Source organism: Sphingopyxis sp. (genome assembly GCF_034380315.1).
Lineage (GTDB): Bacteria > Pseudomonadota > Alphaproteobacteria > Sphingomonadales > Sphingomonadaceae > Sphingopyxis.
This window is the reverse complement of sequence record NZ_JAXMPB010000004.1, coordinates 280,748-334,687: the sequence shown is the minus strand read 5'-3', so window position 1 is coordinate 334,687 and position 53,940 is coordinate 280,748. Positions and strand designations below refer to the sequence as shown.

Annotated in this window: 63 protein-coding genes (2 of these 63 only partly in view); 17 read left to right on the top strand and 46 right to left on the bottom strand. The window is 64.6% G+C overall.

Going from position 1 to position 53,940, the window contains the following annotated elements; genetic code table 11:
• The 3 genes in view from U0S50_RS09835 to U0S50_RS09825 are tightly spaced (at most 11 nt apart) and all read right to left on the bottom strand, a layout consistent with a single transcriptional unit that may run on beyond the window.
• A protein-coding gene (locus tag U0S50_RS09835; RefSeq protein ID WP_322308592.1) for a RidA family protein crosses the window boundary here: on the bottom strand, window positions 1–251 show its 5' portion. Its footprint begins 214 nt before the window's first position; 251 of the gene's 465 nt are visible here — the first part of the coding sequence; its start codon is at window positions 249–251; the stop codon falls past the left edge of the window.
• An 11-nt stretch (window positions 252–262) separates the two neighbouring features.
• Window positions 263–904: an HAD family hydrolase gene (locus tag U0S50_RS09830; RefSeq protein WP_322308591.1), complete on the bottom strand. Its 642-nt coding sequence runs from the start codon at window positions 902–904 to the stop codon at window positions 263–265.
• Complete coding sequence (locus U0S50_RS09825) at window positions 901–1,209, bottom strand: DUF3572 family protein (RefSeq protein WP_322308590.1); 309 nt, start codon at window positions 1,207–1,209, stop codon at window positions 901–903. The genes U0S50_RS09830 and U0S50_RS09825 overlap by 4 nt, the downstream gene beginning before the upstream one ends.
• Before the next feature lie 53 nt (window positions 1,210–1,262).
• On the opposite strand from U0S50_RS09825, the gene U0S50_RS09820 reads away from it, so the two are divergent.
• A complete protein-coding gene (locus U0S50_RS09820) occupies window positions 1,263–1,625 on the top strand; it encodes a response regulator (protein WP_322308589.1) in 363 nt (120 codons plus the stop codon).
• A 165-nt stretch (window positions 1,626–1,790) separates the two neighbouring features.
• On the opposite strand, the gene U0S50_RS09815 is transcribed toward U0S50_RS09820, so the two are convergent.
• Window positions 1,791–1,949, bottom strand: a complete 159-nt coding sequence (locus tag U0S50_RS09815) for a hypothetical protein (RefSeq protein WP_322308588.1) — start codon at window positions 1,947–1,949, stop codon at window positions 1,791–1,793.
• 149 nt (window positions 1,950–2,098) lie between these two features.
• Here U0S50_RS09815 and U0S50_RS09810 point away from each other — a divergent pair, with 149 nt between their 5' ends.
• Window positions 2,099–2,584: an Lrp/AsnC family transcriptional regulator gene (locus tag U0S50_RS09810; protein WP_322308587.1), complete on the top strand. Its 486-nt coding sequence runs from the start codon at window positions 2,099–2,101 to the stop codon at window positions 2,582–2,584.
• 125 nt (window positions 2,585–2,709) lie between these two features.
• Here U0S50_RS09810 and rpmG read toward each other — a convergent pair whose 3' ends face one another.
• The 4 genes from rpmG to U0S50_RS09790 all read right to left on the bottom strand — a co-directional run bounded on the left by rpmG (window position 2,710) and on the right by U0S50_RS09790 (window position 7,013).
• On the bottom strand, window positions 2,710–2,877 hold the full coding sequence (gene rpmG, locus U0S50_RS09805; RefSeq protein ID WP_003042331.1) for a 50S ribosomal protein L33: 168 nt from the start codon (window positions 2,875–2,877) through the stop codon (window positions 2,710–2,712).
• Window positions 2,878–3,085: 208 nt separating this feature from the next.
• Entirely contained in the window at window positions 3,086–3,829 is a 744-nt protein-coding gene (locus U0S50_RS09800) for a TonB family protein (protein ID WP_322308586.1), read from the bottom strand.
• A 162-nt stretch (window positions 3,830–3,991) separates the two neighbouring features.
• Window positions 3,992–5,302, bottom strand: coding sequence for a glutamate--tRNA ligase (gltX, locus tag U0S50_RS09795; RefSeq protein ID WP_322308585.1), 1,311 nt, complete (start codon window positions 5,300–5,302; stop codon window positions 3,992–3,994).
• A gap of 37 nt (window positions 5,303–5,339) precedes the next feature.
• Window positions 5,340–7,013, bottom strand: coding sequence for an NAD+ synthase (locus tag U0S50_RS09790; RefSeq protein ID WP_322308584.1), 1,674 nt, complete (start codon window positions 7,011–7,013; stop codon window positions 5,340–5,342).
• A gap of 228 nt (window positions 7,014–7,241) precedes the next feature.
• Here U0S50_RS09790 and U0S50_RS09785 point away from each other — a divergent pair, with 228 nt between their 5' ends.
• From U0S50_RS09785 to pheT, 8 genes are all read left to right on the top strand, one after another.
• The gene (locus U0S50_RS09785; protein ID WP_322308583.1) at window positions 7,242–8,177 is read left to right on the top strand and encodes a ribose-phosphate pyrophosphokinase; all 936 of its coding nucleotides are present in this window, start codon (window positions 7,242–7,244) and stop codon (window positions 8,175–8,177) included.
• Window positions 8,178–8,286: 109 nt separating this feature from the next.
• Complete coding sequence (locus tag U0S50_RS09780) at window positions 8,287–9,900, top strand: phospholipase D family protein (protein ID WP_322308582.1); 1,614 nt, start codon at window positions 8,287–8,289, stop codon at window positions 9,898–9,900.
• A 99-nt stretch (window positions 9,901–9,999) separates the two neighbouring features.
• Entirely contained in the window at window positions 10,000–10,779 is a 780-nt protein-coding gene (gene hisN, locus U0S50_RS09775) for a histidinol-phosphatase (RefSeq protein ID WP_322308581.1), read from the top strand.
• 242 nt (window positions 10,780–11,021) lie between these two features.
• Window positions 11,022–11,225, top strand: a complete 204-nt coding sequence (gene rpmI, locus U0S50_RS09770; RefSeq protein WP_322308580.1) for a 50S ribosomal protein L35 — start codon at window positions 11,022–11,024, stop codon at window positions 11,223–11,225.
• A gap of 12 nt (window positions 11,226–11,237) precedes the next feature.
• Window positions 11,238–11,603, top strand: a complete 366-nt coding sequence (rplT, locus tag U0S50_RS09765; RefSeq protein WP_322308579.1) for a 50S ribosomal protein L20 — start codon at window positions 11,238–11,240, stop codon at window positions 11,601–11,603.
• A 344-nt stretch (window positions 11,604–11,947) separates the two neighbouring features.
• Entirely contained in the window at window positions 11,948–12,856 is a 909-nt protein-coding gene (locus U0S50_RS09760) for an AraC family transcriptional regulator (RefSeq protein WP_322308578.1), read from the top strand.
• Window positions 12,857–13,002: 146 nt separating this feature from the next.
• Entirely contained in the window at window positions 13,003–14,097 is a 1,095-nt protein-coding gene (gene pheS / locus U0S50_RS09755; RefSeq protein ID WP_322308577.1) for a phenylalanine--tRNA ligase subunit alpha, read from the top strand.
• Window positions 14,094–16,481, top strand: coding sequence for a phenylalanine--tRNA ligase subunit beta (gene pheT, locus U0S50_RS09750; protein ID WP_322308576.1), 2,388 nt, complete (start codon window positions 14,094–14,096; stop codon window positions 16,479–16,481). Before pheS ends, pheT begins: the two co-directional genes overlap by 4 nt.
• Window positions 16,482–16,490: 9 nt before the next feature.
• On the opposite strand, the gene U0S50_RS09745 is transcribed toward pheT, so the two are convergent.
• The 3 genes from U0S50_RS09745 to mutS are packed head-to-tail and all read right to left on the bottom strand — an operon-like array spanning window position 16,491 to window position 23,145.
• On the bottom strand, window positions 16,491–17,738 hold the full coding sequence (locus U0S50_RS09745; RefSeq protein ID WP_322308575.1) for an NAD(P)/FAD-dependent oxidoreductase: 1,248 nt from the start codon (window positions 17,736–17,738) through the stop codon (window positions 16,491–16,493).
• Complete coding sequence (locus tag U0S50_RS09740) at window positions 17,735–20,491, bottom strand: [protein-PII] uridylyltransferase (protein WP_322308574.1); 2,757 nt, start codon at window positions 20,489–20,491, stop codon at window positions 17,735–17,737. Before U0S50_RS09740 ends, U0S50_RS09745 begins: the two co-directional genes overlap by 4 nt.
• On the bottom strand, window positions 20,488–23,145 hold the full coding sequence (gene mutS / locus U0S50_RS09735) for a DNA mismatch repair protein MutS (RefSeq protein ID WP_322308573.1): 2,658 nt from the start codon (window positions 23,143–23,145) through the stop codon (window positions 20,488–20,490). The genes U0S50_RS09740 and mutS overlap by 4 nt, the downstream gene beginning before the upstream one ends.
• Window positions 23,146–23,281: 136 nt before the next feature.
• Here mutS and U0S50_RS09730 point away from each other — a divergent pair, with 136 nt between their 5' ends.
• Window positions 23,282–25,558: an NADP-dependent malic enzyme gene (locus U0S50_RS09730; RefSeq protein ID WP_322308572.1), complete on the top strand. Its 2,277-nt coding sequence runs from the start codon at window positions 23,282–23,284 to the stop codon at window positions 25,556–25,558.
• A 79-nt stretch (window positions 25,559–25,637) separates the two neighbouring features.
• On the opposite strand, the gene U0S50_RS09725 is transcribed toward U0S50_RS09730, so the two are convergent.
• Complete coding sequence (locus tag U0S50_RS09725; RefSeq protein ID WP_322308571.1) at window positions 25,638–26,117, bottom strand: outer membrane protein assembly factor BamE; 480 nt, start codon at window positions 26,115–26,117, stop codon at window positions 25,638–25,640.
• A gap of 172 nt (window positions 26,118–26,289) precedes the next feature.
• On the opposite strand from U0S50_RS09725, the gene U0S50_RS09720 reads away from it, so the two are divergent.
• Window positions 26,290–26,820, top strand: a complete 531-nt coding sequence (locus U0S50_RS09720) for a ubiquinol-cytochrome C chaperone family protein (RefSeq protein WP_322308570.1) — start codon at window positions 26,290–26,292, stop codon at window positions 26,818–26,820.
• Window positions 26,817–27,341, top strand: a complete 525-nt coding sequence (locus U0S50_RS09715; RefSeq protein WP_322308569.1) for a YceD family protein — start codon at window positions 26,817–26,819, stop codon at window positions 27,339–27,341. Before U0S50_RS09720 ends, U0S50_RS09715 begins: the two co-directional genes overlap by 4 nt.
• 71 nt (window positions 27,342–27,412) lie before the next feature.
• Here U0S50_RS09715 and U0S50_RS09710 read toward each other — a convergent pair whose 3' ends face one another.
• The 31 genes from U0S50_RS09710 to U0S50_RS09560 all read right to left on the bottom strand — a co-directional run bounded on the left by U0S50_RS09710 (window position 27,413) and on the right by U0S50_RS09560 (window position 47,924).
• The gene (locus U0S50_RS09710) at window positions 27,413–28,111 is read right to left on the bottom strand and encodes an SRPBCC family protein (protein ID WP_322308568.1); all 699 of its coding nucleotides are present in this window, start codon (window positions 28,109–28,111) and stop codon (window positions 27,413–27,415) included.
• Window positions 28,112–28,158: 47 nt separating this feature from the next.
• Window positions 28,159–28,818 carry an adenylate kinase gene (locus U0S50_RS09705; protein ID WP_322308567.1) on the bottom strand — a complete coding sequence of 220 codons (660 nt, stop codon included), beginning with the start codon at window positions 28,816–28,818 and terminating at the stop codon, window positions 28,159–28,161.
• A gap of 49 nt (window positions 28,819–28,867) precedes the next feature.
• A complete protein-coding gene (gene secY, locus U0S50_RS09700; protein WP_322308566.1) occupies window positions 28,868–30,241 on the bottom strand; it encodes a preprotein translocase subunit SecY in 1,374 nt (457 codons plus the stop codon).
• A gap of 218 nt (window positions 30,242–30,459) precedes the next feature.
• The gene (gene rplO / locus U0S50_RS09695; protein WP_322308565.1) at window positions 30,460–30,945 is read right to left on the bottom strand and encodes a 50S ribosomal protein L15; all 486 of its coding nucleotides are present in this window, start codon (window positions 30,943–30,945) and stop codon (window positions 30,460–30,462) included.
• A gap of 59 nt (window positions 30,946–31,004) precedes the next feature.
• Window positions 31,005–31,211: a DUF1737 domain-containing protein gene (locus U0S50_RS09690; RefSeq protein ID WP_167920379.1), complete on the bottom strand. Its 207-nt coding sequence runs from the start codon at window positions 31,209–31,211 to the stop codon at window positions 31,005–31,007.
• 6 nt (window positions 31,212–31,217) lie between these two features.
• Window positions 31,218–31,403, bottom strand: coding sequence for a 50S ribosomal protein L30 (rpmD, locus tag U0S50_RS09685; protein WP_120221719.1), 186 nt, complete (start codon window positions 31,401–31,403; stop codon window positions 31,218–31,220).
• Window positions 31,404–31,407: 4 nt separating this feature from the next.
• The gene (rpsE, locus tag U0S50_RS09680; protein ID WP_322308720.1) at window positions 31,408–32,100 is read right to left on the bottom strand and encodes a 30S ribosomal protein S5; all 693 of its coding nucleotides are present in this window, start codon (window positions 32,098–32,100) and stop codon (window positions 31,408–31,410) included.
• 2 nt (window positions 32,101–32,102) lie between these two features.
• Window positions 32,103–32,459 carry a 50S ribosomal protein L18 gene (gene rplR, locus U0S50_RS09675; RefSeq protein ID WP_322308564.1) on the bottom strand — a complete coding sequence of 119 codons (357 nt, stop codon included), beginning with the start codon at window positions 32,457–32,459 and terminating at the stop codon, window positions 32,103–32,105.
• 3 nt (window positions 32,460–32,462) lie between these two features.
• On the bottom strand, window positions 32,463–32,996 hold the full coding sequence (rplF, locus tag U0S50_RS09670; protein ID WP_322308563.1) for a 50S ribosomal protein L6: 534 nt from the start codon (window positions 32,994–32,996) through the stop codon (window positions 32,463–32,465).
• Window positions 32,996–33,400 (bottom strand): 30S ribosomal protein S8, encoded by a 405-nt coding sequence (gene rpsH, locus U0S50_RS09665; RefSeq protein ID WP_322308562.1) that lies wholly within the window; start codon window positions 33,398–33,400, stop codon window positions 32,996–32,998. The genes rplF and rpsH overlap by 1 nt, the downstream gene beginning before the upstream one ends.
• A 12-nt stretch (window positions 33,401–33,412) precedes the next feature.
• Complete coding sequence (rpsN, locus tag U0S50_RS09660; protein WP_322308561.1) at window positions 33,413–33,718, bottom strand: 30S ribosomal protein S14; 306 nt, start codon at window positions 33,716–33,718, stop codon at window positions 33,413–33,415.
• 51 nt (window positions 33,719–33,769) lie between these two features.
• Window positions 33,770–34,348, bottom strand: coding sequence for a 50S ribosomal protein L5 (gene rplE, locus U0S50_RS09655; protein ID WP_322308560.1), 579 nt, complete (start codon window positions 34,346–34,348; stop codon window positions 33,770–33,772).
• On the bottom strand, window positions 34,341–34,661 hold the full coding sequence (gene rplX, locus U0S50_RS09650) for a 50S ribosomal protein L24 (RefSeq protein ID WP_322308559.1): 321 nt from the start codon (window positions 34,659–34,661) through the stop codon (window positions 34,341–34,343). Before rplX ends, rplE begins: the two co-directional genes overlap by 8 nt.
• A gap of 2 nt (window positions 34,662–34,663) precedes the next feature.
• The gene (gene rplN / locus U0S50_RS09645; RefSeq protein WP_053555865.1) at window positions 34,664–35,032 is read right to left on the bottom strand and encodes a 50S ribosomal protein L14; all 369 of its coding nucleotides are present in this window, start codon (window positions 35,030–35,032) and stop codon (window positions 34,664–34,666) included.
• Window positions 35,033–35,092: 60 nt separating this feature from the next.
• Complete coding sequence (gene rpsQ, locus U0S50_RS09640; protein WP_322308558.1) at window positions 35,093–35,359, bottom strand: 30S ribosomal protein S17; 267 nt, start codon at window positions 35,357–35,359, stop codon at window positions 35,093–35,095.
• 10 nt (window positions 35,360–35,369) lie between these two features.
• Window positions 35,370–35,573, bottom strand: a complete 204-nt coding sequence (rpmC, locus tag U0S50_RS09635) for a 50S ribosomal protein L29 (RefSeq protein ID WP_322308557.1) — start codon at window positions 35,571–35,573, stop codon at window positions 35,370–35,372.
• Between the two features lie 5 nt (window positions 35,574–35,578).
• Entirely contained in the window at window positions 35,579–36,010 is a 432-nt protein-coding gene (rplP, locus tag U0S50_RS09630; protein WP_089216040.1) for a 50S ribosomal protein L16, read from the bottom strand.
• Window positions 36,011–36,021: 11 nt separating this feature from the next.
• Window positions 36,022–36,729 carry a 30S ribosomal protein S3 gene (gene rpsC, locus U0S50_RS09625; RefSeq protein WP_322308556.1) on the bottom strand — a complete coding sequence of 236 codons (708 nt, stop codon included), beginning with the start codon at window positions 36,727–36,729 and terminating at the stop codon, window positions 36,022–36,024.
• Window position 36,730: 1 nt separating this feature from the next.
• On the bottom strand, window positions 36,731–37,111 hold the full coding sequence (gene rplV / locus U0S50_RS09620) for a 50S ribosomal protein L22 (RefSeq protein WP_322308555.1): 381 nt from the start codon (window positions 37,109–37,111) through the stop codon (window positions 36,731–36,733).
• Window positions 37,111–37,386, bottom strand: coding sequence for a 30S ribosomal protein S19 (rpsS, locus tag U0S50_RS09615; RefSeq protein ID WP_003042215.1), 276 nt, complete (start codon window positions 37,384–37,386; stop codon window positions 37,111–37,113). Before rpsS ends, rplV begins: the two co-directional genes overlap by 1 nt.
• Window positions 37,387–37,389: 3 nt before the next feature.
• Window positions 37,390–38,226 (bottom strand): 50S ribosomal protein L2, encoded by an 837-nt coding sequence (gene rplB / locus U0S50_RS09610; RefSeq protein ID WP_322308554.1) that lies wholly within the window; start codon window positions 38,224–38,226, stop codon window positions 37,390–37,392.
• A gap of 21 nt (window positions 38,227–38,247) precedes the next feature.
• Entirely contained in the window at window positions 38,248–38,556 is a 309-nt protein-coding gene (locus U0S50_RS09605) for a 50S ribosomal protein L23 (protein WP_058806667.1), read from the bottom strand.
• Entirely contained in the window at window positions 38,549–39,175 is a 627-nt protein-coding gene (rplD, locus tag U0S50_RS09600) for a 50S ribosomal protein L4 (protein WP_322308553.1), read from the bottom strand. The genes U0S50_RS09605 and rplD overlap by 8 nt, the downstream gene beginning before the upstream one ends.
• A 2-nt stretch (window positions 39,176–39,177) precedes the next feature.
• A complete protein-coding gene (gene rplC, locus U0S50_RS09595; RefSeq protein WP_322308552.1) occupies window positions 39,178–39,954 on the bottom strand; it encodes a 50S ribosomal protein L3 in 777 nt (258 codons plus the stop codon).
• 302 nt (window positions 39,955–40,256) lie between these two features.
• The gene (gene rpsJ / locus U0S50_RS09590) at window positions 40,257–40,568 is read right to left on the bottom strand and encodes a 30S ribosomal protein S10 (protein WP_011543089.1); all 312 of its coding nucleotides are present in this window, start codon (window positions 40,566–40,568) and stop codon (window positions 40,257–40,259) included.
• 147 nt (window positions 40,569–40,715) lie between these two features.
• Window positions 40,716–41,906, bottom strand: a complete 1,191-nt coding sequence (tuf, locus tag U0S50_RS09585) for an elongation factor Tu (protein WP_322308551.1) — start codon at window positions 41,904–41,906, stop codon at window positions 40,716–40,718.
• A gap of 153 nt (window positions 41,907–42,059) precedes the next feature.
• The gene (gene fusA / locus U0S50_RS09580; RefSeq protein ID WP_322308550.1) at window positions 42,060–44,153 is read right to left on the bottom strand and encodes an elongation factor G; all 2,094 of its coding nucleotides are present in this window, start codon (window positions 44,151–44,153) and stop codon (window positions 42,060–42,062) included.
• 93 nt (window positions 44,154–44,246) lie between these two features.
• Window positions 44,247–44,717 carry a 30S ribosomal protein S7 gene (gene rpsG / locus U0S50_RS09575; RefSeq protein ID WP_322308549.1) on the bottom strand — a complete coding sequence of 157 codons (471 nt, stop codon included), beginning with the start codon at window positions 44,715–44,717 and terminating at the stop codon, window positions 44,247–44,249.
• A 73-nt stretch (window positions 44,718–44,790) separates the two neighbouring features.
• Complete coding sequence (gene rpsL / locus U0S50_RS09570) at window positions 44,791–45,162, bottom strand: 30S ribosomal protein S12 (protein WP_058454342.1); 372 nt, start codon at window positions 45,160–45,162, stop codon at window positions 44,791–44,793.
• A gap of 331 nt (window positions 45,163–45,493) precedes the next feature.
• A complete protein-coding gene (locus U0S50_RS09565; protein WP_322308548.1) occupies window positions 45,494–46,579 on the bottom strand; it encodes an isoaspartyl peptidase/L-asparaginase in 1,086 nt (361 codons plus the stop codon).
• Between the two features lie 43 nt (window positions 46,580–46,622).
• Entirely contained in the window at window positions 46,623–47,924 is a 1,302-nt protein-coding gene (locus tag U0S50_RS09560; protein WP_322308547.1) for an amidohydrolase family protein, read from the bottom strand.
• 101 nt (window positions 47,925–48,025) lie between these two features.
• Here U0S50_RS09560 and U0S50_RS09555 point away from each other — a divergent pair, with 101 nt between their 5' ends.
• The 3 genes from U0S50_RS09555 to U0S50_RS09545 all read left to right on the top strand — a co-directional run bounded on the left by U0S50_RS09555 (window position 48,026) and on the right by U0S50_RS09545 (window position 51,827).
• Entirely contained in the window at window positions 48,026–48,718 is a 693-nt protein-coding gene (locus U0S50_RS09555) for a pyrimidine 5'-nucleotidase (RefSeq protein ID WP_322308546.1), read from the top strand.
• Window positions 48,715–49,557: a 2,3,4,5-tetrahydropyridine-2,6-dicarboxylate N-succinyltransferase gene (gene dapD / locus U0S50_RS09550; protein WP_322308545.1), complete on the top strand. Its 843-nt coding sequence runs from the start codon at window positions 48,715–48,717 to the stop codon at window positions 49,555–49,557. Before U0S50_RS09555 ends, dapD begins: the two co-directional genes overlap by 4 nt.
• 167 nt (window positions 49,558–49,724) lie before the next feature.
• A complete protein-coding gene (locus U0S50_RS09545; protein WP_322308544.1) occupies window positions 49,725–51,827 on the top strand; it encodes a Plug domain-containing protein in 2,103 nt (700 codons plus the stop codon).
• Window positions 51,828–51,899: 72 nt separating this feature from the next.
• Here U0S50_RS09545 and gpmA read toward each other — a convergent pair whose 3' ends face one another.
• Window positions 51,900–52,586 carry a 2,3-diphosphoglycerate-dependent phosphoglycerate mutase gene (gpmA, locus tag U0S50_RS09540; protein ID WP_322308543.1) on the bottom strand — a complete coding sequence of 229 codons (687 nt, stop codon included), beginning with the start codon at window positions 52,584–52,586 and terminating at the stop codon, window positions 51,900–51,902.
• Between the two features lie 201 nt (window positions 52,587–52,787).
• Here gpmA and U0S50_RS09535 point away from each other — a divergent pair, with 201 nt between their 5' ends.
• A complete protein-coding gene (locus U0S50_RS09535) occupies window positions 52,788–53,249 on the top strand; it encodes an Hsp20 family protein (protein WP_322308542.1) in 462 nt (153 codons plus the stop codon).
• A 121-nt stretch (window positions 53,250–53,370) separates the two neighbouring features.
• Here the strand turns inward: U0S50_RS09535 and U0S50_RS09530 are convergent, their stop codons facing one another.
• The gene (locus U0S50_RS09530) at window positions 53,371–53,853 is read right to left on the bottom strand and encodes a GNAT family N-acetyltransferase (protein WP_322308541.1); all 483 of its coding nucleotides are present in this window, start codon (window positions 53,851–53,853) and stop codon (window positions 53,371–53,373) included.
• Window positions 53,850–53,940 carry the final stretch of a M14-type cytosolic carboxypeptidase gene (locus U0S50_RS09525; protein WP_322308540.1) on the bottom strand. It continues 1,019 nt past the right edge of the window, so 91 of the gene's 1,110 nt are visible here — the last part of the coding sequence; its start codon lies beyond the right edge, outside the window — the gene reads right to left on this strand; it ends in the stop codon at window positions 53,850–53,852. Before U0S50_RS09525 ends, U0S50_RS09530 begins: the two co-directional genes overlap by 4 nt.

The following is a 53,940-nucleotide window of genomic DNA, read 5'->3' as shown; positions in this document are numbered from 1 at the left end:
CAATCGCCGCCGACCGCCTTGCCGATCTGGGCCAGCAACATGACCGCGCAGCGGCGGGCCGCCTCATAGCCCGCGACCTCGTCAAGGTCGTCGCCCAGCCGTCCCGTCACCACCTGTCCGTCGCGAAAGGGAAGCTGACCGCTGATATGCAGCACCCCGCCCTGCTCGACGACGGGAACATAGGCTGCGACCGGCGCGGCGGGCTGGGGCAGTTCGAGGCCGAGTTCGGCCAGCTTGGCAGCGATATCCATGATCTTCTTTCCTATACTAGTTCTGACCCGGGGGCCGGGACATTTTCGGTGAGCCGCGCCAATATCCAGTCGCGCGCCGCGTTCCAATCGTCGATGCGCGCATGGGCATGGGGGGCGGGGGCAATCTTGTCCGCGATGGCCGGCTCGCCGACCATATGGAGCCGCCACACCGCCGGCGCCTCGATGGCGACCGAATGATGATGCCGCGGCAGGTCGTCGATGAAGACTGCGACGCTCGGTGCGCGCTCTTCGACCAGACGGCGCACCGGCTCGCCCTTGCCGCCGCGGCTGCCGATCACCGGCGCCACCAGGCCGAGCGCGGCCAGCTGTTCGCTGCGCGCCTGCTGATGCTCGGGGCCGACATTGGTAAGCACGACGATATCGGCCTGTGCGCCGATCGCCGCCATTGCGGCCATCGCGCCCGGAACCGCATACTGCCGCCCCATTTCATGCCGAAAAAAGCCGTCAAGCAACGGCCAGACCTCGCCCGCCTCCAGCGGCGTTCCGCATTCCTTGCGCTTCAGCGCGCCCGCAAAGCTGGCATCCTCCATGCGGAACAGCACGCCATGCGCCTCGTCCACCCACTGCGCAAAGGGAACGACCATGTGCATCAGCACTTCGTCGCAATCGGTGATGACCAGTGGGCGGTTCAAGCCTCCATCCTTTCATTCCCTTCGAGGCGGCGGGCGGCCGCCGCCAGTTCCATCGGATCGATCCCGAGCACCGCCGCGCAGGCGACGAGATCGGGTTCATGCGCGGCAAGGAAGGACAGAATGGCCGCCAGGGTCGCACGCTGATCGAGCGAGGCACGCAGCGTTTCGGGGGCCAAGCCGGTCATTCCAAGCAGGCGCTCGGCGCGCGGCTCGTCGCTCAATATCCAGCCGAGCGCGTGGAGCGCCCATGTCGCGTCGCTTTCGCGCACCCCGCTCCATCCTTTGTCGTCAGCCGATTGTGTCATGCCGCCGATTCGCCTAAACGGGCCGCGGACGCAAGCGGGGAAAGCCGAAAATCATGGGCAAGACCATATTGGTCGTCGAGGATAATGAGCTGAACCTGCGCCTGTTCTGCGACCTGCTCAACGCCCATGGATATAGCGCCCATGCGGTACGCGACGGGCGCGACGCGCTGGCCAGGGCACGCGAAATCGCCCCCGATCTGATCATCATGGATATTCAGTTGCCGCACGTCAGCGGGCTCGAACTGATCGGTCAGATGAAGTCGGACCTGACGCTGCGCGCGGTGCCGATCATGGCGGTCACCGCCTATGCCGGAAAGGGCGACGAGGAACAGATTCGCGCGGCGGGCGCGGAGGCCTATGTCTCCAAACCCATTTCGGTGATCAAGTTCATCGAGAGCGTCGGCGTTTTCGCCTGACGCACCCGCGCCGGGCGAAGGCGCCGAAGGAACAGACGTCACAGCCGAAATCCGGTCGGTCCGCCGCCAATGAAAAGGGCGGCCCATGGCCGCCCTTGATGATCCGGTCTCCGGCTTGTCGGGTTATCGCCCGGCGGGCGGCGGGACCGGCGCCGGCGCGCGCTTTCAGGCGGCGCCGCGACGGTGCCGAAGCGCGGGGACGGGCGCCTTTGCGGCGCGCTGCCACGGGGCATCATAGTGAATGTCGACCGCCGCACTCGACGCATCGACGAGCAGGGTCCAAAAGCTTGCGAGCCGGTCCGGCCGCGAACTGTTGCGGTTCATTGTTTTACTCCTGAAGGCGTCGCGGTCGCGGGAGGGGGAGAGGGGGGAATGCGGCCAGCGACGCCACGGGCAATATAGGATCGCTGGAAAGCCTATTGGCGCCAAAATTCGCGGTGATCGCGACCAATTTTAGCGCTATGATCACAAATATGGCAAAAATGATCGATCTCGACTCATTCGACCGGCGGTTGCTCGACCTGGTGCGCCAGAATAATCTGGAACCTGCACGCACGCTGGCGGACAAGGTTGGCCTGTCCATTTCGGCGGTGCTGCGGCGCTTGCGCCGATTGCGTGAGGAAAAGGTGATCGTCGCCGACATAGCCGTCGTCAATCCGGTGCTGACCGGCTCGGCGCTGACCATGCACGTGCTGGTGCGGATGCAACAGGCGGGCCCCCAGACGATGGACGCCTTTGCCCGCGAACTTGCCCACCATCCCGAAGTCACCGGCGCGTGGGACGTGACGGGCGATGAGGATTTCCTCCTGAAGATCCAGGTGGCGACGATGGAGGAATATGACGGGTTCACCCGCCGGGTGCTGAGCGAAGACAAGGGCGTCCACAGCTTTACCACGCTGATCACCATTCGCACGATCATCGACAATGATGCGGCGAGGCGGCCTTTGCGGTTCGGTTGAGCCCGCATCCCCCGCGCGATCGGGCACGAAAAAGGGCGGCACGAACGGCCGCCCTTTCGACTTCCGCCCATGCGGGAGGAAGCAGCATCGTCACACCATCCCGCAACGCGGGACGGGACAACGGCTTACTTGATCTTGGCTTCCTTGAACTCGACGTGCTTGCGCGCACGCGGGTCATATTTGCGCACCGACATCTTTTCCGTCATCGTGCGGGGATTCTTTTTCGTGACATAGAAAAAGCCCGTGTCGGCGGTGCTCACCAGCTTGATCTTGACGGTCGTCGGCTTGGCCATGGCCTTTGTTCCTCGAAAAATCTGCGCACCTGCCGAACGCTTCGACACATGCGGCGGGACGCTGGCCCCGACTAGGGTTGTGAAAAACAAAGAGGGCCGCGCGCTGGACGCCGCCCCCATTTATCCGCGCGCCATTGGCTGGATTCGCCGCCGCTGTCAAGCAAAAGGAAGGGCGGGCGCCAGAGGAAGCGCCCGCCCGGGAGGGGTCTCAGGCGTTGCGAATCTCGAAACGCACGGTCATTTCCTTCCAGCTTTCCTCAGCGACACCACCGCGTGTCGCGGGTTTGAAGCGCCATTTGCTCAGTGCCTGGCGCCGCGTCGCCTCAAAAAAGCCGGGGCTGTCGCTACGCAGTTGTTCGACCGCCTTCACGCGCCCATCGGTTCCGATCAACACGCGCACCGTCACGCTGCCCTCCATCTCGGCGCGCTGTTCACGGGCCGGATAGTCGGGCTGAAACAGCCGAGCGAAGCGGGGATCTACCTTGGCTAGCACCAGAGGCGGGGGCGGAGGTGGCGGATCGAACACGCCCCCCCGGTCCGTACCCGTGCCCATGCCCGTGTCCACTGTCGGACCATCAATGGCGATCGGCTCGATGGTCACTCCGGTATCGGTGATCGGCGGCAACGGCGTGGGCGGGGCCACGACCGGCGTTTGGGCTGACGGGGACCGCGGCTTCGCTTCGGGTGGCAGCGGCGCTGGATCGGGATTTGCCAGCGGAATCGATGTCCAGCTTGCGGGCTCGGAGCGCGGCGGCGTATCGATCACCATCGGCGATAGCGCCACCGCGACCACCAGCGCGGCGGGCAATCCGAACGCGAACAGCGCCGCGATCGGACGGTGCCCCGCGCCGGGATCATAGCTGCCGCGCACCAGCGGCCGTGGGCCGCCCGCGGGCGCCGTAATATGTTCGGGTGTTGCGACGATGGCCGAGATCAAGGGTATCAGGGTCATGGCATCTCTCCTTGCCTGTGACGACCCGCCCCCCGGCTTGTCTGACCGCCGGTGTCGGTCGGATCAAGACAATGATATGATGTAACAGCCCATATTGTCAATTGGCAAAGTCGGCAAAGGACCCCGCGCCCGCAACACGGGTTGGATCAGCGTTCGCGGCGGTCAGCGCGCGGCGAGTCGGACGATTGCCTGATCGCGGTCGATCAGCGGCAACAGTTCGCCCATGTCGGGGCCATGGTCGCGCCCTGTCAGCGCGCGGCGCAGCGGCAGGAACAGCGCGCGGCCCTTCGCCCCTGTCGCCGCCTTTACTTCGGCGGTGAGCGCGTGCCAGGGGTCCGCCGTCCAATCGACGCCGGGCATCGCCGCCGCCGCCGCATCGAGCACCGCCAGATCGGCCGCGTCCGGGGCCGGGGCCGCAAATGGCCCATCGAACACCGACACCCATTCGGCGGCCTCGGCCAACGTCATCAGATTGGGGCGAATCGCATTCCAGCGCCCGGCATCGATCGCGGCGGGCAGGCGATCCGCGACCGCGCCATAATCAGTGTGGTGCAAGATTTTCTGGTTGAGCAGCGCCAGTTCGGCTTCGTCAAAGCGTGCTGGGGCGCGGCCGAAACGCGCAAAATCGATGCTGGCGACCAGCGGCTCCGCCGATGTGACCGGTTCGACCGGATCGCTGGTACCAAGCCGCGCGAGCAGCGCGACGAGCGCGATCGGCTCGATCCCCTGATCGCGCAGGCTTTCCATACCGAGCGAGCCCAGCCGCTTCGACAATTTGCCCTCGGTCCCGACGAGCAGCGCTTCATGCGCAAAGGCGGGCGGTGTCGCGCCGAGGCTTTCGAACATCTGAATCTGCGCCGCGGTATTCGACACATGATCCTCGCCGCGCACGACATGGGTGATACCCATCGCAATATCGTCGATGACGCTCGGCAACAGATAGAGCCAGCTGCCGTCGGCACGGCGCACCACCGGATCGGACATGGTTTTTGGTTCAAAATTCTGGGCACCGCGAACCATATCGGTCCATTCGATCACTGCATCATGATCGAGGCGAAAGCGCCAGTGCGGCGCCACACCCTCGGGAATCGGCGCATCGGCGCCCTTGCGCTCGTAAACCGGCGGCAGCCCGCGCGAGAGCAGGATCTTGCGGCGGATATCGAGCTCTTCGGGCGTTTCGTAACAGGCATAGACGCGCCCGGCCGCCTTCAGCTTTTCAAACTCGGCTTCGTACAGCGCGAAGCGCGCCGACTGACGCTCTTCTCCATCGATGTCGAGGCCGAGCCACGCAAGGTCGGCGCGAATGCCCGCGACATATTCCTCTTTCGAGCGCTCCAGGTCGGTATCGTCGATCCGCAGCAGAAAGCGTCCGCCATGCTTTCGCGCCCACATCCAGTTGTGGAGCGCGGTACGAACATTGCCGACATGAAGCAGGCCGGTTGGCGACGGAGCGAAGCGGGTAACGACGGTCATGATCCGCGCCTATAACGCGATTCGCGGCGAAGGCGAGTCAGGCGGTGCGAAAGCCGTGGGTGATCGGATAGCGGCGGTCGCGCCCGAAATTGCGGGTCGACAGCTTCACCCCCGGCGGCGCCTGGCGGCGCTTATATTCGGCGATCGCCAGCAGCCGTTCGATGCGCGTGACGGCGTCGCGGTCGAAACCATGCCGCGCCACCACATCGTCGACGCTCGCTTCCTCCTCGACCAGCATGTGGAGCATGCGGTCGAGATCGTCGTACGGCGGCAGGCTGTCTTGATCCTTCTGGTCGGGGCGCAGCTCGGCGCTTGGCGGCTTGGTGATGATGCGGTCGGGCATCACCGGCACCACCGGATTGCGCGACAGCCGCGGAACATGCGCGTTGCGCCAGCGCGCCAGCGCGAACACCGTGGTCTTATAGGCGTCCTTCAACGGGTTATAACCGCCCGCCATATCGCCATAGATGGTCGCATAACCGACGCTCATCTCGCTCTTGTTGCCGGTGGTCAGCAGCATGGGGCCGAACTTGTTGCTGAGCGCCATCAACGCAAGCCCACGGATGCGCGACTGTACATTTTCCTCGGTGGTATCGACATCGCGATCCGCGAAGCTGTCCGTCAGCATCGTATCGAACGCCTCCACCGCCGGGGCGATCGCGATGCTGTCGAGCCGGGCGCCGATCATCGCGGCGCATCCGGCCGCATCGTCGAGGCTGTCCTGGCTGGTGAAGCGGCTGGGCAACATCACGCACCAGACTTTTTCGGGGCCCAGCGCGTCGGCGGCAATCGCCGCGCAGATCGCCGAATCGATCCCGCCAGACAGGCCGAGCACAACACCCGGAAAGCGATTGCGCTCGACATAATCGCGAAGGCTGACGATCATCGCGCTGTAAATATCGGCGGGGTGCGCCTCCCATTCGGCGCGCGCACCGGGGGCGCAGGTCCAGCGGCCATCGGCGCCGCGGGCCCAATGGGTGAGCCGTTCCTCCTCCTCCCAGTCGACCAGCCGGTGCACCGCCGCACCGTCGGCATTCAGGACAAAGGAACAGCCGTCAAAGACCAGTTCGTCCTGCCCGCCGACGCGATTGAGGAAAATCAGCGGCAGGCCGGTTTCGGCAACCCGCGAACCGAACACCTGCGCCAGGCGGCGGTCGTCCTTGTCGATTTCATAGGGGCTGCCGTTGACCGAAATCAGCAGTTCCGCCCCCTGCCCCGCCAGATGCGCGCAAACCGCGGGGAACCAGCCATCCTCACAGATCGGCAAGCCCAGTTTCACCCCGCGCCATTCGACAATGGACGGCAGCGCCCCTGCCGCAAAGACGCGCTTTTCGTCGAAGGTGCCGTAATTGGGCAGCTCATGCTTGCGCCGCGTCGCGACGACCCGTCCGCCGTCGAGCAGCGCGACGATATTATAAAGCCTGCCATCGGCATCGCGCTCGACCGATCCGACGAGCATCGCGGGGCCGCCATCGGCGGTTTCGGCGGCAAGGTCAGCGAGCATCGCGGCGGCGCGTTCGGCAAGCGCGGGTTTGAGCACCAGATCCTCGGGCGGATAACCGATCAGTTGCAATTCGGGATAAAGGATCAGGTCAGCACCCCGGTGCCGCGCCCGCACGGCGCGCATCGCCGCGGCATTGGCGGCAAGATCACCGACCGCCTGGGTCGTCTGGGCCAGAAGGATGGAGAGCGTTTCGGCACGGTCGGTCATGGACCCGAGCCTTACGCCCGGCGGCCGCGATTGCAATGATCAAGCCGACACCAGAACCGCACAGCCTGGGCTGGACCAAGGGAAACGTCCGATGCGGGCGAAGCCCCGGCTGGCCACCCATCGCCGCGCCACGTACCGCGACCGGCAAAGATCGCCCTTTCCCTTCGCGTCCATGCTGGTTAAGGGGGCGCGCAATCCCACCCCGCTCGCGAAAGGGCCTGCAGCGCCATGAAACTCATCTCCGGCAACAGCAACCTGCCGCTGGCTCGCGCCATCGCCGATTATCTGGAACTGCCGCTGACCGACACCAGCGTCCGCCGTTTCGCCGACGAGGAAGTGTTCGTCGAGATTCATGAAAATGTGCGCGGCCAGGATGTCTTTATCGTCCAGCCGACCAATTTCCCGGCGAACGACAATCTGATGGAGCTGCTGATCCTGACCGACGCGCTGCGCCGCGCATCGGCCAAGCGTATCACTGCCGTCATCCCCTATTTCGGCTATGCCCGCCAGGATCGGAAACCCGGCCCGCGCACCCCGATTTCGGCAAAGCTGGTCGCCAACCTGATCACCACCTCGGGCGCCGACCGTGTCCTCGCGATCGACCTGCACGCCGGGCAGATCCAGGGCTTCTTCGACATCCCGACCGACAATCTTTATGCCGCCCCGGTGATGAGCGCCGATATCCAGGCGCGGTTCGGTGACAAGAATCTGATGGTCGTGTCGCCCGACGTCGGCGGCGTGGTGCGCGCCCGCGCGCTGGCCAAGCGGCTCGACAACGCGCCGCTGGCGATCGTCGACAAGCGCCGCGAACGCGCTGGCGAATCGGAAGTGATGAACATCATCGGCGATGTCGAAGGGCGTTTCTGCGTCCTGATCGACGATATCGTCGATTCGGCGGGCACGCTTTGCAACGCCGCCGCCGCGCTGAAGGCCGCGGGCGCCGAGGGCGTCGTCGCCTATTGCACCCACGGCGTGCTGTCGGGCGGGGCGGTTGCGCGCGTCGATGCAAGCGAACTGACCGAGCTGGTCATCACCGATTCGATCCAGCCGACCGACGCGGTCAACGGCAGCAGCAAGGTGCGCGCCCTGACCGTCGCGCCGCTGCTCGGCGAGGCGATCAAGCGCATCGCCGACGAAACCAGCGTCTCCTCGCTGTTCGATTGATATCGCCGCCGGGGTCCGGAAACGGGCCGCCGCGAAGGCGCATTGCCTTGCGCCCGCTTTGTCCCCACTATTCGCGAACCTGCGGACCATCAGGCCCGCGGGCGACTGAATGATGGGGAAGCATTTGGCCGAGCAGACATCCGCAAGGCGGCGGCGTAAAGGCGCGATCCGGCGCCTGTTTCAATCGGTCGCGCTGCTGACCGGATGCGTCACCCTGCTCGCCTTGCTGCTGTGGGCGCTCTTCCCCTTGCCGTCGCTCGACGGACGAAGGAGCAGCCATATGGCGGAAGATATCGAAGCAACGTCGGTCGGCGCCGCAATCGGCCGCGCCGCCGCCGCGCACCCGGGGCAGAGCGGCATCTATCTGATCCCCGACGCGCTCGACGCCTTTGCCGCGCGTATCGAGATGGTTCGCGCCGCCGAGAAATCGGTCGATCTGCAATATTACATCTGGAACGACGACCTGTCGGGCCGGCTCTTGCTTGCCGAACTGATCCGCGCCGCCGATCGCGGGGTGCGCGTACGCCTGTTGATCGACGACAATACGACGGCGGGGCTCGACCCCATGCTGATCGGCGCGAATGCGCATCCCCAGGTGGAGGTGCGCCTGTTCAACCCGCTGACGTTGCGGCGCCTGCGCTTTGCCAATTATCTTTTCGCCTTTCCCCGCCTCAACCGGCGGATGCACAACAAATCGCTGACCGTCGACGGGTCGATGACGATCGTTGGCGGCCGCAATGTCGGCGACGAATATTTCGGCGCCGAACAGGATGGGCTGTTCATCGATATGGATGCGCTGGCGATCGGGGCGGTGGTTCCCGACGTGTCGCGCCAGTTCGACGAATATTGGAACAGTCGTTCGGCCTATCCATCCGAACGGCTGATCGCCGCGGACCGGGCCGAACCGATGGCGACGCTGCGCGACCCGCCCGCCGCGACGGGCGAAGCGGGGCAACGCTATCGCCGGGCGGCGGCCGAGACCGCCTTCATCCGCGATGCGATCGACGGCCAGCTTGCCTGGCAATGGACCGAAGTTCGCCTGTTCAGCGACGATCCGGCAAAGGCGTTGGGCGCCGAACCGCCCGAATCGCTGCTGGTGAACCGCCTGAAATCGACGATCGCCGATGCCCGCAGCAGCTTTCATCTGGTGTCCGGCTATTTCGTCCCGGCCGGGTTCGGGACCCAGCTGTTGTCAGGCCTCGCGCGGCGCGGGGTCGATACCAGCGTCGTCACAAACGGATTTGCCGTGACCGATGTGCCGCTGGTCCACGCGGGCTATGTCAAGAAACGCGCCCCGCTGTTGAAGGCCGGGGTCCGGCTGTACGAAGTGCGCAAGGATCCGGCAAAACCCGCCGTCGAAACCGAACATTCGGCCACACGCTTCAGCGGCGGCGGCGAAAGCCTGCATGCCAAGACCTTCGTCGTCGACCGGCGCTGGCTTTTCGTCGGCTCGTTCAATTTCGATCCGCGCTCGGCACAGCTCAACTGCGAAATGGGCTTTCTGATCGACAGCCCCTATCTGTCGGGGCTGGTTGTCGACGGGCTCGACGAGCGGCTTCCCGCGCACAGCTATGCGGTCGCCCGCTCGCGCAAGGGGGATCTCCAGTGGATCGATTCGTCGGGGCCAAAGCCCCGGGTGCTGACGACCGAACCCGACACCACCCGCTGGAACCGCACGCTCATCTGGCTGCTGTCGCATCTGCCGATCGACTGGCTGCTCTGACGGCGGCTTCGGCGGCGGCCCACGCGGTTTGATCCGTGACAATCGCCATCGTGGGCGGCATGGAGCGATCAACCCAGACAGCTTCCCCAAAGGATATTTATGCGCGCCGAAGATATTGCCCTCGCCAACCGGCTCGCCGATGCGGCGGGAGCCGCGATCCGTCCGCTGTTCCGTGCCGGATTCGCCCACGAGGCAAAGTCCGATGCCTCGCCCGTGACCGAGGCCGACCGGGCGGCCGAGGCCGCGATGCGTAAACTGCTCGACGCAGAGGCACCGCGCGATGGCATCATCGGCGAGGAATATGGTGCCGAACGCCCCGAATCGAGCCGTCAGTGGGTGCTCGACCCGATCGACGGCACCGTCAGCTTCATGGCCGGACGGCCGATTTTCGGCACGCTGATCGCCCTTTTGCAGGATGGTTGGCCCGTTCTGGGGATTATTGACCAGCCGATTTCGGGCGAACGCTGGATCGGTGCGATGGGACAGCCGACGATGTTCAGCGGCAAGCCCGCGACAACTCGCGTCTGCCGCAGCCTTGCCGACGCGGTGCTGGCCACCACGGGGCCGCAATATTTCACCGATCACGATGGCGAGCATTTCATGGCGCTCGCCGCAAAGACCGCGCACAAGCGCATGCTGTTCGGGGGCGACTGCTACAATTACGGTCTGCTCGCCAGCGGCCATATCGACCTGGTGGTCGAGGCCGGGCTGAAACTCCATGATTTCGCGGCACTGGTTCCGATCGTCGAAGGCGCCGGCGGAACGATGTGCGACTGGAACGGCGACCCGCTCCATGCCGAAAGCCAGGGTCATGTCCTCGCCCTCGGCGACCCCGCCCGGCTCGAGGATGTGATCGAGGGCCTCGCCTGTAACCACTGACACGCGGCGCCACGGAACAGATGGGAACGCCCATCGCATGCACACATGCACCGCTGAATAGTGACAGCCGGGGGGCTTTCCATAGCCCTCGGCGCACAGGGGGCACCGCACGGGGCACCGCAACGCTTGCATTTCTGCGCGAATCCCGCTAGGCGCGCGCCTTCGCACGATAGTGAGCTGATCTGCCTGGCTGAAAGGGCTGCCAGGGCCGGTCGATATCGTCGCAGTATAAGGAGACGAAAATGCCCAAGCTGAAGACTAAGAGCGGTGTGAAGAAACGCTTCAAATTCACCGCCTCGGGCAAGGTGAAGCACGGCGTTGCCGGCAAGCGCCACCGCCTGATTTCGCACAATTCGAAATATATCCGCACCAATCGCGGCACCAGCGTGCTTAGCGATGCCGATGCAGCCCATGTGCGCCTTTGGGCGCCCTATGGCCTGAAGTAAGGAGCGCTATCCATGTCCCGTATCAAACGCGGCACGACCACGCGCGCCAAGCACAAGCGGATTTTGGATCAGGCGAAGGGCTATTATGGCCGTCGCAAGAATACGATCCGCATCGCGCGCCAGGCCGTCGAAAAGGCCGGTCAATATGCCTATCGCGACCGCAAGGTTAAAAAGCGGAACTTCCGCGCCCTGTGGATCCAGCGCATCAACGCTGCCGTCCGCGCCGAAGGTCTGACCTATTCGCAGTTCATGCACGGCGTAAAGCTCGCCGGGATCGAACTCGACCGCAAGGTCATGGCCGACCTCGCGATGAACGAAGGCGGCGTGTTCGCCGCGATCATCGCACAGGCAAAGGCAGCGCTGCCCAAGGCCGCCTAAGCCTTTTGCGGCATTGCGAAGCTGACAAGAGGGCGGTCCCATCGGGGCCGCCCTTTTTCGTGGCCCGCTTACCGGGGACCACACCGGCTCGCTTGGCTCGGCGCCCCATACAGGAACGGCGCGAGGAGCAAGCCCCTCGCGCCGTTCCGACGATGATCCGTCGGGATACATCGCCCCCCTCCCTCCGAACCGAATAGCCGTGGGTCGCAGATAGCTGACGGCCGGCGGAAGCGTCCCTTTCGCGGCATATATATCTGCGCTGGCACCAAAAATTGTAAAAACCCGACACAATGGCCGCATAGGCTGTTGTTTTGTTACGCCGCTCGCCTCTACACTGTCCCATCATGCCAACGCCCTCCTCTCCCCCGGTCCTTGCAGAAGAGCCCAGGGTCAGGACATGTTTCTTCCCGGTTTCGGCCCCGCTGCGCCCCTATGCCAGCATCATCTATCTGACCGAGGTCGATGCCCCGCCGGGATGCCGCGTCGAAGATTATCTGCACCCCGAATGGGCCAATCTGCGCTTTATAGAGGGTGAAACGCCGCTCGCCGCGATCGGCGGCGGGGCGACCGACGCGGTCGCGACACCGCGCTTCATCGCGACCGGCCCGACGAGCATCGCCAGCTACTTCGCGGCAGGCTCCATGCGCGTGTGGGGAATCGGAATTCTGCCGATGGGGTGGGCAAAATTCTTTGCCCTTCCCGCCGCCGAACTCGCCGATCGATACTGCGACGGCGAAACCCATCCGGCCTTTGCCATGCTGCGCCCGCTGGTCGGCCGTTTGCGAAAGGCCAATGACATCGACGCCGCGGCACAGACGATCGACGCTTTTTTTGTCGGCCTGCTCGACGGTGCACCGCGCGACGACCCTTCGATTCTGGCCGCCCACGCGGCGCTGATCGACGACGATCCGGGCAGCGTCGGCGATCTTGCGAAGCGGCTCGACCTTTCCGAACGCTCGGTCGAACGGCTGTGCCAGCGCGCCTTCGGCTTTCCGCCCAAATTGCTGCTGCGCCGCCAGCGCTTTCTACGCAGTCTCGCGCGGTTCATGCTCGACCCGTCGATGGCGTGGATCGACGCCATCGACTATCATTATTATGATCAAGCGCAGTTCACCCGCGATTTTCAGCGCTTCATGGGCATGTCGCCGCGCGAATATGCCGCGCGCCCCAAACAGATATTGGGGGCCGCCGCCCTGGCCCGTGCCGCGGTGGCGGGCGAAGCGGTCCAAGGCCTTCACAAACCCACGTCATAGGCCCTTCGGGCTTGACCCGCTCGGCCCGTTCGGTGCAAGCGGCGCCAAGGCAAAGGCATAGCTTTCCGCCGCGAACAGCCTGACAGGCGACAAGGAAGAAAGCGGCGGCGCGCATCCCGCGACCCGCCGCCGCAGGACGAATGACGATGACCGATTATCAGGGCATGCAGGCCCGGCTAGAGGCCGACATTGCGGCAGCCGCCGATCTCGACGCGCTGGAGGCGCTGCGCGTTGCCGCCCTCGGCAAGACCGGAAGCGTTTCGGCGCTGCTCAAAACGCTCGGTGCGATGACGCCCGAGGAGCGACAGGCCCAGGGGCCCCAGATCCACAGCCTGCGCGAAGGCGTGACGGGCGCGATCGCGGCGCGCAAGGCGGCGCTCGAGGGTGCGGCGCTCGAAGCAAAGCTGGCGGCCGAACGGCTCGACATGACCCTGCCCGCTGCCGCCGCACCTGTCGGCAGCGTTCATCCGGTCAGCCAGGTGATGGACGAACTGGCCGAAATTTTCGCCGACATGGGCTTTGCCGTCGCGACGGGGCCGGAGATCGAGGACGACTGGCACAATTTCACCGCGCTCAACATTCCCGAAACCCACCCGGCGCGGGCGATGCACGACACCTTCTATTTCCCCGACAAGGATGCAGAAGGCCGGTCGATGCTGCTGCGCACCCACACGTCGCCGGTGCAGATCCGCACGATGATGAACGCGGCGCCGCCGATCCGCATCATCGCGCCCGGCCGCGTCTATCGCAGCGACAGCGACGCGACCCACACGCCGATGTTCCACCAGATCGAAGGACTGGTGATCGACCGCGGCATCCATATGGGGCATCTCAAATGGACGCTGGAAACCTTCCTCAAGGCCTATTTCGAGCGCGACGACATCGTGCTGCGGCTGCGCCCCAGCTATTTCCCCTTCACCGAACCTTCGGCCGAGGTCGACGTTGGCTATGCCCAGGAAAAGGGGCGGCGCATCGTCGGCGGCAATGGGGATGACGAAGGCCATGCGTGGATGGAATTGCTGGGCAGCGGGATGGTCAATCCGCGCGTCATTGCCAATTGCGGCCTCGATCCCGACGAATGGCAGGGCTTTGCCTTCGGCGTCGGGGTCGATCGCCTGGCCATGCTGAAATATGGGATGGATGATTTGCGCGCCTTTTTCGACGGCGACCTGCGCTGGTTGTCGCACTATGGGTTCGGCGCATTGTCGGTGCCCACGCTTTCTGGAGGGATTTCGGCATGAAGATCACCCTCGACTGGCTGCGCGAGCATCTCGACGGCGACTATGGCGTCGGCGATGTCGTCGCGACGCTGAACCGGATCGGCCATGAGGTCGAAGGCGTCGAAAACCCGGCCGAAAAACTCGCGGGCTTTCGCGTCGCCAGGGTGCTGACCGCCGAAAAGCATCCGCAAGCCGACAAGCTGCAGGTTCTGACCGTCGATACCGGCGACGGCGGCGCGCCGCTGACCGTGGTGTGCGGCGCGCCCAACGCGCGCGCGGGCCTGGTCGGCGTGCTCGGCCTGCCCGGTGCGGTGGTGCCCGCGAACGGCATGGAATTGAAGGTCGCAGCGGTACGCGGCGTCGAATCCAACGGCATGATGTGCTCGACGCGCGAACTCGAACTCGGCGACGACCATGACGGGATCATCGAACTGCCCGCCGATGCGCCCGTTGGCACCGCCTTTGCCGATTATCATCAGGTCAATGACCCGGTGATCGACATTTCGATCACCCCGAACCGGCAGGATTGCATGGGCGTGCGCGGCATCGCGCGCGATCTGGCGGCCGCCGGGCTCGGCACGCTGAAACCCCTCGCCGTTCCGATCATCGCGGGAGAGGGCGCCCCGGCGACCGAAATCCGCACCGACGATGGCGATGGCTGCCCCGCCTTTTACGGACGCACGATCAGCGGCGTCACCAACGGCAGCGCGCCTGAATGGATGCGCCGCCGGCTGGAAGCGATCGGTCAGCGGTCGATTTCGGCGCTGGTCGACATCAGCAACTATGTGATGTTCGACCTTGGCCGCCCCAGCCACATCTATGACCGCGCGAAACTTTCCGGTACGCTGGTCGCCCGGCGCGCAAACGATGGCGAAAGCGTCACCGCGCTCAACGGCAAGGATTATACGCTGGCGAGCGGCATGACGGTGATCGCCGACGATGCGCAGGTTCACGATATCGCCGGCATCATGGGCGGCGAGCATAGCGGGTGCAGCGAAACGACGACCGACGTCCTGCTCGAGATCGCCTATTTCACCCCCGAACGCATCGCGCTGACCGGACAGGCGCTCGGCCTGTCGAGCGACGCGCGCGGCCGTTTCGAACGCGGGGTCGATCCCGCCTTTCTCGACGACGCGACCGCGATCGTCACCGGCCATATCCTGGCGATCTGCGGCGGCACGCCATCGGCGGTCACGCGCGCCGGCACCCCGCCGGTCGCGGCGCGCCACATCGACTATGATCCGATCCGCGCCGAAACATTGGGCGGTGTCGCCATCCCCGCCGAGCGCCAGCGGGCGATTCTGGAGGCACTGGGCTTCGCGGTCATGGAACAGGGCGCGCAGTGGCAGATCGCGGTACCGAGCTGGCGCCGCGACATGGACGGCCCCGCCGATGTGGTCGAGGAGGTCACGCGCATTCATGGGTTCGACGCCATTCCGTCGACGCCCTTGCCGCGCACCGACGGGGTCGCGCGCCCGACCGCGACCGCCGAACAATTGCTCGAGCGCCGCCTGCGCCGCGCCGCCGCCGCGGCCGGCTTTCACGAGGCGGTGACATGGAGCTTCATTTCCGAACGCGAAGCCGCTCCCTTTGGCGGCGGCGCATGGAGCCTCGCAAATCCGATCAGCGAGGATCTGAAGGTCATGCGCCCGTCGCTGTTGCCGGGCCTGCTTGCCGCCACCGCGCGCAATCAGAATCGCGGTGCCGACAGCGTGCGGCTGTTCGAGATCGGCCGCCGCTATGGCCGCGATGCCGAGCGACCGACGCTGGCGCTGCTGATGGCGGGCGACAAGGCCCCGCGCGACTGGCAGACGGGCAAGGCCGCCCCCTTCGGCGCCTTTGACGCCAAGGCCGCGGCGCTTGCGCTGCTCGACGCGGCGGGCGCCCCCGCCGACCGCCTGCAGGTGATGGAGGCCGTGGCCGAAGGCGCTATCTGGCACCCGGGTCAGTCCGCAACGCTGCGGCTGGGGCCGAAAACGGTGCTCGCCGAATTTGGTGCGCTGCATCCCGCGCTGACGAAGCATTTCGACGTCGACGGTCCGGTCATGGCGGTCCAGATTTTCATGGACGCAATTCCGGCCAAACGCGCCAGCGGACCGGCGCGCAGCGCCTTCACCCCGCCCGCGCTGCAGTCGGTACGCCGCGACTTTGCCTTTCTGGCGCCCGAAAGCCTGGCCGCGGCCGATCTGGTGCGGGCGATCCGCGGCGCCGACAAGGCGGCGATTATATCCGCGCGCCTGTTCGACCGCTTTGCCGGAGCCGGCGTTCCCGATGGCCAGATAAGCCTGGCGGTCGAAGTCGAGTTGCAGCCGCAGGACAAAAGCTTCACCGATGCCGAGTTGAAGGCGATCGCCGACAAGGTGGTCGGCGCGGCGGCGAAACTCGGGGTCGTCCTTCGGGGCTAAGCGCCGCTCTCAGCCGCGTGGCGTGGGCGGCGGAACAGGCCATGCGGCGAGGCCGAGCGGCGTCAGCGGGTCGGCCACCAGCCCGCTGACAAGGGCGGCCTGAATCCGCGTCGCGGGCCACAGACGCGACAGCGGCCCGACCAGCCGATTGCGGATCATCGGCAACAGGCGGCTGTCCGACTGATATACCGGGGTGAACAGCGCGGTCAGCCACTGATAGACGCGGACATGGCGGCGGCGCAGCGCGATCGCCCTGGCGATGCCGTCCGCCACCGACACGCCTTCGGCCAATCCGACGCACAGGGCCCAGGCGTCGAGCAACGCCATATTCGCGCCCTGGCCCAGTTGCGGGCTCGCCGAATGCCAGGCATCGCCGATGTGGATCAGCGCCGGTTCGGCCGGTGCAGCCAAGGTCCGATGCGCATAACGTGCGAAGGTCAGTTGGTCGGGCGATTCGATCTGCGACAGCATCGGCGCGCAGGACGGCCACAGCGCCGCGACCTGCCCCTTCCACGCATCGATGCCGCCGCGCCGCCAATGATCCAGCCGGTCTGCCCGCAAGGACCAGAAGAAGGCGGCTTTCGCGCGGTCGCTTTGCGGAAGCTTGCCGATGGGAAGCACCCCGACCATCATACTGGCCCTGGAATAGCGCTGTTCCAGCACATGGGAATCGAACGGGCCGGCATCGGGCCAGTCGAGACTCGCCCATAGCGCGCCATAGGCCAGTTCGCGCCCGGTCGGCGGGGCCAGCGGCGTCCGACTGCCCAGGGCATCGACCACAAGGTCAAAAGGGCGGCTGTCCGGGCGACCTTCAAAGCATAGCGCGCGCCGCTGCCCCACCAGGCGGCTGCCGGTCAGCAGATGATCGGTTTCAACGGCGACATCCTCGCTCAGCACGGCGACATGAAGGATCGAGAAAAGGGTCGCGCGATGGATGCCGACGCCAAAGGCCGCTCGCCCGCGAAGCGCCGCATAATGGACATCGAGTACGACCCGATCGCCCTCTTTCCCGAACAGGCGGTCGATCCGCGCTCCGGCCGCCAACACCGCATCGAGCAGGCCGAGCCGCGCCAGGACCGCCATGCCCGTCGGCTGCAGCATCAGTCCCGACCCAATCGGACGCGCTGCTTCGAAACGCTCGAACAAGGTGACACGGTGCCCCGCACGGCGAAGAAGCAGCGCCGTCGCCAGCCCGCACGGCCCGCATCCCGCGACCGCGATGTCGAGCGCCGGACGGTCCGTGGCGACCGCGATCACGCCGCCACCGCATCCTCGCTATTGCTGCCCGCCGCCTCGAGCATGCGCTTCTCCAGGCTTCGGACCCGCGCCGGGCTGTCGATCTTGTCGCCGATCAGATCGGTCACATAGAAGGTATCGACCGCCCGCTCGCCATAGGTGGCGACATGGGCGCTGTGCACCGTCACCTTGGACTGGAACAACGCATAGGCAAGCTGGTTGAGCAGGGCGGGACGGTCCTGGGCGTTGACCTCGATCACCGTGAAGCGGTTCGACGCCTTGTTGTCGATAAAGACGTTGGGCGCGACGCGAAATGCCTCTGCCCGGGCGCGCGGCAACGCGCGCGCCTCCAGCTTGGGCAGCAATTTCTGCCGGTTGGCGAGCGCATCCTCGATCGCACGGGTCAGGCGGACGATCTGTTCGGCCTCTGCAAAGGGGCGGCCGAGCGGATCCTGGACCAGGAAATTGTCGAGCGCGAGCCCGTCGCGCGTCGTATGGATGCGCGCGTCGATGATGTTTCCGCCGGCAAGGTGGATGCCTCCCGCGATCCGATAGAAAAGCCCCGGATGGTCGGCAGCGAGCACCATCACCAGCGTCGCGCCGCGATCATCGTCGGGAACCGCCGCGATGTGCAGCGGGGCCGTCCCCGCCTTTTGGATATGGATCAGATTCGCCGCGATGACCTCGACCGGCTCGGCGATCCAATAGCTTTCAGGAAGGCGCCGCGCGAGCGTTTCGAAGTCGGCATCGCCAAGCTGAAGCAGCGCCTGCGCCTCTTCCTTCTTGGCGGCGATGCGCGTCTCGCGTCCGCGCTGTTTATGGCCGAGACGCAGCACCTCTTCGGCCGCATCATATAATTCGGTCAGCAATTGCCGTTTCCAGCTGTTCCAGACACCGGGGCCCACGGCCCGAATATCGACGACGGTCAGGACAAGGAGCAGCCGCAATCGTTCGGGACTTTGCACGACCTGCGCGAAATCGAGGATCGTCTTGAAATCGGCCAGGTCACGCTTGAACGCGGTCGCCGACATCAACAGATGATGGCGTACCAGCCACGAAACCGTTTCGGTTTCGGCCTCGCTGAGCCCGAGGCGCGGACAGACGCGCATCGCGAGTTCGGCCCCCAATATGCTGTGATCGCCGCCGCGTCCCTTGGCGATATCGTGCAGCAGCACCGCGCAATAGATGACCCGCCGGGACTGAATCTGTCCCATGATCGCGGTCGACAGCGGGTGGTCGTCCTTCAACCGGTCCTGTTCGATGTCGGACAACAGGCCGATCGCGCGGATCGTATGCTCGTCGACCGTATAATGGTGATACATGTCGAACTGCATCTGTGCGACGACGCGGCCGAAATCGGGCACGAAGCGCCCGAACACCCCGGCTTCGTTCATCCAGCGCAGCACGGTTTCGGGATCGCGCGGGCTGGTAAGCACATCGAGGAACAGCGCATTGGCGCGCGCGATCCGCCGCACCTTGCCGTCGATCAGCTTCGCGTCGTGGCGCGCCTGCCGCATCGCCTGCGGATGGATTTCCAGGCCATAGCGGTCGGCAAGCTGAAAGATTTCGACCAGCCGCACCGGCTCCTGCTGAAAGAAATCGTCCGAAGGCAGCGCGAGCCGTCCGCGATCGAGGACAAAACCGTTGAGCTTGCCCGGTCGGCGCCGGATGGTGGGCAGAAAGCGCCGCCCGCGCACCGCCATCTGTTCGTCGAGATGGGCCAGGAAGGTTCCGGTGAGGTCGCCGACGCTTTTGGCGTGGAGGAAATAGAGCTGCATGAAACGCTCCACCGCGCTCTTGCCCGGACGTTCGGCAAATTGCATCCGATGGGCAATTTCGCGCTGAAAGTCGAAGGTCAGCCGGTCCTCGGCGCGCTTTGCAAGGATGTGAAGATGGCAACGCACGGCGAGCAGGAAATTTTCGGCGCGTGAAAATTGCCGCAGCTCGCGTGATGTCAGCAGCCCGGCATCGACCAGCTCGGGGACGGTGCGCACGCGGTGGATGAACTTGCCGATCCAGAAAAGGGTGTGGAGGTCGCGCAGCCCCCCCTTCCCTTCCTTCACATTGGGTTCGACGACATAGCGCGAATCGCCCATCTTCTTGTGGCGCTCGTCGCGTTCGGCGAGCTTGTCCGCCACGAAGGCGCGCGCATTGCCCGCCACCACCTCGGCCGCGAAGCGCGACGACGCCTGATCGTAAAGGTCGCGGTCGCCCCAGACGAAGCGCCCTTCGAGCAGCGCGGTGCGGATCGTCAGATCCTCCTTGGCGGCGCGTATCATCTCGTCGAGCGAGCGCGACGAATGCCCGACTTTCAGACCGAGATCCCACAATGTGTAAAGCTGCGCCTCGATCACCTGTTCGGTCCAGCTCGTCTGGCGAAAGGGCGTGAGAAAGCCGATGTCGACGTCGCTGAAGGGCGCCATTTCGCCGCGGCCATAGCCGCCGACCGCGATCACCGTGATTCGCTCGCCCGCCGACCGGTTGCTCGCCGGATAAAGATGATCGACGGTGAAGTCGTGCGACAGGCGAACGATCTGATCGATCAGAAAGGCCGTCGCCTGCGCCGCGAGGCGCCCCGCCGACGGGGCGTCGAAAAGGCGGCGCTCGACCTCTGCCCGGCCGTTCTCCAGCGCCTGTTTGAGCAGCGTCACCATCGCGCGCCGCCTTTTGCCATTGTCGGCGCTTTCCGCTGCGATCTCGGCCAGCCGGTCGGCCAGCGCCCGGCGATCGATGATCGCGCGGCGATTGGGCAGGGCGCCGAACAATTCGCTCATTCTTCCTCCGCCGCCAATTGCTTGAGCCGGTACAGCGCCTCCAGCGCCTCGCGCGGCGCCAGCGCATCGGGATCGATCGCGCCCAGCGCTTCACGCAGCACGTCGCTGGCCGCCGCCGGAACCTCCGCCAATGTCGCGGCGAACAGGGGCAAATCGTCGAGCCCCGCCGCCAGTCCGCCGGTCGCCTCGCGCCCCGCCTCCAGCTTGGCGAGCACGGCCTCGGCCCGTCGCACGACGGCGGCGGGCACCCCGGCCAGCCGCGCGACGGCCAGGCCATAGCTGCGGTCGGCAGGCCCCTCTGCCAGCTCGTGGAGCAGCACCAGGTCGCCCTTCCACTCGCGGGCCCGGACATGGTGGAGCGACAGTGCGTTCAGGCTTTCGGCAAGCCGCGTCAGTTCGTGATAATGGGTCGCGAACAGGCATCGGCAACGGTTCACCTCGTGCACCGCCTCGACCACCGACCAGGCGAGCGCGAGTCCGTCATAGGTCGACGTGCCGCGCCCGACCTCGTCCAGAATGACGAAGCTTTGGGGCGTGGCCTGTGCCAGGATGGCGGCGGTTTCGACCATCTCGACCATGAAGGTCGAGCGCCCGCGCGCCAGATTGTCGCTTGCCCCGACGCGGCTGAACAGCCGGTCGACCAGCCCCAGCCGCGCGGCAGCGGCGGGCACGAACGCGCCCGCCTGCGCGAGCACGACGATCAGCGCATTCTGGCGCAGGAAGGTCGATTTACCGCCCATGTTCGGCCCGGTGACGAGCCACAACCGGTCGCCCTCCGACAGCGCCACGTCGTTGGGGACAAAGCGTTCGCCGCTGCGGGCCAGTGCGGCTTCCACCACCGGATGGCGCCCGCCGCTAACGTCAAGGCACGGGTCGTCGGCGATATCGGGGCGGCACCAGCCGTGGCTCATGGCATGGTCGGCAAGCGCCGCCGCAACATCGATGCGGGCCAGAATGTCGCAGCTGATCGCAATGGCTTCGCGCCGCTTCGTCGCCTGTTCGGTCAGCGACTCAAGATGCGCCGCCTCGGCCGCAAGGGCGTGGACGCCCGCCTGCGTCACCCGCCCCGCCGCTTCGTGCAGGTCGGCCGAATTGAAACGCACCACCCCAGCAAGCGTCTGGCGATGGGTAAAGCCCGTTCCCTCGGCCATCAGTGCATCGGCGTGCTTTGCCGGCACCTCGACATGATAGCCGAGCACGCCATTGTGACGGATTTTGAGCGACGCGATACCGGTGCGGTCGCGATACTCGGCCTCGAGCGCCGCAATCGCCTTGCGCCCGTCGCGCGCGGTCTCGCGCAGGGCGTCGAGTGCGGCGTCATAGCCCTCGGCGATATAGCCGCCCTGTCCGGCATCGACCGGCGGGGTGTCGACCAGCGCGCGCGACAATTCATCGACGAGCGCGCCATGACCGTCGAGCCCCGGCAGTATTCGCGCCAGCAGGGGCGGCAGGTCGGCGCGGCGTCCCATCTGTTCGCGCAGCAGCCGCGCTCCACCCAGCGCGTCGCGCAATTGGGCAAGATCGCGCGGACCGCCGCGCCCCGCGACCAGGCGGCCGAGCGCACGCCCCGCGTCGGGAAGCGCGCGCAGGGCGCCGCGCAGTTCGCCGCGCCACAAGGCATCGCGCGCCAGCGCATCGACGAAATCGAGGCGGTCGAGGATCGCGCCGCGATCGGTCAACGGGCTCGCGATATCGTCGGCGAGCAGCCGCGCGCCCGCCGCCGTGACGGTGCGATCGATCGTGCCGAGCAGGCTGCCCTCACGCGCGCCCGACATCGTGCGAACAAGCTCCAGGCTTTCGCGCGTCGCGGCGTCGATCGCCATCCGTCCCGAAACCTGATGCCGCACCGGCGGCTGAAGGAAGGAGGCGGTTCCCGTGCCGACATGGTCGAGATAGGCGGCAAGCGCGCCCATTGCGGCCAGCTCGCCGCGGGTAAAGGCGCCAAAACCGTCGAGCGTCTGGACGCCGAACAGCGCCTCAAGCCGCTTCTGACCCGCCGCGCTCGCGAAATCGGCGGGCGGGCGCCGCACCAATTGCCGCGCGCCCGACATCGGCAGTTCCTCCGCGGCCTCGCTGACCAGCAGTTCCGACGGAGCAAGGCGCGCAAGTTCGGCATCGATCTGCTCGCCGCCCAGCGCGACGACCTCGAACCGCCCGGTCGAGATATCGGCGGCGGCGAGCGCCATTTCGCCCCCAACCTCGGCCAGCGCGGCCAGGCGGTTGGCGCTACGCCCCTCGAGCAGCGCCTCTTCGGTCAGTGTCCCTGCGGTGACGAAGCGGACGATGTCGCGCGCGACAAGGGCCTTCGATCCCCCGCGCGCCTTGGCTTCGGCCGGGGTTTCGACCTGTTCGGCAATCGCGACGCGGTGCCCGGCCTTGATCAGCCGCGCCAGATAGGATTCGGAGGAATGGACCGGAACCCCGCACATCGGCACCGGTTCGCCGCCATGTTCGCCCCGCGACGTCAGCGCGATGTCGAGCGTCGCCGCAGCCGCCTTCGCATCGTCGAAGAACAGCTCGAAAAAATCGCCCATGCGATAGAAAAGCAGGCAATCGGGCGCCTTTTCCTTGAGCGACCAATATTGCGCCATCATCGGCGTCGCGGCGGGAGCGGCTTGATTGGAATTGGCGGGCTTGCGGGCAGTTGCGGGCATGGGCCCTGCTTAGTGATTGAGGGCCGCATGGCAAGGCGCTGGCATCACCCCGGCGCATATTGGCGGTTACATTTTTCCGCGGTGGCGCTAGGGGAAGGGTGGACGCGCATCTTGTGATTTTTTGAGAGGACTGACGATGGATAGTGGCAGCAAGGTGCAATTCTCGGACCGCGAGGCCCTGCTTTACCACAGCTATGGACGCCCCGGTAAGATCGAGATCGTCGCGTCGAAACCCATGGCGACACAGCGCGACCTCAGCCTGGCCTATTCGCCGGGGGTCGCGGTGCCGGTGAAGGCGATCGCCGAAAACCCCGCCACCGCCTATGACTATACCGCCAAGGGCAATCTGGTCGCCGTTATTTCGAACGGCACCGCGATCCTGGGCCTCGGCAATCTCGGCGCGCTGGCGTCGAAACCGGTGATGGAGGGCAAGGCAGTGCTGTTCAAGCGCTTTGCCGACGTCGACTCGATCGACCTCGAGGTCGAAACCGAAGATCCACAGGCGTTCATCGATGCGGTCGCGCTGCTCGGCCCCAGTTTCGGCGGCATCAACCTGGAAGATATCGCAGCGCCCAACTGCTTCATCATCGAAGCAGCGCTGAAGGAACGCATGAACATCCCGGTGTTCCATGACGACCAGCATGGTACCGCGATCATCACCGCCGCCGGGCTGATCAACGCCTGCCATCTGACGGGACGCGACCTGTCGACGGTGAAGGTCGTCGTCAACGGCGCGGGCGCCGCGGCGATCGCCTGTACCGCGCTGATCAAGGCGATGGGCGTGGCCCACGAAAATGTCATCATGTGCGACCGCACCGGCACCATCTATCAGGGCCGCACCGACGGCATGGACCAGTGGAAATCGGCGCATGCGGTGCCGACCGAGGCGCGCGAACTGAGCGAGGCGCTGGTCGGCGCCGACGTGTTCCTGGGCCTGTCGGCGGCGGGCGCGCTGAAACCAGAAATGGTAAAGCATATGGCGCCGGCGCCGATCATCTTTGCGATGGCGAACCCCGATCCCGAAATCTCGCCGCCCGACGCCCGCGCGGCGCGGCCCGACGCGATCATCGCCACCGGACGGTCGGACTATCCGAACCAGGTCAACAATGTGCTGTGCTTCCCCTTCATCTTCCGCGGCGCGCTCGACGTGCGCGCGACCGCGATCAACGAGGAGATGAAGATCGCGGCCGCCTATGCGATCGCCGAACTGGCGCGCCAGCAGGTGCCCGAGGAAGTCGCCGCGGCCTATGGCGGCCGCGCGTCGAGCTTTGGCCCCGAATATATCATCCCCTCCCCCTTCGATCCCCGGCTGATGGAAATCGTCCCCGCCGCGGTTGCAAAGGCGGCGATGGAAACCGGGGTCGCACAGCAACCGATCGCCGACCTCGACGAATATCGCACCCGGCTGCGCGCCCGGCTCAATCCGACGACGTCGGTGCTGACGCTCGCCTATGAAGCGGCGCGCGCCAATCCCAAGCGCGTCGTCTTTGCCGAAGGCGAGGAAGAGGTGGTGCTGCGCGCCGCAATCCAGTTCCGCGACGGCGGCTATGGCATTCCGGTGCTGGTCGGGCGCGATGGGCTGCACGACAAGCTGCGCGCGATGGGCGTCAACGATGCCGAAGGTTTCGAGGTTCACAACAGCGTCAATTCGCCGCACGTCCCCGAAATGGTCGATCTGCTGTACAAGCGGTTGCAACGGCGCGGCTATCTGCGCCGTGACTGCGAACGCATGGTCAACCGCGACCGCAACATCTTTGGCGCGCTGATGCTCAAGTTGGGCCTGGGCGATGCGATGATCACCGGCGTCACCCGCACCTATTCGCAGACGATGCGCGAAGTCCGGCGGGTGATCGACCATGCGGAGGGCAAAACGCCATTCGGAACGCATATTCTGGTTGGCCAGCACCATACTATTTTCATGGCCGACACCACGGTCAACGAACGGCCGACCGCCGAAATGCTGGCCGATATCGCCGAACGCACCGCGCAGGTCGCACGGCGCATGGGGCATGAACCGCGCGTCGCCTTTCTGTCCTATTCGACCTTCGGCAACCCCGAAGGCTCGTGGCTCGACAATATTCGCGAGGCGGTCCACATCCTCGACGAACGCAAGCCGGGGTTCGAATATGAAGGCGAAATGGCGCCCGACGTCGCGCTCAATGCCCGGCTGATGGCGAATTATCCCTTCTGCCGCCTGTCGGGGCCGGCCAATGTTCTGGTCATGCCTGGGCTCCAGTCGGCGAATCTGTCGGCAAAGCTGCTGCGCGAACTGGGCGGCGGCGCGGTGATCGGCCCGGTGCTGGTCGGGATGGAAAAGCCAGTGCAGGTCGCGACCATGGCCTCACCCGCATCGGACCTCGTCACGCTCGCCGTGCTGGCGGCGGGCGGTATCGCCCAGGAACTGTCGGCCTGACCAGACGAAACAGAAACGGCCCGCGCCGCGGATAGCGGAGCGGGCCGTTTCGTTTGGCGTTGGCCCTATCGCGGGGCCGTTATTGCGGCGCGCCCGCCCCCGGGGCGCCCACGGCGCCGATATTGCCGAAAATATCTTCAAAGAAGCTGCGCTCGCGGCCCAGCGTCGGCGTCTTGTCGCCTTCGGGGCTGATCTTGCTGACCTGTTCGATTCCCGTGCGGTCGACCGCCGTGACATTGCCCGCCGCGTCGAAACGAACGCGCAGCACCTGCTGCGAGATCGGACGCGGCTTGGCAAAGGCCAGCTGCCGGGTTTCGCGCGAGACATAATAATATTCATTCTCGCTGAACTGTCCGACGAAGGTCGGGCGACCCAGCGTCTTTTCCACCGACTCGCGATTATCGACGCCGGGGGTGACGGATTCGGTCAGCACGGGGTCGACGACATAGCCCTGCCGCCCCTTGAGCTGCGTGCAGCCCCCGGCGGCAACCGCCACCACCAGACCAAGGGCAATCACACGTGCCCGCGCAGCGGGAAAGGAAGAAAGCGTATAGGGCATCAAAAAACTCTCCGTTGCGCCGGTCCGCCGCGTCAATCGGCGGAGGCGCTGGCTCTCGCGCCTCTTAACCGCAAGCGGCGGCAGGGCACAAGCCGCTTATGCCGCTCGAAAGCTTGCTCCACGCTGACCAACGCCTCTTTTCGGACGCGCCGATTCGGCCTAAACGCGGCAGATGTTCTCGATCCGCAAATTGTTCAAAGCCGAACCCGATCCGCGCGAGGCGCTGCGCCCGCTGTGGAATGCCGTCGTCGCCACCGCGCGCGCACCGCACTGGTATGCCGTCGGCGACGCACCCGACACGCTCGACGGTCGGTTCGACATGATCAGCCTCGTCCTTGCCCTGGTCCTTCACCGCATCGACGACGATCCCGATCAGGCGCTCGCCGGGGTCCAGCTCACCGAATTGTTCGTCACCGACATGGATGGCCAGATGCGCCAGATCGGTTTTGGCGACATGGTCGTCGGCAAACAGATCGGCCGTATGGTCGGGGCGCTCGGCGGACGGCTCGGCGCGTATCGCGCCGCCGACGGATCGGACGAACTGCGCGCCGCGCTGGTCCGCAACCTATGGCGCGGCAAGGAACCGCCCGCTGACGGGCTGGCGCATGTGATGACCGAGGTCGCGGCCCTGCGCGGCGCCCTTTCCGCCATGCCCGTCGCCGAACTGATCGGTGCCGATCATTTGCCGGAGACCGGCGCATGACCCCTGAATTTTCGCATATCGTCACGCTCGCCGATGCAGCGCAGGGGCGCAAGATCGCACTCGAGGCCGACGCCGATGCCCGGGCCCGGATCGCGGCGCGACTGGATCTCGTCGCGCTCGACCGCTTTGCCATGACGGCCGATCTGTCGACTATTGCAGGCGGCATGGCCGCGCGCGGTACGGTCGAGGCACAGCTGGTGCAAAGCTGCGCCGCGACCGATCTGCCCGTCCCCGCCACGATTACCGAAGCTTTCGACCTGCATTTCCTCCGCGAAATCATCACCCCGGCGGAAGAGGAAGAGGAGGTCGAGATCAGCAGCGAGGATTGCGACATCCTGCCGCTGGAAGGCGATCGCGCCGACCTGGGCGAGACGGCGGTACAAACCTTGTCGCTGGCGCTCGATCCGTTTCCGCGCCACCCCGATGCCGATCGCATCCTGGCGGAAAAGGGCGTGCTGACCGAAGAACAGGCCGGCCCCTTTGGCGCGCTCGCCGCGCTGCGCGGATCGACGAAGAGCTGACCCCGCCAGGATCGGACGAACAACATCGGTCCGATTGCCCCCGCAGGCGGCGCGGCGGCGGCATGACGCAATCAGCGCGGATCGGCGATCGGCTCGTCCGTACGCGCCAGGTCGGCGGCGACGTCGGCCAGCCCCGACTCGCCGTCCTTGCGATCCGGGCTCCCCGGCAAAGACTGTTCGCCCTCCGGTTTGGCCGCCTCCGCTTCGTCCCGGGCCGGCGGCAGCGCGCCGCCCAGCGCCTCGGCAAGACCGCGAAGCTGTTCGCCGATGACCGCATCGACCGCAGGGGCGATCTCTTCGGTCTTGAAGCGCATGTAACCGCCGACGACATAATCGAAGCGCAGCGCGCTGCCGGTCGGGGTCGGTTTGATCTGGATCGTCAGCGTGCCCGTCAGCGCTTCGCCCTGGAGCGGTCCAAAGGCGCCCGACAGGCGCAGCAACTGGCCGGGCCGCGAAAACAGCACCCGGGCATGTTGGACGCTGCCCACCCCGGCTCCACCATCGGGCAGCTTTTCGCAGAAACAGCCGCCCGCTTGCGAATCGAGCCAGAAATTGGCGGCATCGCCCGACCAGCTATGCGCTTTCGACCACCATTTGTCGGGGGTGCGCAGCATCTTCCAGACATCGGCGGGCGCCGCGGCCACCTGCGCGGTGTGGGCCACGGTAAAGCCAAGCGCGCTCTGGTCGATAATCTTCGCGGTCGCCGAATCGGCGGCGCCGGTGGCCGCCATCGCCGCCACCGCTGCAATCAAATATCTGGATGCTGTCATCGCCCTTCCCCCTTGCCGGTTCTTCTAACCGGCGCGGGGGATGGTGACTAGTCGGCGGGGCGAAGGATCGTTTCGATCGCGTCGTTGACCTGATCGATCGGCGCCATGCCGTCGACCCGGCTCACCAGCCCGCGTGCCTCATAGATAGGCAGGATCGGCGCGGTCTTGGCACGATATTCGGCCATGCGCGTGCGGACCGTTTCTTCATTGTCGTCGGGACGACGCTTGAATTCGGTCCCGCCGCAGGCGTCGCATGTGCCCTCGACCTTCGGCAGCTTGTAACGGTCATGATAGCCCGCACCGCATTGGGCGCAGGAAAAACGGCCAGTGATGCGATCGACCAGCGCGTCTTCCTCGACCTGCAGCTCGATGACATGGTCAAGCTTTCGCCCGCGCGCTGCCAAGATGCTGTCCAGCGCGTCGGCTTGCGCGGCCGTGCGCGGATAGCCGTCAAAGATCACCGAAACGTCGGCGCCGAGTTCGTCGAGCCGTTCGCCGATCAGGCCCGAAACGATCGCGTCCGAAACCAGTTCGCCCGCATCCATCACCGCCTTTGCCTGCAGGCCGATCGGCGTTCCCGCCTTGACCGCAGCGCGCAGCATGTCGCCGGTCGACAGCTGGACCATGCCATGCTCGTCCTCCAGCCGCGAAGCCTGCGTCCCCTTGCCCGCCCCCGGCGGGCCCAGCAAAATGATGTTCAGCGTCATGACGACCCCTGTTCCTGCCCCGATTGGCAACGTGCCCGTAGCGAGCGCTTTAACGCCGCGCAACGCCGCCCTTCAATTTCGCCTTCTTGATCAGGTCGCCATATTGATGCGCGAGCATATGGCTTTGAATCTGGCTGATCGTATCGATCGTCACATTGACGATGATCAACAGGCTGGTTCCGCCGAGCGCAAAGGGCAATCCCGAGCTGGCGATGAAATATTCGGGCACCAGACAGATCAGCGCCAGATAGGCCGCACCGATGACGGTGATGCGCGTCAGCACGAAATCGAGATAGGCGGCCGTATTCTTGCCGGGACGGATGCCGGGAATGAACCCGTTCTGCCGCTTCAGATTGTCGGCGGTTTCTTCGGGATTGAAGACGACCGCGACATAGAAGAAGCAGAAGAAGATGATGCCCGCGGCATAGAGCGCCATATAGAGCGGCTGCCCGTGCGCGAGATACTGGTTGAGCGTGATCAGGAAATCGCCGGTCGCGGTATCGCCCTGGACATTATTGCCCATCATCTGGGTGATGGTGATCGGCATCAGCAGCAGCGACGAGGCGAAGATCGGCGGAATCACGCCCGCGGTGTTGACCTTCAGCGGCAGGTGGCTGCGGTCGGCCTGCATCACGCCGCGCTGCGTCGCACGCTTGGGATACTGGACCAGGACGCGGCGCTGGGCGCGCTCCATGAACGCGATGAACGCGATCACCGCGACGGCGCCGACGATGACCGCGACGACCGTACCGCCGCCCATCGATCCTTCGCGAACCTGGGTGAACATCTGGGCAAAGCTGCGCGGCAATTGGGCCAGAATGCCCGCCATGATGATCAGCGACACGCCGTTACCGATACCGCGGCTGGTGATTTGTTCGCCGAGCCACATCAGGAACAGCGTCCCGCCGACGATGCTGATGACGGCGCCGATGCGAAAGAACATGCCGGGGTCGACGACCGCGGCAATGCCTTGCGACTGCCCCAGCGTTTCAAGGCCGACCGCGATGAAATAGCCCTGTATCGCCGTCAGCGCGACGGTGCCGTAGCGCGTGTACTGGTTGAGCTTCTTGCGCCCGCTTTCGCCCTCTTTCTTGAGTGCGGCGAGGCTCGGTGACAGCGCCGCAGCAAGCTGAACCACGATCGACGCGGTAATATAGGGCATGACGCCGAGCGCGATGATGCTCATGCGCTCCAGGCTGCCGCCCGAAAAAGTGTTGAAGATGTCGAGGATGCCGCCCGAGGCCGCCTGGTCGTAAAGGCGCGACAACGCCACCGGGTCGACCCCTGGCAGCGGCACGAACGACAGAAAGCGGAAAACAATCAGCGCACCGATGGTGAACCAGATGCGGTTCTTGAGTTCGGTCGCCTGTCCGAACTTCGAAAAGTTCAGGTTGGATGCAAGCTGATCGGCGCGAGAGGCCATGGTGATCTTTCCTCGAGTGCGGACCGCGCCCCCCGCGACCCGGCGCCTATGTGCGTTCGACGGCCGCGAAGCGCAAGGGGAAAGGTCCTACATAAAAGCGGCGCGGGTCATATCCCGGAACCGCCCTGTCTTGGTGCCTATCTCCGTCCATCGGACGCGACGGGCTTTTCACAAGGCAAAGGGGCGGCCCGCATCGCAGGCCGCCCCCTTGTTCCAAATTACTCGGCCTTGGCGGCTTCAGCTGCCGGCAGTTCGACCTTGCCGCCTGCCTTTTCGACCGCCTCGATCGCGCCCTTCGACGCGCCGGCCACCGCGAAGGTCAGCTTCGCGGTCAGTTCGCCCTTGGCGAGCAGACGAACGCCGTCCTTGCCGCCACGGGCAACGCCGGCGGCCTTCAGCGCGGCATGATCGACCGTCTTCTTCGCGTCGAGCTTCTTCTCGTCGATCAGCTTCTGAACCTGGCCCAGGTTCACAATGGCATAATCCTTGGCGAAGATGTTGTTGAAGCCGCGCTTCGGGATGCGCATGTGGAGCGGCATCTGACCGCCCTCGAAACCGTTGATCGCGACACCCGAACGGCTCTTCTGGCCCTTCTGGCCGCGGCCGGCGGTCTTGCCCTTGCCCGAACCGATGCCGCGTCCGACGCGCATGCGGCCCTTGCGGGCGCCGTTGTTGTCACGAAGATCGTTAAGCTTGATAGTCATATTCTGCACTCGCTTTCGCTGTTGTCGCGCTGTGAACCGGTCGTCCGCGGTTGCGGTGCCTAGTCCGGTTCGATTTCACTCGACGGCTGAAAACCGGGATAGGGCCCGGCCTTCTCCATCACAATGGCCTGGGCGACATAGCCACGGCCATCGACAGAGGTGATCGAGGGGCTGCCATGAAGCTGCCACCCCCGGTTGAGCAGCCCCTCGACACGCGCGCAAAAGGCGGCGTCGTCGGGACCGGTCAACAGGCGATAGAGCTTCATTGCGCCTTAACCCTCGACGACTTCCACCATGTGGGGAAGCTTGCGGATCATGCCGCGCACTTCGGGCGTGTCGACCAGTTCGACCTCGCGGTGCATCTTGCCCAGGCCGAGGCCGGTCAGGATCTTGCGCTGGTCCTTGGGACGACGGATCGGCGAACCGATCTGGCGGATCTTGATCTTCTTGTCAGCCATCGTCTTACTCCGTCACCGCGGCGGCTTCGGCCTCGGCGGCGCGGTCGGACACGCCGCCACGCTTGATGAGGTCCGACACCTTCTTGCCGCGACGCTGCGCCACCGACTTCGGGCTGGTCTGCTCGCCCAGCGCCTCAAAGGTCGCGCGGATCATGTTATAGGGGTTCGAGGTGCCGACCGACTTGGTCACCACGTCGGCAACGCCCAGCGATTCGAACACGGCGCGCATCGGACCGCCGGCGATGATGCCGGTACCCGCGGGTGCCGAACGCAGCGTGACGTTGCCGGCACCGAAGTGGCCACGGCCGTCATGGTGCAGCGTGCGACCATCGCGCAGCGGAACGCGGATCATCGCCTTCTTCGCCGCGGCGGTTGCCTTCGAAATGGCCTCGGGCACTTCGCGTGCCTTGCCATGGCCGAAACCGGCCCGGCCCTTGCCGTCGCCGACGACGACGAGCGCGGCGAAACCAAAGCGCTTACCGCCCTTCACCGTCTTCGAAACGCGGTTGATGTGAACCAGCTTTTCGATCAGCTCTTCGCCGCCTTCTTCGTCACGCGGACGACGATCGTCGCGGCGACCACGGCCACCTTCACGACCGCCACGACCGCCATCGCGGCCACCACGGCCACGGCGCGGCGCGCCGGTGTTTTCGGTCGCCTCGACGGCGCCTTCGGCGTTCTGTACTTCGTCAGCCATCATTAGAACTCCAATCCGCCTTCGCGTGCCGCGTCGGCCAGCGCCTTGATGCGCCCGTGGAACAGGAAGCCGCCACGGTCGAACACAACCGCAGTCACGCCCGCCTTCTTGGCAGCGGCAGCGAGACGCTTGCCGACATCGGCGGCAGCCGCAGTGGTCGCGCCCGAAGCCTGGCCGCGGACATCCTTGTCGAGCGTCGAGGCAGCGGCCAGCGTGCGGCCGGCGGCGTCATCGATGAGCTGCGCATAGATGTGACGGCCCGAACGGTGCACCGAAAGGCGCGGACGCCCGGCGGCGCGCTGACGGAGCGCGGTACGAACGCGCTGGCGACGTTTTTGGAAAGGGGTAAGATGTGCCATGGCTTACTTCTTCTTGCCTTCTTTGCGGAAGATGTACTCGCCGCGATATTTGATGCCCTTGCCCTTATAGGGTTCGGGCTTGCGCCAACGGCGGATTTCCGCCGCGACCTGGCCGACCTTCTGCTTGTCGATACCGCTGATCTCGATCGTCGTGTTGTCCGGCGTCTTGATCTCAATGCCTTCGGGCACCGCGAAATCGACATCATGGCTGTAGCCAAGCTGCAGCTTCAGCGTCTTGCCCTGCGAGTTGGCGCGATAGCCGACACCGGTGATCTCGAGGACCTTGGTGAAGCCTTCGGTGACGCCGGTGATCAGGTTCTGCACCAGCGTACGCTGCATGCCCCAGAAAGCACGGGCTTCACGGCTGCTGTTCGCGGGCTGCACCGAAATGCTGCCTTCGCCGACTTCATAGGTGATGAGGTCGGACAGCGGCATGGCCAGCGTGCCCTTCGGACCCTTGACCGACAGCGTGCCCGCGTCGATCGCAGCGGTGACGCCGCTCGGAACTTCCACGGCTTTTTTACCAATGCGCGACATCAGAACACCTCCGCCAGCACTTCGCCGCCGACATTATGCTCGCGAGCTTCGGCATCCGAAAGCACGCCGCGCGGGGTCGACACGATGGTGATGCCCAGGCCGTTGCGCACGATCGGCAGGTCCTTCGACCCCGAATAGACGCGGCGGCCCGGCTTCGAAACGCGCGCCACGTGACGGATCGCGGGCTGGCCTTCGAAATATTTCAGCTCGATACGGATGCCCTTGTGCTGGCCCCGGCTGCCCAGCGCTTCTTCGCTGTAGCCGCGGATATAGCCTTCGCGCTGGAGCACGTCGAGAACGCGAACACGCAGGGTCGAGGCGGGGGTAAGGACGCTGTCCTTCTTCGCCTGCTGGCCGTTGCGGATGCGGGTGAGCATATCACCCAAAGGATCGGTCATTGCCATCTTGCGTCTTCCTTACCAGCTCGACTTCACAACACCGGGGATCAGGCCCTTGTTGGCCAGATCGCGGAGCTGCACACGGCAAAGCCGGAATTTGCGATAATAAGCGCGGGGGCGCCCGGTCAGCTCGCACCGGTTACGGATGCGGGTCGGATTACCGTTGCGCGGAACTTCCGCCATCTTGAGGCGCGCGATCAGACGCTCGCCATCGTCGAGCGAGGTGTCGGCGGCCATCGCCTTCAGCTTCGCATAGCGACCGGCATATTTCTTCACCAGACGCTTGCGACGCTCATTCTTGTTCACTGAACTCAGTTTCGCCATGACTTAAGTTCTCTTTCCTTGTGCTTGCACGGCCTGGTCCCGGGCGGGGACTCAGGCGGCTGCCTTTTCTTCGGCTTCGATCGGGAAGGGGAAGCCGAACAGCTTGAGCAGTTCGCGGGCTTCTTCGTCCGTCCGCGCCGTGGTGGTCACGATCACATCCATGCCGCGCACCGTGTCGATGCGGTCATAGTTGATTTCGGGGAAGATGATCTGTTCCTTCAGGCCCATGGCATAGTTGCCACGGCCGTCGAAGCTCTTCGCCGACACGCCGCGAAAGTCGCGGATGCGGGGCATGGCGATGGTGATCAGGCGGTCGAGGAACTCGTACATGCGCTCGCGGCGGAGCGTCACCTTGCAACCGATCGGCATGCCTTCGCGCAGCTTGAACTGGGCGATCGACTTCTTGGCGCGCGTCACGACGGGCTTCTGGCCGGCGATCAGTTCCATTTCGGAAGCCGCCGCTTCGACCTTCTTCTTGTCCTGGGTCGCTTCGCCCACGCCCATGTTGAGCGTGATCTTTTCGATCTTCGGGACTTCCATCACGTTCTTGTAACCGAACTTCTCGGTCATCGCCTTGACGATCACGTCGTCATAGCGCTTGCGCATGCGGGGGGTATAATTGTCAGCCACTGATGGTCTCCCCGGACTTCACGGCGACACGCACCTTCTTGCCGTCCTTGGTTTCGATGCGCACGCGGGTCGGCTTGCCGCTCTTGGGATCGGCAATCGCAACCTTGCTCACGTGCAGCGGCGCTTCCTTGCGCTCCAGGCCACCCTGCGGGTTCGCCTGGGTCGGCTTGTTGTGCCGCGTGATGATGTTGACGCCCGCGACGACGACCTTGCCGTCCTTCGGCAGGCTCTGCGTCACTTCACCGGTCTTGCCCTTGTCCTTGCCGGACAGGATAACGACGGTGTCGCCCTTCTTGATCTTGGCCATACCCATGGTCAGAGCACCTCCGGCGCCAGGCTGATGATCTTCATATAGCCCTTGCCGCGCAGTTCGCGGACGACGGGGCCAAAGATACGGGTGCCGATCGGCTCTTCATTCTTGTTGACGAGCACGGCGGCGTTGCTGTCGAAACGGATCACCGAACCGTCCGCGCGGCGGACGTCCTTCGCGGTGCGGACGATGACGGCGCGATGCACGTCGCCCTTCTTCACCTTGCCGCGCGGCTGTGCTTCCTTGATCGACACGACGATGACGTCGCCCACGCCGGCGGTGCGACGCTTCGACCCGCCCAGTACCTTGATGCACTGAACGCGCTTCGCGCCGCTGTTGTCGGCGACTTCCAATTGTGACTGCATCTGGATCATCGATGCATTTCCTTCTTCCTTGGCCTACCGGGCCACCCCGGCGGTTCCGTGAAACACGTCTTAGGCTTCGGCCGCCTTCGGCTTGGTGGACGTTTCGACCTTTTCCAGGACCTTCCACGTCTTCAGCTTCGAAATCGGCTTCGTTTCCTCGATGCGGACGGTTTCGCCAGCCTTGACGCTGTTGTCCTCATCATGGGCGTGATATTTTTTCGAACGGCGGATGATCTTGCCGTAGAGCGGGTGCTTCACCTTACGCTCCACCTTCACGACCACCGTCTTGTCGCCCTTGTCGGACACCACCGTGCCGGTCAGAATGCGCTTCGGCATGACAGTCTCCTTACTTCGCGACCGAGCGCGTACGCTCGGTCTGCAACGTCTTGATGCGAGCGATCGAACGCCGCACTTCCTTGACCCGCGACGCCTTTTCCAGCTGACCGGTGGCGGCCTGGAAACGCAGGTTGAACGCCTCGCGCTTCAGTTCGCCAAGCTGTTCGGCGAGCTGGTCGTCGGTCTTGGTCTTCAGATCTTCGGTCTTGGACATGGCCCTTAACCCTCCAGGTGCGAGGTGTCGCCGAGTCGGGCGACAACCTTCGTCTTGATCGGCAGCTTCATCGCCGCACGTTCGAACGCCAGCGCGGCCACCGGGCCGGGAACGCCGTCGAGTTCGAACAGGATGCGGCCCGGCTTGACCCGTGCGGCCCAGAATTCCGGCGAACCCTTGCCCTTACCCATACGGACTTCGGCAGGCTTCGACGAAACGGGGACGTCGGGGAACACGCGGATCCACAAACGGCCCTGACGCTTGATCGCACGGCTGATCGCGCGGCGGGCCGCTTCGATCTGGCGCGCGGTGATGCGCTCGGGTTCCATCGCCTTCAGCCCATAAGAGCCGAAGTTCAGGCTGGTACCGCCCTTGGCGTTGCCATGGATGCGGCCCTTGAAGGCCTTGCGGAATTTGGTTTTCTTCGGTTGCAACATGTCAGCAGTCCTTAGCGGCGATCATCGCGCGCCGGGCGCACGCCCGACGTCTGCGCGTCGAGCATCAACCGGTCGGTCGCCATCGGGTCATGGCCGAGGATCTCGCCCTTGAAGATCCACACCTTCATGCCGCACACGCCATAAGCGGTGTGCGCTTCGGCTTCGGCATAGTCGACATTGGCGCGCAGCGTGTGCAGCGGCACCCGGCCTTCGCGGTACCATTCGGTACGCGCGATTTCCGCGCCGCCCAGACGGCCGGCGCAGTTGATGCGGATGCCTTCGGCGCCGAGACGCATGGCCGACTGAACCGCCCGCTTCATCGCGCGGCGGAAAGCCACGCGGCGTTCGAGCTGGTCGGCGATGCCCTGTGCGACGAGCTTGGCGTCGACTTCCGGCTTGCGGATTTCGACGATGTTCAGCGACACGTCGCTGCCCGTCATTTCACCGAGCTTCTTGCGCAGCTTTTCGATGTCCGCGCCCTTCTTGCCGATGATGACGCCCGGACGGGCGGCATAGATCGACACGCGGCACAGCTTCGCCGGACGTTCGATGACGACCTTCGAGATCGCAGCCTGCGGGAGGGTCTTGAAGATAAACTTGCGAATCTTCAGATCCTCGATCAGCATACGGCCGTAATCCTGGCCTTCCGCGAACCAGCGGCTGTCCCAGGTACGGTTGACCTGCAGGCGCAGGCCGATCGGATTGCTCTTCTGGCCCATCTTACGCCTCTTCTTCCTGTTCGCGGACGACGATGCGGATGCGGCTGAACGGCTTGACGATCCGGGTCGACTTGCCGCGGCCACGCGCGTGCCAGCGCTTCATCGAGATCGACTTGCCCACGCTCGCTTCCTTGATGACCAGCGCATCAACGTCGAGGTTGTGGTTGTTTTCCGCGTTGGCGACGGCGCTGGCGAGAACCTTGCGCACGTCGACAGCCATCGCCTTCTTCGAGAAGGCGAGGATGTTCATCGCGTCTTCGACCTTGCGGCCGCGGATCAGCGCAGCAACGAGGTTCAGCTTCTGCGCCGAGCCGCGAATCTGCGTGCCGACCGACAGCGCCTCGTTATCCGCAACGCGGCGGGGGGACTTTTCCTTGCCCATTAGCGTTTGCCCTTCTTGTCGGCCGCGTGACCGGGGAAGAAGCGCGTGGGTGCGAATTCACCCAGCTTCATGCCGACCATGTCCTCGTTCACCGAAACGGGCACGAACTTGCGGCCGTTGTAAACGTTGAAGGTCAGCCCGACGAATTGCGGCAGGATGGTGGAGCGACGCGACCAGGTCTTGATCGGGGCAGAGCTGCCGCCGTCCTGAGCCGCTTCGGCTTTCTTGAGAAGATGAAGGTCCACGAACGGACCCTTCCAGACCGAGCGAGCCATGACTTACCTCTTCTTCTTCGCGTGACGCGACCGGATGATCATCTTGTCGGTCTGCTTGTTGTTGCGCGTGCGCGCGCCCTTGGTCGGCTTGCCCCACGGGGTCACCGGATGACGGCCACCCGAGGTGCGGCCTTCACCACCGCCGTGCGGGTGGTCGACCGGGTTCTTCGCGACACCGCGAGTCAGCGGACGCTTGCCGAGCCAGCGGTTGCGACCGGCCTTGCCGAGGTTGGTGTTCTGGTTGTCGGGGTTCGACACCGCACCGACCGTGCCCATGCATTCGCCACGGATGTAACGCTGTTCGCCCGAACCGAGACGCACGATCACGAGACCGCGGTCACGACCGACGACCTGTGCATAGGTGCCAGCCGAACGGGCGATCTGGCCACCCTTGCCCGGCTTCATCTCGATGTTGTGGACGATCGTGCCGACCGGCATCTGCGACAATTCCATCGCATTGCCCGGCTTCACGTCGGTCTTCTTGCCCGCGACGACGGTGTCGCCAACGGCCAGGCGCTGCGGCGCCAGGATGTAGGCCACTTCACCGTCTTCATATTTGATCAGCGCGATGAACGCGGTGCGGTTCGGGTCATATTCCAGACGCTCGACGACAGCCGGCATGTCCCACTTGCGACGCTTGAAGTCGATGAAGCGGTACTTCTGCTTGTGGCCGCCGGCGATGCCGCGCGAGGTCACATGACCCTTGTTGTTGCGGCCGCCGGTCTTGCGCTTGCCTTCGGTCAGCGCCTTGACGGGCTTGCCCTTCCACAGCGACGACTTGTCGACGAGGATCAGGCCGCGCTGCGCGGGGCTGGTCGGATTGTAGGATTTAAGTGCCATTTTCTCTGCCTTTCCCTACGCTCAGACGCCGGTGGTGACGTCGATCGACTGGCCTTCGGCCAGGCGAACGATCGCCTTCTTCACGTCGCTGCGGGTGTAGGGCTTGCCCTTCCAGCGCTTGGTCTTGCCCTTGGTGACGAGCGTGTTCACGCCGATCACCTTGACATCGAACAGCGCCTCGACGGCGGCCTTGATGGCGGGCTTGGTCGCGTCGTTCGCGACCTTGAACACCACCGCATTATTCTCGCTGAGCAGGGTCGACTTTTCGGTGATCACCGGAGCGAGGATCACGTCATAGTGACGCGCGTCGACAGTTTTTGCCTTAGCCATTGAAACGGGCCTCCAGCTTTTCGACCGCCGCGCGGGTCAGGACCAGCGTGTCGGCGCGAATGATGTCATAGACGTTGGCACCAGCCGCCGGCATCGAATCGATGCCGACCAGGTTGGCCGAAGCCAGAGCGAAGCTTTCGTGCACCGCATCGCCGTCGATAAAGAGCGCGCGGTTGCCGAGGTCGAGCTTGCCGAGCTTGCCGGCGAGCGCCTTGGTCTTCGCGTCCTTGAGCTCGAGCGTGTCGAGAACGACGATCTTGCCGCCCTTCGCCTTGTCGCTCAGCGCCATCTTCAGGCCCAGCGCGCGGATCTTCTTGTTCAGCGAGTGGCCGAAGGTGCGGGCCCGCGGGCCGTGTGCCTTGCCGCCGCCGATGAAGATCGGTGCCTTGCGGTCGCCGTGACGGGCGGTACCGCCACCCTTCTGACGACCGAACTTCTTGCCGGTGCGGGCCACGTCGCTGCGTTCGCGGGCGGCGCGAGCCGGACCGCGGCGCTTTTCGAGCTGCCAGCTGACGACGCGGTGCAGGATGTCGGCACGCGGGTCGACACCGAAGACTTCGTCATTCAGGTCGATATCGGCGCCGGCCTTGCCGTCGATGGTTTGAACCTTGACCTTCATGATCAGGACTCCTGCGCGCCGTCGGTGGTGGTCGCGTCAACCACGGCTTCTTCGGCCGGAGTGTCCGCAGGCGCATCAGCCGGGGCTTCGTGATTGGCGTTGGCCGCAACCTTGACGCCCGCCGGATAGGGGGCTTCGGGGTGACGCGGCAGCTTCACCGCATCGCGAACCAAAAGCCAGCCACCCTTCGAGCCAGGGACCGAACCCTTGACGAAGAGGAGACCGCGCTCGGCGTCGGTGCGGACGATTTCGAGATTCTGCTGGGTGCGGTTGCGCGCGCCCATGTGGCCGGCCATCTTCTTGTTCTTGAAGACGCGGCCCGGATCCTGGCGGTTACCGGTCGAACCATGGGCACGGTGGCTGATCGAGACGCCGTGGCTGGCGCGCATACCGCCGAAGCCCCAGCGCTTCATCGCACCGGCAAAGCCCTTACCCTGGGTCACGCCCTGGATGTCGACGATCTGGCCGGCAACGAAATGGTCGGCCGACAGTTCGGCACCGACGTCGAGCGTCGCGTCGTCAGCGACGCGGAATTCGACGACCTTTGCCTTGGGCTCGACTTCGGCCTTGCCATAAGCGCCGCGCTGCGGCTTGGCGACGTTCTTCGCCTTGGCCGAGCCAGCACCGAGTTGAACGGCCACATAGCCGTCACGTTCTTTATCGCGCACGGAAATGACCTGACAGCCTTCGAGGCTCAGGACGGTGACGGGCACGTGGCGGCCGTCGTCCTGAAACAGGCGGGTCATCCCCATTTTCTTCGCGATCACGCCAGTCCGCATGATCTAACTCCTCAACAGAGGCCGGGCGGACCATTCCGCACGGCGTGTGGGACCGTGACAGGCCAAAACCCGCCACGAACCCTCCCAGCCCAAATTTTGATGCATCGCCCCGTCCGGGCTGAGGTGCCGCGCCCCCAGGGGGTTTGCGGCGAGACGGGGGACGCAGCCCGGCCTGAAATGCTTTCACGAAGGAAAGCGGCCGGCGGTATCCACCCTATCGTCGGTCCGGATCGCTCCGGACAATGCAGGCGCCGAAACAGCCTGCCGATAGAGACCCCGGCGAGCCGGGGGTTGCTGGCGCCTTAGGCCAGCTTGATCTCGACGTTCACGCCCGCGGCGAGATCGAGCTTCATCAGCGCGTCGACCGTCTGCGGGGTGGGCTGCACGATGTCGAGCAGCCGCTTGTGGGTACGCACCTCGAACTGCTCGCGCGACTTCTTGTCGATGTGCGGACCGCGGTTCACGGTGAATTTTTCAATGCGCGTCGGCAGCGGGATGGGACCGCGAATGAGGGCGCCCGTGCGACGTGCCGTATCGGCGATGTCGGTGGTGGCCTGATCCAGCACGCGGTGATCAAAGGCCTTCAGGCGAATGCGAATATTCTGCGTTTCCATGACTGTTCCAGTCGAATCCCGTCTGACGATGCGAAAGAGCCGAAATGGCCGGTTCCGACCTCCGCAAGGAAGCCGGATCGGCCATCAAAATTCTTTAAGCTACGAGCCGCGCGAATCAGTCCGAATCGCGCGGCTCGCGGCCCTATATTACTTTGTGATGGTCGCCACAACCCCTGCGCCGACCGTGCGGCCGCCTTCGCGAATCGCGAAGCGCAGACCCTGGTCCATGGCGATCGGAGCGATGAGCTTGACCGTCAGCTGGACGTTGTCGCCCGGCATGACCATTTCGGTGCCCTCGGGGAGGACGACCTCACCGGTGACGTCGGTGGTGCGGAAGTAGAACTGCGGACGATAGTTCGCAAAGAACGGCGTGTGACGGCCGCCTTCGTCCTTCGACAGGACGTACACTTCCGAGGTGAACTCGGTGTGCGGCGTGATCGAACCCGGCTTCGCCAGAACCTGGCCACGCTCGACTTCTTCACGGCCAACGCCACGGATCAGCGCACCGATGTTGTCGCCAGCCTGGCCCTGGTCGAGCAGCTTGCGGAACATTTCGACGCCGGTGACGGTCGTCTTCTTGGTGTCCTTGATGCCGACGATTTCGACTTCTTCACCAACCTTGACGATACCGGTTTCGACACGGCCGGTGACGACGGTGCCGCGACCCGAGATCGAGAACACGTCTTCGATCGGCATCAGGAAGGGCTTGTCGAGCGGACGCTCCGGCTGCGGGATCCATTCGTCGACGGCAGCCATCAGCTTCAGGATGGCTTCCTTGCCGATGTTGTCGTCGCGGCCTTCGAGGGCGGCGAGAGCCGAACCCGCGATGATCGGAATATTGTCGCCGTCGAAGTCGCGCTTCGAAAGTTCTTCGCGGATTTCGAGTTCGACGAGTTCGAGCAGTTCGGGATCGTCGAGCTGGTCAACCTTGTTGAGGAAGACGACCATGGTGGGAACGCCGACCTGCTTGGCGAGCAGGATGTGCTCCTTGGTCTGCGGCATCGGGCCGTCAGCGGCCGACACGACGAGGATCGCACCGTCCATCTGCGCGGCGCCGGTGATCATGTTCTTCACATAGTCGGCGTGGCCCGGGCAGTCGACGTGCGCATAGTGGCGCGCATCGGTTTCATATTCGATGTGGGCGGTCGAGATGGTGATGCCGCGCTCGCGCTCTTCCGGAGCCTTGTCGATGTTCGCGAAATCAACGGCGGTGCCGCCCTGAATTTCCGACAGAACCTTCGAGATCGCAGCGGTCAGCGAGGTCTTGCCATGGTCGACGTGACCGATGGTGCCAATGTTACAGTGCGGCTTCGTCCGCTCAAATTTAGCCTTAGCCATGTTTCTTGAACCTTCTTGTTCGCGTGTTGAGTTGATCAGTCCTGGACGAGCCCGCTGAATCAGGCGCCGCCCTTAATCGGTCTTGCCGCGCGGCGCAAGTCCGCGCTTGGTCGGTCGGCCGTGCGGGGCGACACCCCGCACGGACAAACCAGATCAGGCCATCTTCGCCTTCACTTCGTCGGCGACGTTGTTCGGCACTTCTTCATAGTGCGAGAACTGCATCGTGTACTGCGCACGTCCCTGGGTGAAGGAACGCAGCTGGTTCACATAACCGAACATATTGGCAAGCGGCACGATGGCTTCAACCACCTGGGCGTTGCCGCGGCTGTCGGTGCCTTGAATCTGGCCACGACGGCTGTTGAGGTCGCCGATCACGTCGCCCATGAATTCTTCAGGGGTGACGACTTCGACCTTCATGACCGGTTCGAGCAGCTTGATGCCGGCCTTCGCCGCCACTTCGCGCATCGCCGCACGGCCCGCGATTTCGAACGCCAGCGCCGACGAGTCGACGTCGTGATACGCGCCGTCGGTCAGCTTGATTTCGAAGTCGATGATCGGGAAGCCGATCATGTGGCCGTTTTCGGCGCTTTCGCGCATGCCCTTTTCGACCGACGGGATATATTCGCGCGGAATGTTGCCGCCCTTGATCTCGTCGATGAAGGTGATGCCCGATCCGCGCTCGCCGGGGGCGACGCTGACCTTGACGCGGCCGAACTGGCCCGAGCCGCCCGACTGCTTCTTGTGGGTATAGTCGATGTCCACGGCCTTCGCGAGCGATTCGCGGTACGCCACCTGCGGCGCGCCGACATTCGCTTCGACCTTGAACTCGCGCTTCATGCGATCGACGAGAATGTCGAGGTGAAGCTCGCCCATGCCCTTGATGATCGTCTGGCCCGATTCATGGTCGGTCGAAACGCGGAACGAGGGATCCTCGGCGGCCAGGCGGTTGAGCGCGATGCCCATCTTTTCCTGGTCGGCCTTGGTCTTGGGTTCGACCGACAGCTCGATGACCGGCTCGGGGAATTCCATACGCTCGAGGATGATCGGTGCGTTGTTGGCGCACAGCGTGTCCCCGGTCGTGGTTTCCTTCAGGCCGGCGAGCGCGACGATGTCGCCCGCATAGGCTTCCTCGATGTCCTCACGCGAGTTGGCGTGCATGAGGAGCATACGGCCGATCTTTTCCTTCTTGTCCTTCACCGAATTGAGGTAGCTGCCCTTCGACAGCGTACCCGAATAGATGCGGGCAAAGGTCAGCGATCCGACGAACGGGTCGTTCATGATCTTGAACGCCAGCAGCGACAGCGGCGCCGCGTCCGAGGTTTCACGGCTGTCGGGCTGATCGGTCGCCGGGTTGATGCCCTGAACGTCGGGAATGTCGAGCGGCGAAGGCAGATAGTCGACAACCGCGTCGAGCAGCGCCTGGACGCCCTTGTTCTTGAACGACGAACCGCACAGCACGGGCACGAACGCCTGCGCCAGCGTACCCTTGCGGATCAGCGCCTTCAGCGTCGCGACGTCGGGCAGCGTGCCTTCGAGATAGGCTTCCATCGCCGCGTCATCCTGTTCGACGGCGAGTTCGACCAGCTTTTCGCGATATTCGGCGGCCTTGTCCTTCATGTCGGCCGGAATGTCTTCATAGAAGAATTCGGCGCCCAGGCTTTCATCCTTCCAGATGATCGCGCGTTCGTTGACCAGGTCGACGAGGCCGATGAAGTCGCTTTCGGCGCCGATCGGCAGATAAAGCACGGCCGGGACCGCACCCAGGCGATCGATGATCGTCTGGACGCAATAATAGAAATTGGCGCCGGTGCGGTCGAGCTTGTTGACGTAGCACATCCGCGGAACCTTGTACTTGTCCGCCTGGCGCCACACGGTTTCCGACTGCGGCTCGACGCCCGCAACGCCGTCGAACGCGGTGATCGCGCCGTCGAGCACGCGCAGGCTGCGTTCGACTTCGATGGTGAAGTCGACGTGGCCGGGGGTGTCGATGATGTTCAGGCGATGTTCGGGGCCCTTGCCCTCATCGGCCTTCCACAGACAGGTCGTCGCGGCCGACGTGATGGTGATGCCGCGTTCCTGTTCCTGTTCCATCCAGTCCATGGTGGCGGCGCCGTCGTGGACTTCGCCGATCTTGTAGGACTTGCCGGTGTAATAGAGGATACGCTCGGTCGTGGTGGTCTTGCCGGCGTCGATGTGCGCCATGATACCGAAATTGCGATAGCGTTCGAGCGGATGGCTGCGTGCCATGATCTTTTCCTTGGATGTGGGGGGTGGCCGCTGCGGCCGCCCCCGATATAGGAAGAATTGTTACGATTGCGAGACGGCGGACCGCCCGCGCGCTTACCAGCGGTAGTGCGAGAAGGCGCGGTTGGCTTCGGCCATGCGGTGCGTGTCTTCGCGCTTCTTCACCGCGTTGCCGCGATTGTTCGACGCATCGAGCAGTTCACCCGACAGGCGCGCGGCCATCGTGGTTTCGCTGCGGTTGCGGGCCGCGGTGATCAGCCAGCGGATCGCCAGCGCCTGGGCGCGGTCCGGGCGGACTTCGACGGGAACCTGATAGGTCGCACCGCCGACGCGGCGGCTGCGCACTTCGATGTTCGGGCGGATGTTCGCCAGCGCTTCGTGGAACACGCCGAGCGGCTCCTTCTTGGCGCGGGCTTCGACCGCTTCGAGGGCACCATAGACGATGCGTTCGGCGACGGACTTTTTACCGTCGAGCATGACGCTGTTCATGAACTTGGACAGCACGATATCCCCAAAACGGGGATCGGGCAGGATTTCGCGACGTTCGGGACGGCGACGACGAGCCATGGGGTATTCCTTTACAACAGCATCCCGGCGCGACTGCGCTCACGGGATGATCAATAGCCGAAAAAAGCGGTCCTTACTTCGGACGCTTCGCGCCGTACTTCGAACGGCTCTGCTTGCGGTCCTTCACACCCTGGGTGTCGAGCACGCCGCGCAGGACGTGGTAGCGCACGCCGGGAAGGTCGCGCACACGGCCGCCGCGGATGAGCACGACCGAGTGCTCCTGCAGGTTGTGGCCTTCGCCGGGGATGTAGGAGATCACTTCGCGGCTGTTGGTCAGGCGGACCTTGGCCACTTTACGAAGCGCCGAGTTCGGCTTTTTCGGGGTGGTCGTATAGACACGGGTGCAAACGCCGCGCTTCTGCGGGTTTGCGTCCATCGCCGGGACCTTGGACTTCGCCTTCTGCGGCGTCCGGCCCTTGCGGACCAGCTGGTTGATCGTGGGCATGAATGCTTCACCTTCAAATGTCCGCCCATAAGGAGCGAACGGTTACTCTACCGCGGTGGATGAAGCTCCGGCCCGACCGCCCAAAAAGGCGAAAAAGGGCCGACCTTGTAACAGCAAAAGACCCCGGCAGATCGCATGATCTTCCGGAGGCTCCATCCGCGCCAGCAATGTTCAAGCGCTGTTGTGACTCGAAAACCGCGACAAAGCGCCATTTCCGAGCAGGCGGCCCTCTAGCGGCGAAAGCCGCCGCGGTCAATGGGGCATGGCGGGCAGCGCCGGACGGAGCGGGACGGGGCGGTCATCACCGCGCCGCCGCCCACCGAACCATCGCCTACTCGTCGTTATAGATGCCGACCTCGTGCATCCCGGCGCTCGACATCCGGCCCCGGTACATGCCCTCGGTGTTGAAGCTGAAGGCCGAGGCACCGTCGGGGCCCGCCACGATCACACCGCCGGTGCCGCCCAGCTCGCGCACCTCCGCCATCACCTCGTCGGCCGCCGTTTGCAGCGACGCGCCCGACAGGCGGACCCGCGCACAGATTTCCTGCGCGACGCCGACACGGATGAAATATTCGCCGGCGCCCGTCGCCGACACGGCGCAGGATCGGTCGTCGGCATAGGTGCCCGCGCCGATGATCGGCGAATCGCCGATGCGGCCCCATCTTTTCCCCGTCAGTCCGCCGGTCGAGGTTGCCGCGGCCAGATGACCGCGCATGTCGAGCGCGACGGCGCCCACCGTCCCGAATTTCTGGTCGATGTCAAAGGCCGACACCTTCTTGTCCCCCGCCTCGCGGCGCAGAAAATTCTCGATCTGCTCGCGGCGGCGCGGTGTCGCAAACCAGCTCGGCGGCATTTGCTCGACCCCGCGCTCGGCCGCGAAGCCGTCGGCGTCGGCCCCGGTCAACAGAACATGGCGCCCGTCGCGAAGCACCGCGCGGGCCGCCGCGATCGGATGGCGACTGGTCGTCAGCCGCGCCACCGCACCCGCCTCGCGCGTCCGGCCGTCCATGATCGATGCGTCGAGTTCATTGGTGCGGTCATGGGTGAAAACCGCGCCGCGCCCCGCGTTGAACAGCGGATTGTCCTCCATCACTTCGACCGCGGCCTGCACCGCGTCGAGCGCGCTGCCACCATCCTTCAGCACCGCCTGGCCTGCGGCGAGCGCCTGATCGATCGCCGCCCGATATTCGGCATCCTGTTGCGGGGTGATGCGGTCACGGCGCAGCGTGCCCGCACCGCCATGAACCACCAGCGTCCAGCCGCCGGTCGCGGCGCGCGTGGCGGCGTCCCCGGTCTGCGTCTGCGGCCGGGGCGGCGCCGCCGCATCGGCAAAGGGTTCGGGCGACACGGCGGGCGCGGCGGGCGCCGACGCCGCCGCCTGCGAGGCGATCAATACCGCCAAAAAGGATGAGAGCATGAGATTTAACCTTTTGATATATAAGAATATTATTATCGACCGGTCAGTCCACCACCTTGCCCTGCGCCATCACGAAAGCGACGCTCTTCAGCACGCGCACATCGGCCAGCGGGTCGCTCGCCACCGCGATGATATCGGCGCTCTTGCCCGGCGCGATGGTCCCGATCTCATTGGCAAGGCCCAGCAAGTCGGCGGCGTTCACCGTTGCCGCCTTGATCGCGTCGAGCGGCGTCATGCCATGCTGGACCATCAGTTCGAACTCGTCGCCGTTGCGGCCATGCTTCGACACGCCCGCATCGGTGCCAAAGGCAATGCGGACCCCGCGCGGGACAAGCTGTTCCAGGCTCTTGCCGGTGATCGATATCCGCCATTTGATCTTAGCAAGCACATCGGGTTCATAGGCATCGGGATTGGCGGCCAGCCGTTCCTTATATCCGTTCACGGTCGACAGCGTCGGGACATAATAGGTCTTGGACTTCGCCCAGGCGGCGATCGTCGCTTCGTCCAGGATCGTGCCATGCTCGATCGAATCGGCGCCCGCGCTCAGCGCCAGGCGAATGCCGTCGGCCCCATGGGCGTGAACCGCGACCTTTTTCCCGAACATATGCGCGGTGTCGACGATCGCCTGCGCCTCGTCGTCGAACATCTGCTTGCCGAGCCCGGCGCCGATCCGGCTGTTCACCCCGCCGGTCGATGCGAATTTGATCACGTCGGCGCCGCGCCCGATCTGCTGGCGCACCGCCCGGCGGCAATCCTCCGCGCCGTTGCACGTATTGCCCGCGCCGTCGAAATGGGGGCGAAGCTCGTCGCGAAAGCCCAGGGCGCCATCCATATGTCCCGACGTGCCCGAAATCGACAGGCCGGCATCGACGATGCGCGGCCCCTGGACCTTGCCCGCCGCGACGGCATCGCGCAGCGCCAGCGTCGCGCCGTCGCCATCGCCCAGATTGCGAACCGTGGTGAACCCGGCGCGCAGCGTCTTCATTCCGTTGATTTCGGCGTTGAACGCCTGCGCCGCGGGGCTGAGCGTCAGATCCTCCAGCTGCCCGGCCAGACCGCCGGTGTCGCTGGTCAGATGGACGTGGCTGTCGATCAGACCGGGCAGGACATATTTGTCCTTCAGGTCGATCAGCTTCGCGCCCGGTTCGGCGGCCTGAAATCCATCGGCGATCGACAGGATGCGGCCATTTTCAACGATGATCGTAGAGGCGCCGCGTACCGGCTTGCCCGGTTCGGCCATCAACTGGCCGGCGTGAATGACGGTGCGCCCCGCGGTCTGCGCGGTCGCCGGCGCGGCGAACATGGCGGCGGCAAGCACGGCCGGGACGAAAGAAACGAACTTCATATGGCAACCCCTGTTGTCGATGGCCGGGGGGTTAAAGCCGATCGTGACGCACACGTAAAGCGGCGTTGCCGCGTCTGCGACGAGCCGGTAAGCGGCGCTGCATGAACGCGCGCATCGACCATATCGATTGTTGGATCTTCGATCTCGACAATACGCTTTATTCGCCGTCGGCGCAGCTGTTCGACCTGATCGACGAGCGGATGGGCGCCTTCATCATGCGCCTGCTCGATGTCGACGCGGACGAGGCGCGGCGCGTGCAGAAACAATATTTTCACGACCATGGCACGACCATGGCCGGCCTGATGCGGCACCACGGCGTCGATCCGGAGGATTTTCTGGTCGATGTCCATGACATCGCGCTCGACCGTATCGCTCCCTGCGACCGGCTGCGGGCGGGCCTGGCCCGGCTGCCGGGGCGCAAGCTGATATTCACCAACGCCGACGCCGACTATGCCGCGCGGGTTCTGGACGCGCGCGGGATCGCCGATCTGTTCGACGGGATATGCGACATTCGCGCGACCGCCTATATCCCCAAACCCGATCCCGCCGCCTATGCGGCCATGATCGGTCATCTTGGGCTCGACCCGGCGACCAGCCTGTTCGTCGAGGATATGGCACGCAATCTGACGCCTGCAAAAGCGCTGGGAATGACGACCGTATGGCTGGACAATGGCAGCGAAAGCGGCCATCGCGACCACCTGCCGGACCATATTGATTTCCACGTGAACGATATCACCGACTGGCTCGACACGCTTCCGGACCATTTGGGGCCGCAACCTTGGGGAATTTCATGACCACCGACCTGATTTCGACGATCGAAGCCGCTTGGGATGCGCGCGACGGGCTTGGCCTTTCGACGCAGGGCGCGGTTCGCGACGCGGTCGAAACGGCGCTCGCGGGCCTCGACGACGGCAGCTTTCGCGTCGCCGAACGCGACGACAGCGGCCAGTGGCAGGTCAACCAGTGGCTCAAAAAGGCGGTGCTGCTCTCGTTCCGCCTCAACGACATGGCGATCATCGAAGACGGGCCGGGGGGCGCCAACTGGTGGGACAAGGTGCCGTCGAAGTTCGTCGGCTGGGGTGAAAACCGGTTTCGCGAAGCCGGTTTCCGCGCGGTTCCCGGTGCCATCGTCCGCCACGGCGCGCATATCGGAAAGGGCGCGGTGCTGATGCCCAGCTTCGTCAACATCGGCGCGCGCGTCGGTGAAGGCACGATGGTCGACACCTGGGCGACGGTCGGCAGCTGCGCCCAGATCGGCGCCAATGTCCACCTCTCTGGCGGCGCCGGGATCGGCGGCGTCCTCGAACCGCTCCAGGCCGGACCGGTGGTGATCGAGGATGGCGCCTTCATCGGCGCCCGCGCCGAAGTCGCCGAAGGCGTGATCGTGCGCGAGGGCGCGGTGCTGTCGATGGGGGTCTATCTCGGTGCATCGACCAAGATCGTCGACCGTGCGACGGGCGAGGTGTTTATCGGCGAAGTTCCCGCCTTCTCGGTTGTCGTACCAGGCACAATACCAGGCAAACCGCTTCCCGACGGAACGCCGGGCCCCTCGCTCTATTGCGCGGTCATCGTCAAGCGCGTCGATGCCAAGACGCGGGCCAAGACGGGCATAAACGAACTGCTCCGCGACTGATCCTCGAAAAAGGGCAGGGGGGACGCCTCCTTTTCCCGCAATTGTCCCCTTGGTTGTAAGCGTCGCAGATTCTGACATAATTCTGCGACGCAGATCCTTATGACACGCCCCCGAAGAATGATGGTCGGCGAAACCGGGTTTTGCCGACGACAATGGGGGATGCCGGTATGCGTGCGATCGCGGGAAAACTGACACTTGCCTTCGCCCCGCTGCTGGCGGGGCTGCCGGCGGCGGCGCAGGAAAGCGCGGCGCCCAGCGCGTCGGCGCCAGAGGAAGAAGCCGCACCGATCAACGGCGCCACCCGCTATCGGCCCGCTGATTTTGCTCGTTTCGCGCCGCGGACCGCGCTCGATATGGTCGAAAAAATCCCCGGCTTCGTGATCGCCACGGGGTCCAATGGCGGATCGCGCGGGCTCGGCGCCGCCACCGAGAATCTTCTGATCGACGGCGAACGCATCGCCAACAAGGCAAGCGATGCCCGCGCCACCCTGTCGCGCCTGTCGGCCGCGCAGGTCGCCTATATCGACATCGTCGACGGCGCCAGCCTCGATGTTCCGGGCCTGACGGGGCAGGTCGCCAATGTCAGGCTTGTCGCGGGAAGCGGCGCCGGGCGCCGTTTTACCACGACGCTGCGCTGGCAACCCGAATGGCGTCCGGGGCTGGAGGATAATTGGCTGCGCGGGGACATTGCGACCAGCGGGACGATCGGCGGGGTCGGCGTGACGCTGGCGCTCAAGAATGAAGCCACGCGCCAGGGTCATTGGGGGCCCGAATTCGTCCGCGACGGCGCGGGGCTTCCTCTCTTCGTCCGGCAGGAACATGCCGCATATGACAGCGACCGGCCGCGCCTTTCCGCCGCCCTGTCGCGCGCTGCGGCGAACGGCGATAAATGGAACGCGAATATCGGGGTCCAACGCCAACTGATCAACGAACGCATTCGCGGCGAATCGATTCAACCAGCGGCCGGGCGCGTGCGCGAACGCTTCTCCTCGCGCGAGGATGAATGGAATATCGACGTCGGCGGCGACTATGAACTGGGTCTTGGCGGCGGGCGGCTGAAACTGATCGGCCTCTATCGGTTCGAACACAGCCCGACGCTCGACATCTTTCGCATCAACCGCGAAACGGGCGGCGAAAGCGGCGAACGATTCCGGCAAACCGCCGATGAAAGCGAAAGCATCCTGCGCGGCGAATATAGCTGGCGTACCTCGGGGGGCAGCGATTGGCAGGTCGCGCTCGAGGGGGCGTACAACATGCTCGACATCGACGCCGAATTCGCGCGCCTCCAGCCCGGCGGGGCCTTTCTACCCGTGGTTTTCGGCGGCGAACATGTGCGGGTGGAGGAAAAGCGCGGCGAGGCGTCGTTGACCTGGGGGCGGACGCTGGCCGATGGCTTGACCGCGCAGGTCAATCTCGGCGTCGAATACAGCGAACTGGCCTCCAGCGGCGCCAATGGGCTGACGCGGCATTTTGTCCGGCCAAAGGGCAAGGCGGCGCTCGCCTGGAAAGTCGGTCCGCGAACCACGGTAAACTGGCATATTCAGCGCCGCATCGACCAGCTGTCCTTCTTCGACTTCGCCAGTTCTGTGAACCTTTCGAATAATAACGGCAATTCCGGAAACACCCACCTCATCCCTCCAGTCCTGAATCGTACCGAATTGGAACTGGTGCGAGACATGGGCCGCTGGGGCAATGCATCAGCCGCAATCGCTTACGCCTATGCCCAGGATCTCGTCGATCAGATTCCTCTGTCCGCAATCAGCGAGGGAAGAGGTAACCTGCCACCAGCCCATCTATTCCGCGTCAGCGGTAAAGCAACGCTATTGCTCGATCCCGTGGGATGGATAGGCGCTCGGATCAACGCCGATGTGACTTTCCGTCGGAACAGGGTTCGCGATCCGCTTATAAATGTGTGGCGCGACCAGAGCTACGGCAAGGAATATGTCGTCGATCTGAGCTTGCGACACGACATTCCAGGAACCGACATCGCCTGGGGTAGTGGCTATTTCGACGAACGCGAAAGTCCCAATATACGGCTCGATGCCGTCGAGAACGGGTTCACGACGGCGCCGTTCGTCTCTGCATTCATCGAACACAAGAACATCGCAGGTTTTACGGTCAAGCTATCGTACCGAAATTTGGCGAACATGAAGGATGCGTTCGATCGCACGGTTTTCGTCGAGCGACGCGACGGTCCCGTGGCGTTCAACGAGAGCAGACGACGGCGTTTCGGCCAGTTTTTGCAACTGACCGTAACCGGCACGATTTGATCCGGTACCCCAGTTGGTGCCCCTTTCCAGAACCGGCCCGATTTTCGAACACCACTCTGCGTTACGAAACGCTCAGCGTTCACTCAGATAATAGCGCTCTCCCGCAGCCAGATCGTCAGCAAGATCAAAGACAATCGGCTGGCCCGTCGGAATTTCGAGTCCGGTGATGTCGGCATCTGAAATGCCCGACAGGTGCTTTACCAGCGCCCGCAAGCTGTTTCCGTGAGCAGAGATCAACACGGTTTTTCCTGCTCTCAACTGCGGAACGATCGCGCTTTCATAATATGGTAGGACGCGAGCGATCGTGTCCTTCAGGCTTTCAGTCGATGGAATGTCGATGCCAGCGTAGCGGGGGTCGGTCGACAAATCCCAAGGCGACCCCGCATCGAGCGGCGGCGGCGGGGTATCGAAACTGCGGCGCCAGATCTTGACCTGATCCTCACCATGCTTGGCGGCCGTCTCCGCCTTGTCGAGCCCGGTCAATCCGCCGTAGTGACGCTCATTGAGTCGCCAATCCTTGGTCACCGGAAGCCAGAGACGTCCCATCGCTTCGAGCGCGAGGTTGAGCGTCTTGATCGCGCGCGTCTGAACCGAAGTGAAACAGGCATCAGGCGCGATGCCTTTATCCTTCATCAGCTGCCCTGCCGCCCAGGCCTCTGCCGCACCCTTTTCCGTGACATCGACATCCCACCAGCCGGTGAAGCGATTTTCCAGATTCCATTGCGACTGACCGTGACGGATGAGGATAAGCTGCGGCATCGACTGTCCTTCCTGAAGCGGCGCTCGACCGAGCGATTCGCCGCCCCATAGCGCGCAGAACGCCTCAGGACCACCGCCCCCTTGAAATGGTTTCGGCGCATACCAGATTCAGATCATCCGGTCGCCGCAACGGGACCGGGTGACGGCAGCGGCAAACAAGTCACTGCCCCATCGCTTCGCTTTGACAAGGAAGATATGATCATGCGCAACAGTTTCGACTGGACCCCTTACCGCCGCTCGACCGTGGGCTTCGACCGTCTGTTCGATTTCCTCGAAAGCAGTGGTTCGGCAGACAACTACCCTCCCTTCGACATCGAAAAGATCGCCGACGATCATTTTCGTATCACGGTCGCTGTCGCCGGCTTCAAGGGCAACGAGATCGACATTACCGCCCAGCAGAACATGCTGTCCGTCAGTGGACGCAAAGCGCCTGCCGCCGAAGGCGAAGGCCGGCAGTTGTTGTACAGCGGCATCGCTACGCGCGCGTTTGAACGTCGCTTCCAGCTCGCCGATTTCGTTCGCGTTGATCGCGCTGACCTCGCCGATGGCCTGCTCGTGATCGATTTGGTGCGCGAAGTGCCCGACGCGATGAAGCCGCACAAAATTGTGATCGGTGGCGGAAAGCCGACTTTAGTGGTGGACGGCGAGCAAGCGGCCGCCTGAACCGAACAACAGGTTCTCGATAGTCTGTCGAACGGGGTCCGGGGTCCCTTGCGGACCCCGTTCTGACATCGATTGAGAAAAATGACGTAAAGCGACGCAAGGGTGCCGACCGACACTCCGATTACAGGCTGCGCGTCATGAAACAATTGAATCGATCAAGCTGATAGTCAGCGAATGGGTCGCATTCGACAAAGCCAAGCCGGCGATAAAGCGCTAGGGCTGGCGCGAAAGCTTCACCGGTTCCGGTCTCAAGGCTTAGTCGCTCGATGCCCCGCGTGCGGGCCTCCGTCATGATATGTTCAAGCATCCGCGATGCGACGCCCTGCCGCAGGAAAGCGTCGGCCGTACGCATCGACTTGAGCTCGCCATGCCGCGCATGGAGAAGTTTCAGCGCGCCGCAGCCAGCGAGGGTACCACCATGATGGATCGACCAGAATGTAACATCGGGTCCATTCAACGCATCGAAATCCAGGAAATGGCAGCTTCCCGGTGGCGAGTTCGCGCGCATGGCGGCAAAATGTCGTTCAAGTAGAGCGCGAACCGGCAAACCCGACAGGTCATCGACAATGATCCGCCAATTGTCGCGGCTCGCGCCCGCGATCACAGCATCTGATCTAATGTGACCAGACAGGCGTGAGCCAGTAGTTTTGAACGCTCGGGTGACCATCCCTGCGCGCTATCAGGCAGATCG

Excerpts from the sequence above, each read along its gene's own strand:
- U0S50_RS09825 (WP_322308590.1), bottom strand. The coding sequence starts at position 1,209 with ATGACACAATCGGCTGACGACAAAGGATGGAGCGGGGTGCGCGAAAGC.
- U0S50_RS09820 (WP_322308589.1), top strand. The coding sequence starts at position 1,263 with ATGGGCAAGACCATATTGGTCGTCGAGGATAATGAGCTGAACCTGCGC.
- U0S50_RS09815 (WP_322308588.1), bottom strand. The coding sequence starts at position 1,949 with ATGAACCGCAACAGTTCGCGGCCGGACCGGCTCGCAAGCTTTTGGACC.
- U0S50_RS09810 (WP_322308587.1), top strand. The coding sequence starts at position 2,099 with ATGGCAAAAATGATCGATCTCGACTCATTCGACCGGCGGTTGCTCGAC.
- rpmG (WP_003042331.1), bottom strand. The coding sequence starts at position 2,877 with ATGGCCAAGCCGACGACCGTCAAGATCAAGCTGGTGAGCACCGCCGAC.
- U0S50_RS09800 (WP_322308586.1), bottom strand. The coding sequence starts at position 3,829 with ATGACCCTGATACCCTTGATCTCGGCCATCGTCGCAACACCCGAACAT.
- gltX (WP_322308585.1), bottom strand. The coding sequence starts at position 5,302 with ATGACCGTCGTTACCCGCTTCGCTCCGTCGCCAACCGGCCTGCTTCAT.
- U0S50_RS09790 (WP_322308584.1), bottom strand. The coding sequence starts at position 7,013 with ATGACCGACCGTGCCGAAACGCTCTCCATCCTTCTGGCCCAGACGACC.
- U0S50_RS09785 (WP_322308583.1), top strand. The coding sequence starts at position 7,242 with ATGAAACTCATCTCCGGCAACAGCAACCTGCCGCTGGCTCGCGCCATC.
- U0S50_RS09780 (WP_322308582.1), top strand. The coding sequence starts at position 8,287 with ATGATGGGGAAGCATTTGGCCGAGCAGACATCCGCAAGGCGGCGGCGT.
- hisN (WP_322308581.1), top strand. The coding sequence starts at position 10,000 with ATGCGCGCCGAAGATATTGCCCTCGCCAACCGGCTCGCCGATGCGGCG.
- rpmI (WP_322308580.1), top strand. The coding sequence starts at position 11,022 with ATGCCCAAGCTGAAGACTAAGAGCGGTGTGAAGAAACGCTTCAAATTC.
- rplT (WP_322308579.1), top strand. The coding sequence starts at position 11,238 with ATGTCCCGTATCAAACGCGGCACGACCACGCGCGCCAAGCACAAGCGG.
- U0S50_RS09760 (WP_322308578.1), top strand. The coding sequence starts at position 11,948 with ATGCCAACGCCCTCCTCTCCCCCGGTCCTTGCAGAAGAGCCCAGGGTC.
- pheS (WP_322308577.1), top strand. The coding sequence starts at position 13,003 with ATGACCGATTATCAGGGCATGCAGGCCCGGCTAGAGGCCGACATTGCG.
- pheT (WP_322308576.1), top strand. The coding sequence starts at position 14,094 with ATGAAGATCACCCTCGACTGGCTGCGCGAGCATCTCGACGGCGACTAT.
- U0S50_RS09740 (WP_322308574.1), bottom strand. The coding sequence starts at position 20,491 with ATGAGCGAATTGTTCGGCGCCCTGCCCAATCGCCGCGCGATCATCGAT.
- mutS (WP_322308573.1), bottom strand. The coding sequence starts at position 23,145 with ATGCCCGCAACTGCCCGCAAGCCCGCCAATTCCAATCAAGCCGCTCCC.
- U0S50_RS09730 (WP_322308572.1), top strand. The coding sequence starts at position 23,282 with ATGGATAGTGGCAGCAAGGTGCAATTCTCGGACCGCGAGGCCCTGCTT.
- U0S50_RS09725 (WP_322308571.1), bottom strand. The coding sequence starts at position 26,117 with ATGCCCTATACGCTTTCTTCCTTTCCCGCTGCGCGGGCACGTGTGATT.
- U0S50_RS09720 (WP_322308570.1), top strand. The coding sequence starts at position 26,290 with ATGTTCTCGATCCGCAAATTGTTCAAAGCCGAACCCGATCCGCGCGAG.
- U0S50_RS09715 (WP_322308569.1), top strand. The coding sequence starts at position 26,817 with ATGACCCCTGAATTTTCGCATATCGTCACGCTCGCCGATGCAGCGCAG.
- U0S50_RS09710 (WP_322308568.1), bottom strand. The coding sequence starts at position 28,111 with ATGACAGCATCCAGATATTTGATTGCAGCGGTGGCGGCGATGGCGGCC.
- U0S50_RS09705 (WP_322308567.1), bottom strand. The coding sequence starts at position 28,818 with ATGACGCTGAACATCATTTTGCTGGGCCCGCCGGGGGCGGGCAAGGGG.
- secY (WP_322308566.1), bottom strand. The coding sequence starts at position 30,241 with ATGGCCTCTCGCGCCGATCAGCTTGCATCCAACCTGAACTTTTCGAAG.
- rplO (WP_322308565.1), bottom strand. The coding sequence starts at position 30,945 with ATGACTATCAAGCTTAACGATCTTCGTGACAACAACGGCGCCCGCAAG.
- U0S50_RS09690 (WP_167920379.1), bottom strand. The coding sequence starts at position 31,211 with ATGAAGCTCTATCGCCTGTTGACCGGTCCCGACGACGCCGCCTTTTGC.
- rpmD (WP_120221719.1), bottom strand. The coding sequence starts at position 31,403 with ATGGCTGACAAGAAGATCAAGATCCGCCAGATCGGTTCGCCGATCCGT.
- rpsE (WP_322308720.1), bottom strand. The coding sequence starts at position 32,100 with ATGGCTGACGAAGTACAGAACGCCGAAGGCGCCGTCGAGGCGACCGAA.
- rplR (WP_322308564.1), bottom strand. The coding sequence starts at position 32,459 with ATGGCACATCTTACCCCTTTCCAAAAACGTCGCCAGCGCGTTCGTACC.
- rplF (WP_322308563.1), bottom strand. The coding sequence starts at position 32,996 with ATGTCGCGCATTGGTAAAAAAGCCGTGGAAGTTCCGAGCGGCGTCACC.
- rpsH (WP_322308562.1), bottom strand. The coding sequence starts at position 33,400 with ATGGCAATGACCGATCCTTTGGGTGATATGCTCACCCGCATCCGCAAC.
- rpsN (WP_322308561.1), bottom strand. The coding sequence starts at position 33,718 with ATGGCGAAACTGAGTTCAGTGAACAAGAATGAGCGTCGCAAGCGTCTG.
- rplX (WP_322308559.1), bottom strand. The coding sequence starts at position 34,661 with ATGGGTATGGCCAAGATCAAGAAGGGCGACACCGTCGTTATCCTGTCC.
- rplN (WP_053555865.1), bottom strand. The coding sequence starts at position 35,032 with ATGATCCAGATGCAGTCACAATTGGAAGTCGCCGACAACAGCGGCGCG.
- rpsQ (WP_322308558.1), bottom strand. The coding sequence starts at position 35,359 with ATGCCGAAGCGCATTCTGACCGGCACGGTGGTGTCCGACAAGGGCGAC.
- rpmC (WP_322308557.1), bottom strand. The coding sequence starts at position 35,573 with ATGTCCAAGACCGAAGATCTGAAGACCAAGACCGACGACCAGCTCGCC.
- rplP (WP_089216040.1), bottom strand. The coding sequence starts at position 36,010 with ATGTTGCAACCGAAGAAAACCAAATTCCGCAAGGCCTTCAAGGGCCGC.
- rpsC (WP_322308556.1), bottom strand. The coding sequence starts at position 36,729 with ATGGGCCAGAAGAGCAATCCGATCGGCCTGCGCCTGCAGGTCAACCGT.
- rplV (WP_322308555.1), bottom strand. The coding sequence starts at position 37,111 with ATGGGCAAGGAAAAGTCCCCCCGCCGCGTTGCGGATAACGAGGCGCTG.
- rpsS (WP_003042215.1), bottom strand. The coding sequence starts at position 37,386 with ATGGCTCGCTCGGTCTGGAAGGGTCCGTTCGTGGACCTTCATCTTCTC.
- rplB (WP_322308554.1), bottom strand. The coding sequence starts at position 38,226 with ATGGCACTTAAATCCTACAATCCGACCAGCCCCGCGCAGCGCGGCCTG.
- U0S50_RS09605 (WP_058806667.1), bottom strand. The coding sequence starts at position 38,556 with ATGGCTAAGGCAAAAACTGTCGACGCGCGTCACTATGACGTGATCCTC.
- rplD (WP_322308553.1), bottom strand. The coding sequence starts at position 39,175 with ATGAAGGTCAAGGTTCAAACCATCGACGGCAAGGCCGGCGCCGATATC.
- rplC (WP_322308552.1), bottom strand. The coding sequence starts at position 39,954 with ATGCGGACTGGCGTGATCGCGAAGAAAATGGGGATGACCCGCCTGTTT.
- rpsJ (WP_011543089.1), bottom strand. The coding sequence starts at position 40,568 with ATGGAAACGCAGAATATTCGCATTCGCCTGAAGGCCTTTGATCACCGC.
- tuf (WP_322308551.1), bottom strand. The coding sequence starts at position 41,906 with ATGGCTAAGGCTAAATTTGAGCGGACGAAGCCGCACTGTAACATTGGC.
- fusA (WP_322308550.1), bottom strand. The coding sequence starts at position 44,153 with ATGGCACGCAGCCATCCGCTCGAACGCTATCGCAATTTCGGTATCATG.
- rpsG (WP_322308549.1), bottom strand. The coding sequence starts at position 44,717 with ATGGCTCGTCGTCGCCGTCCCGAACGTCGCGAAATCCTGCCCGATCCC.
- rpsL (WP_058454342.1), bottom strand. The coding sequence starts at position 45,162 with ATGCCCACGATCAACCAGCTGGTCCGCAAGGGCCGGACGCCGCAGAAG.
- U0S50_RS09565 (WP_322308548.1), bottom strand. The coding sequence starts at position 46,579 with ATGCTCTCATCCTTTTTGGCGGTATTGATCGCCTCGCAGGCGGCGGCG.
- U0S50_RS09560 (WP_322308547.1), bottom strand. The coding sequence starts at position 47,924 with ATGAAGTTCGTTTCTTTCGTCCCGGCCGTGCTTGCCGCCGCCATGTTC.
- U0S50_RS09555 (WP_322308546.1), top strand. The coding sequence starts at position 48,026 with ATGAACGCGCGCATCGACCATATCGATTGTTGGATCTTCGATCTCGAC.
- dapD (WP_322308545.1), top strand. The coding sequence starts at position 48,715 with ATGACCACCGACCTGATTTCGACGATCGAAGCCGCTTGGGATGCGCGC.
- U0S50_RS09545 (WP_322308544.1), top strand. The coding sequence starts at position 49,725 with ATGCGTGCGATCGCGGGAAAACTGACACTTGCCTTCGCCCCGCTGCTG.
- gpmA (WP_322308543.1), bottom strand. The coding sequence starts at position 52,586 with ATGCCGCAGCTTATCCTCATCCGTCACGGTCAGTCGCAATGGAATCTG.
- U0S50_RS09535 (WP_322308542.1), top strand. The coding sequence starts at position 52,788 with ATGCGCAACAGTTTCGACTGGACCCCTTACCGCCGCTCGACCGTGGGC.